Source organism: Hanstruepera flava, assembly GCF_023634025.1.
Lineage (GTDB): Bacteria > Bacteroidota > Bacteroidia > Flavobacteriales > Flavobacteriaceae > Hanstruepera > Hanstruepera flava.
Map to the genome: position 1 here is coordinate 113,987 of NZ_JALJCW010000002.1, position 57,671 is coordinate 171,657.

The 57,671-nt window shown below is 34.4% G+C and carries 56 protein-coding genes and 1 tRNA gene (2 of these 57 running past the window's edge); 28 read left to right on the forward strand and 29 right to left on the reverse strand.

Going from position 1 to position 57,671, the window contains the following annotated elements; translation table 11 throughout:
* Together rpoC and MTX13_RS08045 are read left to right on the forward strand one after the other, a co-directional pair.
* Positions 1 to 2,839, forward strand: the 3' portion of a protein-coding gene (gene rpoC, locus MTX13_RS08040; RefSeq protein WP_250434025.1) for a DNA-directed RNA polymerase subunit beta'. The gene continues 1,463 nt to the left of window position 1, outside the view; only the last 2,839 of its 4,302 coding nucleotides appear in the window; its start codon lies off the left edge, out of view; it ends in the stop codon at positions 2,837 to 2,839.
* A gap of 50 nt (positions 2,840 to 2,889) precedes the next feature.
* The gene (locus MTX13_RS08045) at positions 2,890 to 3,207 is read left to right on the forward strand and encodes a DUF3467 domain-containing protein (RefSeq protein WP_250434026.1); all 318 of its coding nucleotides are present in this window, start codon (positions 2,890 to 2,892) and stop codon (positions 3,205 to 3,207) included.
* 216 nt (positions 3,208 to 3,423) lie between these two features.
* Here MTX13_RS08045 and MTX13_RS08050 read toward each other — a convergent pair whose 3' ends face one another.
* Positions 3,424 to 3,654 (reverse strand): (4Fe-4S)-binding protein, encoded by a 231-nt coding sequence (locus tag MTX13_RS08050; RefSeq protein WP_250434027.1) that lies wholly within the window; start codon positions 3,652 to 3,654, stop codon positions 3,424 to 3,426.
* A 141-nt stretch (positions 3,655 to 3,795) separates the two neighbouring features.
* A complete protein-coding gene (locus tag MTX13_RS08055) occupies positions 3,796 to 5,385 on the reverse strand; it encodes a peptide chain release factor 3 (protein ID WP_250434028.1) in 1,590 nt (529 codons plus the stop codon).
* Positions 5,386 to 5,505: 120 nt separating this feature from the next.
* On the opposite strand from MTX13_RS08055, the gene idi reads away from it, so the two are divergent.
* The 5 genes from idi to MTX13_RS08080 all read left to right on the forward strand — a co-directional run bounded on the left by idi (position 5,506) and on the right by MTX13_RS08080 (position 7,839).
* Entirely contained in the window at positions 5,506 to 6,048 is a 543-nt protein-coding gene (gene idi / locus MTX13_RS08060; protein ID WP_250434029.1) for an isopentenyl-diphosphate Delta-isomerase, read from the forward strand.
* Positions 6,029 to 6,439 carry a 6-pyruvoyl trahydropterin synthase family protein gene (locus tag MTX13_RS08065; protein ID WP_250434030.1) on the forward strand — a complete coding sequence of 137 codons (411 nt, stop codon included), beginning with the start codon at positions 6,029 to 6,031 and terminating at the stop codon, positions 6,437 to 6,439. The genes idi and MTX13_RS08065 overlap by 20 nt, the downstream gene beginning before the upstream one ends.
* Entirely contained in the window at positions 6,439 to 7,410 is a 972-nt protein-coding gene (locus MTX13_RS08070; protein ID WP_250434032.1) for a type I phosphomannose isomerase catalytic subunit, read from the forward strand. The genes MTX13_RS08065 and MTX13_RS08070 overlap by 1 nt, the downstream gene beginning before the upstream one ends.
* 27 nt (positions 7,411 to 7,437) lie before the next feature.
* Positions 7,438 to 7,707: a hypothetical protein gene (locus MTX13_RS08075; protein WP_223033853.1), complete on the forward strand. Its 270-nt coding sequence runs from the start codon at positions 7,438 to 7,440 to the stop codon at positions 7,705 to 7,707.
* A gap of 58 nt (positions 7,708 to 7,765) precedes the next feature.
* Positions 7,766 to 7,839, forward strand: a tRNA-Thr gene (locus MTX13_RS08080).
* Between the two features lie 57 nt (positions 7,840 to 7,896).
* Here the strand turns inward: MTX13_RS08080 and MTX13_RS08085 are convergent.
* The 8 genes from MTX13_RS08085 to MTX13_RS08120 form a co-directional block, all read right to left on the reverse strand.
* The gene (locus MTX13_RS08085; RefSeq protein ID WP_250434034.1) at positions 7,897 to 8,592 is read right to left on the reverse strand and encodes a DUF4369 domain-containing protein; all 696 of its coding nucleotides are present in this window, start codon (positions 8,590 to 8,592) and stop codon (positions 7,897 to 7,899) included.
* Positions 8,593 to 8,642: 50 nt separating this feature from the next.
* Entirely contained in the window at positions 8,643 to 9,953 is a 1,311-nt protein-coding gene (locus MTX13_RS08090) for a DUF819 family protein (protein ID WP_250434035.1), read from the reverse strand.
* Positions 9,954 to 10,009: 56 nt separating this feature from the next.
* Positions 10,010 to 10,195 (reverse strand): Arc family DNA binding domain-containing protein, encoded by a 186-nt coding sequence (locus MTX13_RS08095; RefSeq protein WP_250434036.1) that lies wholly within the window; start codon positions 10,193 to 10,195, stop codon positions 10,010 to 10,012.
* Between the two features lie 7 nt (positions 10,196 to 10,202).
* Positions 10,203 to 10,709 carry a DUF1648 domain-containing protein gene (locus tag MTX13_RS08100; RefSeq protein ID WP_250434037.1) on the reverse strand — a complete coding sequence of 169 codons (507 nt, stop codon included), beginning with the start codon at positions 10,707 to 10,709 and terminating at the stop codon, positions 10,203 to 10,205.
* 2 nt (positions 10,710 to 10,711) lie between these two features.
* The gene (locus tag MTX13_RS08105; RefSeq protein ID WP_250434038.1) at positions 10,712 to 10,870 is read right to left on the reverse strand and encodes a DUF4177 domain-containing protein; all 159 of its coding nucleotides are present in this window, start codon (positions 10,868 to 10,870) and stop codon (positions 10,712 to 10,714) included.
* 6 nt (positions 10,871 to 10,876) lie between these two features.
* A complete protein-coding gene (locus MTX13_RS08110; RefSeq protein WP_250434039.1) occupies positions 10,877 to 11,737 on the reverse strand; it encodes an SPFH domain-containing protein in 861 nt (286 codons plus the stop codon).
* Between the two features lie 244 nt (positions 11,738 to 11,981).
* Positions 11,982 to 12,908, reverse strand: coding sequence for an alpha/beta hydrolase family protein (locus MTX13_RS08115; RefSeq protein ID WP_250434040.1), 927 nt, complete (start codon positions 12,906 to 12,908; stop codon positions 11,982 to 11,984).
* A 364-nt stretch (positions 12,909 to 13,272) separates the two neighbouring features.
* Positions 13,273 to 13,872: an alpha-ketoglutarate-dependent dioxygenase AlkB family protein gene (locus MTX13_RS08120; RefSeq protein ID WP_250434041.1), complete on the reverse strand. Its 600-nt coding sequence runs from the start codon at positions 13,870 to 13,872 to the stop codon at positions 13,273 to 13,275.
* 32 nt (positions 13,873 to 13,904) lie between these two features.
* Between MTX13_RS08120 and MTX13_RS08125 the strand changes: the two genes are divergently transcribed.
* Positions 13,905 to 14,579 (forward strand): M15 family metallopeptidase, encoded by a 675-nt coding sequence (locus MTX13_RS08125; protein ID WP_250434042.1) that lies wholly within the window; start codon positions 13,905 to 13,907, stop codon positions 14,577 to 14,579.
* A gap of 35 nt (positions 14,580 to 14,614) precedes the next feature.
* On the opposite strand, the gene MTX13_RS08130 is transcribed toward MTX13_RS08125, so the two are convergent.
* From MTX13_RS08130 to MTX13_RS08145, 4 genes are all read right to left on the reverse strand, one after another.
* A complete protein-coding gene (locus MTX13_RS08130; RefSeq protein ID WP_250434544.1) occupies positions 14,615 to 14,968 on the reverse strand; it encodes a DoxX family protein in 354 nt (117 codons plus the stop codon).
* The gene (locus tag MTX13_RS08135) at positions 14,961 to 15,938 is read right to left on the reverse strand and encodes a peptidase associated/transthyretin-like domain-containing protein (protein ID WP_250434043.1); all 978 of its coding nucleotides are present in this window, start codon (positions 15,936 to 15,938) and stop codon (positions 14,961 to 14,963) included. The genes MTX13_RS08130 and MTX13_RS08135 overlap by 8 nt, the downstream gene beginning before the upstream one ends.
* A 1-nt stretch (position 15,939) precedes the next feature.
* On the reverse strand, positions 15,940 to 17,706 hold the full coding sequence (locus MTX13_RS08140) for a DUF885 domain-containing protein (RefSeq protein ID WP_250434044.1): 1,767 nt from the start codon (positions 17,704 to 17,706) through the stop codon (positions 15,940 to 15,942).
* A 145-nt stretch (positions 17,707 to 17,851) separates the two neighbouring features.
* Positions 17,852 to 18,196: a DUF6249 domain-containing protein gene (locus MTX13_RS08145; RefSeq protein ID WP_250434046.1), complete on the reverse strand. Its 345-nt coding sequence runs from the start codon at positions 18,194 to 18,196 to the stop codon at positions 17,852 to 17,854.
* A gap of 139 nt (positions 18,197 to 18,335) precedes the next feature.
* On the opposite strand from MTX13_RS08145, the gene MTX13_RS08150 reads away from it, so the two are divergent.
* Positions 18,336 to 18,926, forward strand: coding sequence for an RNA polymerase sigma factor (locus MTX13_RS08150; protein WP_250434546.1), 591 nt, complete (start codon positions 18,336 to 18,338; stop codon positions 18,924 to 18,926).
* Positions 18,907 to 19,320: a hypothetical protein gene (locus MTX13_RS08155; RefSeq protein WP_250434048.1), complete on the forward strand. Its 414-nt coding sequence runs from the start codon at positions 18,907 to 18,909 to the stop codon at positions 19,318 to 19,320. Before MTX13_RS08150 ends, MTX13_RS08155 begins: the two co-directional genes overlap by 20 nt.
* 1 nt (position 19,321) lies before the next feature.
* On the opposite strand, the gene MTX13_RS08160 is transcribed toward MTX13_RS08155, so the two are convergent.
* The 6 genes from MTX13_RS08160 to MTX13_RS08185 form a co-directional block, all read right to left on the reverse strand.
* On the reverse strand, positions 19,322 to 20,563 hold the full coding sequence (locus MTX13_RS08160; protein ID WP_250434050.1) for a DEAD/DEAH box helicase: 1,242 nt from the start codon (positions 20,561 to 20,563) through the stop codon (positions 19,322 to 19,324).
* Positions 20,564 to 20,672: 109 nt separating this feature from the next.
* Positions 20,673 to 21,305: an outer membrane beta-barrel protein gene (locus MTX13_RS08165; RefSeq protein WP_250434052.1), complete on the reverse strand. Its 633-nt coding sequence runs from the start codon at positions 21,303 to 21,305 to the stop codon at positions 20,673 to 20,675.
* 246 nt (positions 21,306 to 21,551) lie between these two features.
* Complete coding sequence (locus MTX13_RS08170) at positions 21,552 to 22,544, reverse strand: transglutaminase domain-containing protein (RefSeq protein ID WP_250434054.1); 993 nt, start codon at positions 22,542 to 22,544, stop codon at positions 21,552 to 21,554.
* A gap of 9 nt (positions 22,545 to 22,553) precedes the next feature.
* On the reverse strand, positions 22,554 to 23,231 hold the full coding sequence (locus MTX13_RS08175) for a carboxypeptidase-like regulatory domain-containing protein (protein ID WP_250434055.1): 678 nt from the start codon (positions 23,229 to 23,231) through the stop codon (positions 22,554 to 22,556).
* Positions 23,232 to 23,412: 181 nt separating this feature from the next.
* Positions 23,413 to 25,323 carry a molecular chaperone HtpG gene (gene htpG / locus MTX13_RS08180; RefSeq protein ID WP_250434057.1) on the reverse strand — a complete coding sequence of 637 codons (1,911 nt, stop codon included), beginning with the start codon at positions 25,321 to 25,323 and terminating at the stop codon, positions 23,413 to 23,415.
* A gap of 208 nt (positions 25,324 to 25,531) precedes the next feature.
* A complete protein-coding gene (locus MTX13_RS08185; RefSeq protein WP_250434058.1) occupies positions 25,532 to 27,976 on the reverse strand; it encodes an alpha/beta hydrolase family protein in 2,445 nt (814 codons plus the stop codon).
* A gap of 166 nt (positions 27,977 to 28,142) precedes the next feature.
* Here MTX13_RS08185 and MTX13_RS08190 point away from each other — a divergent pair, with 166 nt between their 5' ends.
* Positions 28,143 to 29,153, forward strand: coding sequence for a 3-oxoacyl-ACP synthase III family protein (locus MTX13_RS08190; protein ID WP_250434059.1), 1,011 nt, complete (start codon positions 28,143 to 28,145; stop codon positions 29,151 to 29,153).
* Between the two features lie 306 nt (positions 29,154 to 29,459).
* Here the strand turns inward: MTX13_RS08190 and MTX13_RS08195 are convergent, their stop codons facing one another.
* Positions 29,460 to 31,955 (reverse strand): TonB-dependent receptor domain-containing protein, encoded by a 2,496-nt coding sequence (locus tag MTX13_RS08195; RefSeq protein ID WP_250434060.1) that lies wholly within the window; start codon positions 31,953 to 31,955, stop codon positions 29,460 to 29,462.
* 108 nt (positions 31,956 to 32,063) lie between these two features.
* Here MTX13_RS08195 and MTX13_RS08200 point away from each other — a divergent pair, with 108 nt between their 5' ends.
* A complete protein-coding gene (locus MTX13_RS08200; protein WP_250434061.1) occupies positions 32,064 to 32,426 on the forward strand; it encodes a CoA-binding protein in 363 nt (120 codons plus the stop codon).
* Here the strand turns inward: MTX13_RS08200 and MTX13_RS08205 are convergent.
* Positions 32,397 to 33,839, reverse strand: a complete 1,443-nt coding sequence (locus MTX13_RS08205) for a sodium:solute symporter (RefSeq protein ID WP_250434062.1) — start codon at positions 33,837 to 33,839, stop codon at positions 32,397 to 32,399. The genes MTX13_RS08200 and MTX13_RS08205 overlap by 30 nt on opposite strands.
* A gap of 78 nt (positions 33,840 to 33,917) precedes the next feature.
* Between MTX13_RS08205 and recR the strand changes: the two genes are divergently transcribed.
* The 3 genes from recR (at position 33,918) to MTX13_RS08220 (ending at position 37,048) form a co-directional block, all read left to right on the forward strand.
* Complete coding sequence (recR, locus tag MTX13_RS08210; RefSeq protein ID WP_250434063.1) at positions 33,918 to 34,535, forward strand: recombination mediator RecR; 618 nt, start codon at positions 33,918 to 33,920, stop codon at positions 34,533 to 34,535.
* A 9-nt stretch (positions 34,536 to 34,544) separates the two neighbouring features.
* Entirely contained in the window at positions 34,545 to 35,651 is a 1,107-nt protein-coding gene (locus tag MTX13_RS08215) for a glycosyltransferase family 2 protein (protein WP_250434064.1), read from the forward strand.
* 80 nt (positions 35,652 to 35,731) lie between these two features.
* The gene (locus MTX13_RS08220) at positions 35,732 to 37,048 is read left to right on the forward strand and encodes a dihydrolipoamide acetyltransferase family protein (protein WP_250434065.1); all 1,317 of its coding nucleotides are present in this window, start codon (positions 35,732 to 35,734) and stop codon (positions 37,046 to 37,048) included.
* An 89-nt stretch (positions 37,049 to 37,137) separates the two neighbouring features.
* Here the strand turns inward: MTX13_RS08220 and MTX13_RS08225 are convergent, their stop codons facing one another.
* The 4 genes from MTX13_RS08225 to MTX13_RS08240 all read right to left on the reverse strand — a co-directional run bounded on the left by MTX13_RS08225 (position 37,138) and on the right by MTX13_RS08240 (position 42,653).
* Positions 37,138 to 38,130 carry a S41 family peptidase gene (locus MTX13_RS08225; RefSeq protein WP_250434067.1) on the reverse strand — a complete coding sequence of 331 codons (993 nt, stop codon included), beginning with the start codon at positions 38,128 to 38,130 and terminating at the stop codon, positions 37,138 to 37,140.
* A 121-nt stretch (positions 38,131 to 38,251) separates the two neighbouring features.
* Positions 38,252 to 39,058, reverse strand: a complete 807-nt coding sequence (locus MTX13_RS08230) for a LytTR family transcriptional regulator DNA-binding domain-containing protein (protein WP_250434068.1) — start codon at positions 39,056 to 39,058, stop codon at positions 38,252 to 38,254.
* A 64-nt stretch (positions 39,059 to 39,122) separates the two neighbouring features.
* Positions 39,123 to 40,205, reverse strand: coding sequence for an NADH:flavin oxidoreductase (locus MTX13_RS08235; RefSeq protein ID WP_250434069.1), 1,083 nt, complete (start codon positions 40,203 to 40,205; stop codon positions 39,123 to 39,125).
* Between the two features lie 84 nt (positions 40,206 to 40,289).
* A complete protein-coding gene (locus tag MTX13_RS08240; protein WP_250434070.1) occupies positions 40,290 to 42,653 on the reverse strand; it encodes an arylsulfatase in 2,364 nt (787 codons plus the stop codon).
* Positions 42,654 to 42,788: 135 nt separating this feature from the next.
* Here MTX13_RS08240 and MTX13_RS08245 point away from each other — a divergent pair, with 135 nt between their 5' ends.
* From MTX13_RS08245 to rimO, 9 genes are all read left to right on the forward strand, one after another.
* Positions 42,789 to 43,565, forward strand: coding sequence for a 3'-5' exonuclease (locus MTX13_RS08245; protein ID WP_250434071.1), 777 nt, complete (start codon positions 42,789 to 42,791; stop codon positions 43,563 to 43,565).
* A 1-nt stretch (position 43,566) separates the two neighbouring features.
* Complete coding sequence (locus tag MTX13_RS08250) at positions 43,567 to 44,178, forward strand: fumarylacetoacetate hydrolase family protein (RefSeq protein WP_250434072.1); 612 nt, start codon at positions 43,567 to 43,569, stop codon at positions 44,176 to 44,178.
* Complete coding sequence (locus MTX13_RS08255; RefSeq protein ID WP_250434073.1) at positions 44,179 to 44,520, forward strand: Hpt domain-containing protein; 342 nt, start codon at positions 44,179 to 44,181, stop codon at positions 44,518 to 44,520.
* Positions 44,520 to 45,767 carry a competence/damage-inducible protein A gene (locus MTX13_RS08260; protein WP_250434074.1) on the forward strand — a complete coding sequence of 416 codons (1,248 nt, stop codon included), beginning with the start codon at positions 44,520 to 44,522 and terminating at the stop codon, positions 45,765 to 45,767. The genes MTX13_RS08255 and MTX13_RS08260 overlap by 1 nt, the downstream gene beginning before the upstream one ends.
* 99 nt (positions 45,768 to 45,866) lie before the next feature.
* Complete coding sequence (rpmB, locus tag MTX13_RS08265) at positions 45,867 to 46,103, forward strand: 50S ribosomal protein L28 (RefSeq protein WP_104734400.1); 237 nt, start codon at positions 45,867 to 45,869, stop codon at positions 46,101 to 46,103.
* 23 nt (positions 46,104 to 46,126) lie between these two features.
* Positions 46,127 to 46,309 (forward strand): 50S ribosomal protein L33, encoded by a 183-nt coding sequence (gene rpmG / locus MTX13_RS08270; protein ID WP_007648529.1) that lies wholly within the window; start codon positions 46,127 to 46,129, stop codon positions 46,307 to 46,309.
* Positions 46,310 to 46,355: 46 nt separating this feature from the next.
* On the forward strand, positions 46,356 to 46,508 hold the full coding sequence (locus tag MTX13_RS08275) for a DUF4295 domain-containing protein (protein ID WP_104734399.1): 153 nt from the start codon (positions 46,356 to 46,358) through the stop codon (positions 46,506 to 46,508).
* A 143-nt stretch (positions 46,509 to 46,651) separates the two neighbouring features.
* Positions 46,652 to 47,605, forward strand: coding sequence for a signal recognition particle-docking protein FtsY (ftsY, locus tag MTX13_RS08280; RefSeq protein ID WP_250434075.1), 954 nt, complete (start codon positions 46,652 to 46,654; stop codon positions 47,603 to 47,605).
* A gap of 60 nt (positions 47,606 to 47,665) precedes the next feature.
* The gene (rimO, locus tag MTX13_RS08285) at positions 47,666 to 48,970 is read left to right on the forward strand and encodes a 30S ribosomal protein S12 methylthiotransferase RimO (protein ID WP_250434077.1); all 1,305 of its coding nucleotides are present in this window, start codon (positions 47,666 to 47,668) and stop codon (positions 48,968 to 48,970) included.
* A gap of 31 nt (positions 48,971 to 49,001) precedes the next feature.
* Here the strand turns inward: rimO and MTX13_RS08290 are convergent, their stop codons facing one another.
* From MTX13_RS08290 to MTX13_RS08300, 3 genes are all read right to left on the reverse strand, one after another.
* Positions 49,002 to 49,520: a hypothetical protein gene (locus MTX13_RS08290; RefSeq protein WP_250434079.1), complete on the reverse strand. Its 519-nt coding sequence runs from the start codon at positions 49,518 to 49,520 to the stop codon at positions 49,002 to 49,004.
* Positions 49,521 to 49,690: 170 nt separating this feature from the next.
* Positions 49,691 to 50,962: a carboxypeptidase-like regulatory domain-containing protein gene (locus tag MTX13_RS08295; protein WP_250434080.1), complete on the reverse strand. Its 1,272-nt coding sequence runs from the start codon at positions 50,960 to 50,962 to the stop codon at positions 49,691 to 49,693.
* A 53-nt stretch (positions 50,963 to 51,015) separates the two neighbouring features.
* Entirely contained in the window at positions 51,016 to 51,813 is a 798-nt protein-coding gene (locus MTX13_RS08300; RefSeq protein ID WP_250434082.1) for a dienelactone hydrolase family protein, read from the reverse strand.
* A 267-nt stretch (positions 51,814 to 52,080) separates the two neighbouring features.
* On the opposite strand from MTX13_RS08300, the gene bshC reads away from it, so the two are divergent.
* The 4 genes in view from bshC to MTX13_RS08320 are tightly spaced (at most 59 nt apart) and all read left to right on the forward strand, a layout consistent with a single transcriptional unit that may run on beyond the window.
* A complete protein-coding gene (gene bshC / locus MTX13_RS08305; protein ID WP_250434084.1) occupies positions 52,081 to 53,685 on the forward strand; it encodes a bacillithiol biosynthesis cysteine-adding enzyme BshC in 1,605 nt (534 codons plus the stop codon).
* Between the two features lie 3 nt (positions 53,686 to 53,688).
* The gene (locus MTX13_RS08310) at positions 53,689 to 55,059 is read left to right on the forward strand and encodes a pyridoxal phosphate-dependent decarboxylase family protein (protein WP_250434086.1); all 1,371 of its coding nucleotides are present in this window, start codon (positions 53,689 to 53,691) and stop codon (positions 55,057 to 55,059) included.
* 59 nt (positions 55,060 to 55,118) lie between these two features.
* A complete protein-coding gene (gene guaA / locus MTX13_RS08315) occupies positions 55,119 to 56,654 on the forward strand; it encodes a glutamine-hydrolyzing GMP synthase (RefSeq protein ID WP_250434088.1) in 1,536 nt (511 codons plus the stop codon).
* Between the two features lie 44 nt (positions 56,655 to 56,698).
* Positions 56,699 to 57,671: the 5' portion of an amino acid ABC transporter substrate-binding protein gene (locus tag MTX13_RS08320; RefSeq protein ID WP_250434090.1), read on the forward strand. 938 nt of this gene lie beyond the right edge of the window; only the first 973 of its 1,911 coding nucleotides appear in the window; the start codon lies at positions 56,699 to 56,701; its stop codon lies beyond the right edge, outside the window.

The following is a 57,671-nucleotide window of genomic DNA, read 5'->3' on the forward strand; positions in this document are numbered from 1 at the left end:
TTTAGGTCCAGAGGCTATATTAGAAGCACAGCTTTTAATGTTAGCATCTCACAATATATTAAACCCTGCGAATGGTTCGCCAGTAGCTGTACCATCTCAAGATATGGTACTAGGTTTATATTATATGACCAAAGAGCGTAAATCTACTGATGATGTTAAAATTAAAGGTGAAGGTTTAACGTTCTATTCTCCGGAAGAAGTTATCATTGCTTACAATGAAAAGCGTGTTGATTTGAACGCGGCTATCAAAGTAAGAACGTGGGATTTTAATGAAGAAGGAAAGTTAACACTTCAAATTATTGATACGACTGTTGGACGTGTGCTTTTCAATGAAAAAGTACCACACCATGCAGGATTTATTAATCAGGTATTGACTAAAAAATCACTTCGTAATATTATTGGTGATATTTTAAAAGTTACTAGTGTTCCTGAAACTGCAGAGTTCCTTGATGAAATTAAAACATTAGGTTACAACTTTGCTTTCCAAGGTGGTTTATCATTTAGTTTAGGTGATATTATTATTCCACCAGAAAAGCATGATATGATTGATAAAGCCAATGGATTAGTTGATGGTATTACGGCTAACTATAACATGGGACTTATTACTAATAACGAACGTTACAACCAAGTAATTGATATCTGGACGTCTACAAATGCTGAATTGACTGAATTGTCTATGAAACGTATTCGCGAAGATCAGCAAGGTTTTAACTCGGTATATATGATGCTTGACTCTGGAGCTCGTGGATCTAAAGAACAGATTCGTCAGCTTACAGGTATGCGTGGATTAATGGCAAAACCTAAAAAATCTACAGCAGGTGGTGGTGAAATTATTGAAAACCCGATTCTTTCTAACTTTAAAGAAGGTCTTTCAATTTTAGAATACTTTATCTCTACTCACGGTGCACGTAAAGGTCTTGCCGATACGGCTCTTAAAACGGCTGATGCTGGTTACTTAACGCGTCGTTTGGTTGACGTTTCACAAGACGTTATTGTAAATAGCGAAGATTGTGGGACTTTACGTGGTGTAGAAGTTACGCCTTTAAAGAAAAACGATGAAGTTGTTGAAACATTAGGAGAGCGTATTGTTGGTCGTATTTCATTAAATGATGTCTATAACCCTCAATCTGATGAGTTGTTGGTAGCTAGTGGAGAGATGATTGATGAAGTTATAGCTAAATCTATTGAAAACTCACCAATCGAGTCAGTTGAAGTACGTTCGCCTTTAACTTGCGAAGCTAAAAAAGGTATTTGTGCTAAATGTTACGGTCGTAATTTAGCTACAGATAAAATGGTTCAACTAGGTGAAGCTGTAGGTGTAGTTGCTGCTCAATCTATTGGAGAACCAGGTACGCAGCTTACATTGCGTACATTCCACGTTGGTGGTATTGCAGGAAACATTTCAGAGGAGAATAAATTAGCTGTTAAGTTTGACGGTATTGCCGAGATTGATGAGTTAAAAACTGTAAAAGGTGAAGATTCTGAAGGAAATGCAGCTAACATTGTTATTTCTCGTACATCTGAATTGAAATTAATAGATAAGAAAACAGGAATTACTTTAAGTACAAATAACATCCCTTATGGTTCTACTATTTTTATTAAAAATGGTCAAGAACTTAAAAAAGGTGAAGTTGTTTGTCAATGGGATCCATATAACGGTGTAATTATTTCTGAATTTGCAGGTAAAGTTCGTTATGAAAATATCGAGCAAGGCGTTACTTATCAAGTTGAGATTGATGAACAAACTGGTTTCCAAGAAAAAGTAATTTCTGAATCTAGAAATAAAAAATTAATTCCAACATTGCATATTGATGATGCAAAAGGAAATGTAATCCGTTCTTACAACTTGCCTGTTGGAGCACACCTTATGATTGACGATGGTGAGAAAATTAAAGTTGGTAAAGTTTTAGTTAAAATCCCTCGTAAATCTGCTAAATCTGGTGATATTACTGGTGGTCTTCCTCGTGTAACAGAATTGTTTGAAGCACGTAACCCATCTAACCCAGCTGTTGTTAGTGATATTGATGGTGTGGTATCTTTTGGAAAAATCAAGAGAGGTAATCGTGAGATTATTGTTGAATCTAAATTAGGTGATATTAAGAAATACTTGGTTAAATTATCAAATCAAATTCTTGTTCAAGAAAATGACTTTGTTAAAGCAGGTATGCCATTATCTGACGGTTCTGTAACACCTAACGATATATTGAATATTAAAGGCCCTTCAGCTGTACAACAATATTTGGTAAACGAAGTACAGGAAGTATATCGTTTACAAGGTGTGAAAATTAATGATAAGCACTTTGAAGTTGTTGTAAGACAAATGATGCGTAAAGTTAGAATTATAGATTCTGGTGATACGACATTCCTTGAAAATCAATTAGTTCATAAATCAGACTTTATCGAAGAAAACGATGAAATCTTTGGAATGAAAGTAGTTGAAGATGCTGGCGATTCTGAAAATATTAAAGCAGGTCAAATTATCTCACCTCGTGAATTACGTGATGAAAATTCATTATTACGTCGTGAAGATAAAAAGCTAGTTGAAGCACGTGATGCACAACCAGCTACAGCAACGCCAATACTTCAAGGTATTACAAGAGCGTCATTACAAACTAAATCATTTATTTCTGCTGCATCGTTCCAAGAAACTACTAAAGTTCTTAACGAAGCTGCTGTAAATGGTAAAGTTGATACTTTAGAAGGACTTAAAGAAAATGTAATTGTAGGTCACAGAATTCCAGCTGGTACTGGTATGAGAACTTATGAAAACATTATCGTTGGTTCTAAAGAAGAATTCGATGAGATGATGCAAGTAAAGCAAGAAGTTAATTATAACTAATATTAAGAATAGCGTGAAGAAATTCACGCTATTTTTTTATACAAAATATTATGAGCGATAATAAAAATCAAAAAAAGCAAGGTCAAATAAATATTGAAATTGATGAAAAAGTAGCTGAAGGGACTTACTCTAATTTAGCTATTATTAACCACTCGGTTTCAGAGTTTGTTGTCGATTTTGTTAGTATTATGCCTGGTACACCAAAAAGCAAAGTAAAATCACGTATTATTCTAACGCCTCAACATGCTAAACGCTTATTAAAGGCTTTAGGTGAGAATGTTTCTAGGTTTGAAAATGCCCATGGTGAAATCAAAGATTACGAGCAACCACCAATTCCTTTGAATTTTGGACCTACGGGTCAAGCCTAATGTTTTAATTGGTGAAGAGTTGATCGACATGTTTACATGTGGCAACCACCAATTCCTTTGAATTTTGGATCAACGGGTCAAGCCTAATGTTTTAATTGGTGAAGAGTTACTCGACAAGTTTGCGTGTAACTACCAAACCATCATTTCTTTAAACTCTAGACGAACAAGACAGGCTTAAATAGTTCTTTAAAGAAAATATTATTAGAGGTTTGCTTTTTAGCAAGCCTCTTTTTTATTTAAGCAAAATTGTAAAGCTCCAGAAGGGCATTTTTTTACTTGCTTAATAATTTCTTCTGTAGAAGCTCCATCGAGGTCAATCCAAGGAATTACAGAATTTCTAAAAACATTTGAAAGCTCACGAGCACAACGTTCGGCGTTGATGCAAGCACTTGGGTTGAAGGTAACAGTAATGTCGTCATTACTGAAAACATTGTCATTTGTTTCCATAAGTAGATTAATATTTGGGGTTATAATCTATTCTAAATGTAAATATCAAATAAAAACACTCACTCTAATCATCGATTAAAAGTATTAAAAAATCGATAAAAAGCAAATTTTTGTTAAAAATTTAGATGAACGACACCTAAATTAATTGAATTCAGATGTGAAATGAAAGGTAATACTTGGATATTTCTGCTGTGTCATTTGCAATGAAAAAGGGGAGTCTGCAAGAAAAACCAACTGATTCTGTTTGTCTTTTGCTAGAAACCGTTGCTTCACCCTCAAGAATTCTTTATACTCGTCAGTCTTATCATCTTCTGGATCTACCCAACAAGCTTTATGTACATTTAAATTTTCATAAGTACATTTGGCTCCGTATTCATGTTCTAATCTGTATTGAATGACTTCGTATTGGAGCGCGCCGACTGTTCCAATAACTTTTCGGCCATTGAGCTCTAATGTAAATAATTGCGCCACACCTTCATCCATTAACTGATCAATTCCTTTAAAAAGTTGTTTGGATTTTAAAGGATCGGCATTATTAATGTACCTAAAATGCTCTGGAGAAAAACTTGGGATACCTTTGTAGTTTATAGTTTCACCTTCAGTTAAGGTGTCCCCAATTTTAAAGTTTCCAGTATCGTGTAGACCCACAATATCACCAGGATAGGAAATATCTACAATTTCCTTTTTTTCGGCAAAGAAAGCATTCGGGCTAGAGAACTTTAACTTTTTATTGTTTCTAACATGTAGATAGGGCTTATTGCGCTCAAACTTACCCGAAACTATTTTTACGAAAGCTAATCGGTCACGATGATTAGGGTCCATATTAGCGTGGATTTTAAAAACAAACCCAGTAAATTTTTGTTCATCGGGTTTTACTAAACGCTCTTCACTTTGTTTAGGTCTTGGTTTTGGAGCTATTTCCACAAAACAATCTAGCAATTCACGAACACCAAAGTTGTTTAAAGCCGAACCAAAGAAAACAGGTTGTTGTTTTCCGTTCAAATATTCTTCCTTATCAAAAGCTGGATAAATACCTTCAACCAATTCAATTTCTTCGCGTAACGTTTCTGCAGCATTATCTCCAACTAATTTATTGAGTTCTGGAGAACTTAAATCATTAATCTCTATTGTTTCTTCTATATTTTTTCTGCTATCGCCACTAAAAAGGTTTACATTCTTTTCCCAAAGATTGTAAATGCCTTTAAAATCGTAGCCCATTCCAATGGGAAAGCTTAATGGTATAACACTCAATCCTAATTTCTGTTCAACTTCATCCAATAAATCAAAAGCATCTTTTCCTTCACGATCCAACTTGTTTATAAAAACAATCATAGGGATATTTCGCATGCGGCAAACTTCAACCAACTTTTCAGTTTGTTCCTCAACACCCTTGGCAACGTCAATAACAACAATAACACTATCTACAGCTGTTAAGGTTCTAAATGTGTCTTCAGCAAAATCCTTGTGACCTGGTGTATCCAGAATATTAATTTTAATACCATTATACTCAAAAGCCAAGACAGAAGTAGCTACAGAAATTCCTCTTTGGCGCTCAATCTCCATAAAATCACTTGTGGCTCCTTTTTTAATTTTGTTACTCTTTACAGCACCAGCTTCTTGAATAGCACCTCCAAAAAGTAATAATTTTTCGGTTAATGTGGTTTTTCCTGCATCAGGATGCGAGATAATCCCAAATGTTCTACGTCTTTCTATTTCACTTTTAAAACTCATAATATGCTTTGAAATATGGGTTGCAAAGATACTTTTAAAATTGTCAATTTATAAAGCCTTAACACATTTTATAATTAAGTATGGGAATATTAATGTATATCTTGGTATTTTTGTGAAACTATGATTGAAGAACATGTTATCCTCGTTAATGAAAACGATGAACAAATAGGATTGATGCCCAAAATGGAAGCTCATGAAAAAGCGCTATTGCACCGTGCTTTTTCTGTTTTTGTTTTTAATGATAAAAATGAATTAATGCTCCAGCAGCGCGCTTTGCATAAATACCATTCGCCAGGCTTATGGACGAACACCTGCTGTAGTCATCAAAGAGCTGGAGAAAGTAATATTGAAGCTGGTAAACGCCGTTTACAGGAAGAAATGGGTTTTGTCACCGAATTATCAGAAACTACATCTTTTATATATAAAGCCCCTTTTGACAACGGCCTAACCGAACATGAATACGATCATATTTTGATAGGGAGATATCAAAATGCCCCAGATATTAATCCTGAAGAAGTAGCCGATTGGAAATGGATGACTTTAGAATCGGTTAAAGAGGACATGGAAATAAACTCAGAAACATATACCGCTTGGTTTAAAATAATTTTCGATAAATTCTATAACTTCATTAACATTACGCAAAATGAAAGTAACGGTAAGTAGGAAGGCCCATTTTAACGCAGCCCATAGATTGTACAGAAAAGATTGGGATTTTGAGAAGAACAATGCCATTTTTGGTAAATGTAATAACCCTAATTATCACGGACACAACTATGAGTTGATAGTAAGTGTAACAGGAGAAATTGATAAAGAAACAGGCTATGTGATTGATATGAAGGTGTTGAAAGCTATTATTAAAAGCGAGGTTGAAGATGCTTTTGATCATAAAAACCTTAATTTAGAAGTTCCAGAGTTTGAAGCGTTGAATCCTACGGCCGAAAATATAGTTGTGGTTATTTACAACAAAATGAGAGCAAAACTACCTGCTGATTTAGATCTTGAGGTTACCCTAAACGAAACACCAAGAAACTTTGTAAGTTATAACGGCAAGTAATGAACAGTGATTTATATCCTTTAAAGTTTTACCCTATTTTAAAAGAAAAGATTTGGGGCGGACAAAAACTAAAGACCTTATTGAATAAACCCTCTAACTTAACTAACGTTGGGGAAAGTTGGGAGATTAGTGATGTTGAAGGAGATACTTCCATAGTATCTAATGGAAACCTTGAAGGGAAATCATTAAAACAATTATTGGGCACATATAAAGACAAGCTTATAGGTATCAAAAACTTTAAACAGTTTGGAGAAAAATTCCCCTTACTTATAAAGTTTATAGATGCTAAAGAAGATTTGTCAATTCAATTGCATCCCAATGATGAATTGGCAGCCAAGCGCCATAATTCCTATGGAAAAACCGAAATGTGGTATGTTATGCAAGCCGATGAAGATTCTAATTTAATTGTGGGATTTAATCAGGATATGACTGTTGAAAAATACTTGAAACATCTTGAAGAAAAATCACTAACAAAAATTTTGAATTTCCATAAGGTAAAAACTGGAGACACTTATTTTATTGAGGTTGGCCGTGTGCATGCTATCGGAGCAGGTGTGCTATTGGCAGAAATCCAACAAACAAGTGATATTACCTATCGTGTTTACGATTGGGACCGTGTGGATGATAATGGAAATGAGCGCGAATTGCATAACGATTTGGCTATTGATGCCTTTAACTTTAACATGCCAGATAACTTTAGGGTTTCTTATAGTAAAACCAAAAACAAGCCTAATGAAATGGTGAGTTGTCCTTACTTTATAACAAATTATCTTGAAGTTAATCAAACCTTAAAAAAGCAAAACAACCACGATTCATTTATAATTTATATGTGTGTGGACGGTGAAGCGAGTATCACTACAATTAACTCTCAAGAGCATATAAAGAAAGGCGAAACAATACTTATGCCAGCAGCAATTAAAGACTTCGAAATTACTGCTAAAAATACTACACTATTAGAAGTTTATGTGTAATTTTGTAGCAAAATAAATTATAGAATTATGGCAAATAAAAGAGACCTAAAAAAGGATATTAATTACGTTTTAGGTGATATTATTGAAGCTGTTTATGTTTGGGAATATTCAAATACAGACAAAGACACAAAAAAAAGTGAAGCTATTATTGATGAGGCTATTGAGACTTTTGATACACTAATTGCTAAAGTAAACGACAGAAGTGTTGAAGATAAAAAAGCACACTTTAAGGCAATTAATCAGGAGCTTGAATCTAAAGGTCGTGAGTTAATCGAAAAAATAAATAAGTTAGGTTAATTTTTGAAAAAAATAATTTGCAAATAGAGTTTACAAGATTATATTTGCGAACTGTTTTGCCGATGTAGCTCAGCTGGCTAGAGCAGCTGATTTGTAATCAGCAGGTCGTGGGTTCGAGTCCCTCCATCGGCTCAAAAAAAACGATACAAAAATTTTGTATCGTTTTTTTTATTCTAGTTTATTTAGTGTTTATTCAGATTTTCTATCCTTAATAAATTCATCCAGCATTAAACCATATTTAGAAGATTTGATTTCCGGGTTTAAAGCATTATTAATGGTGTCCAACCATTTAATTTTAGCATCGTAAATTTCTGTTAGCGCGACGTAAGGAGCCACTTCACTGTCTTTATTATTGATTGCAAAATTAACCGTATATAGGTATTTTCCTTTCAATAAGCTTTCATAAGCTTTTTGGTTTTCTGCTATAGCTATAGAATCTCGGTTGGTTTTAGCTTCAAACTCTTCTTTAACCAATTCTAAACTCCTATCGTTAAAACGTGACATAACCTTCTTGTATTCATCTAGTTTTTCTTGTTGTTTAGAGCCTTTTATTTCAGCATCAAAAACAAAGTCCTTTAGTGTTGTGTGAATTTCGGTAATGCCTTTATCTGCAAAAAAAGCTATTTTTTTATCGTCGCTATTCGTTTTATTTAAATGAAGATAAAACACTTCAGGAGTTTCTAAATCGCTATGTAATTCAAAAGTTGGATCACCATTTACAATTACGGAATCTACACTTACTAAAGTGGAATCTTTTACTTTTTGTAAATAAAGTGTTCCCTTTTTTAGCCCTTTAACGTGTCCTTTTACTATTAAATCGTATTGTTTCTCACTCGAGCAAGAAACAATTAACAAAGCAATTAGTATAGTGATTAAATTTTTCATCTGACGTTTAAATTAACGAGCGCAAATATCTTATAAAAATTAATTAAATACTAGCTTATGGCTGCTAATTCCATAAGAATTGTACAGCCAATTGCAGCAATCGTTCCAATGGCATATCCAAATACAGCCAATAGCACACCAACAGTAGCTAACGATGGATGAAATGCTGATGCAACAATTGGAGCAGAAGCAGCACCGCCAACATTGGCTTGACTACCTACAGCTAAAAAGAAGTAAGGTGCTTTTATTAGTTTTGCCATTATAATTAATAACACCGCATGAATGGACATCCAAATCAGTCCTACTGCAATAAGCCCAGGGTTATCAAAAATAGATCCTAAATCAATTTTCATACCTATTGAAGCAACAAGTATATAGATAAAAACACTACCAAATTTACTGGCTCCTGCGCCTTCATAATTTTTTGCTTTTGTAAAAGATAGTAGAATGGCTATTAATGTAGCAATACTAATCATCCAAAAGAATTTTGAACCAAGAAATGTAAACGTATTTCTAGTGGTAGCTGAATCAATATTATCCACTATACCTTCAAAATAAGGCGCAAGAATATTAGCACCAATATGAGAAAAACTAACAGTACCAAAAGCTATGGCTACAATAATCATAATATCTGTTAAAGATGGATTTCGCTTTACGCTTTTTGCAAACGAGGTTACTTTTTCTTTTAAAGATTCTATGGCTGAATTATCTGCTCTTAACCATTTATCAATTGCTTTAGATCGACCAATACCAATTAAAATAATAGCCATCCAAATATTAGCAACAACAATATCTACAAACACCATTTTGCCATATTCTGATTGATTGTAACCGTAAATCTCCAGCATGGCTGTTTGATTGGCACCACCACCAATCCAGCTTCCTGCCAATGTTGACAAACCCCTCCAAACCGCATCTGGCCCAACACCTCCAACGGTTTCCGGTGATACCATAGAGACTAATAAAATTGCTATTGGACCACCAATTACAATACCCAAAGTTCCTGTTAAGAACATAACCAAAGCCTTCCAACCTAAATTAAAAACGGCTTTTAAGTCGATACTTAATGTCATAAGCACCAAAGCTGCAGGTAATAGATATCTACTGGCTACATAATAAAGATTTGTACTGTGCTTTATAACTTCACCAGATTCAGATGTGGTCTCCCATTCTGGAGCAATAAGCCCAGATGTAGTTAAAACAGCAGGTAGCATATAGGCCATAAAGAGTCCGGGTACTATCTTATAGAATTTAGGCCAAAATCCAGTTTTTACAGATTCTGTATAAAAAATAAAACCTAATGTTAACATTAGGAGCCCAAAAACTATTGTGTCATCAGTAAAAATAGGTGCTTCTTGCATATTAGTTTAATTTGAACCGCAAAATACCAAAATAAATGGGTTAAAAAAAGCAACCGTTATTGGTCGCTTTTTTTATTGCTATCTTTTTTGGGCTTTGGGTCACGTTTATGTTCTTTTAAATACTGCATGAGCATCCATTCAATTTGGCCATTGGTACTTCTAAACTCATCAGAAGCCCATTTTTCAATAGCTTTGAGCATGTCTTCATTTATTCGTAATGCAAATGCTTTCTTTTTTGACATTGTAATATTAAGACTTGTTTAATTTTTTATAGTATAAGAGTATTACAATTGGCAATAATAAACTGAAACCAACTACAACTGGTACAAACCAATTACTTAAATGTATTTCGTTGTCCTTGGCGCTTTGAACAATATAATAAATTATATAAGCAAACATAATAACTGTTAATGTATTAACGACTCTTACTACTCGGGTACTAAATCTGTAATTTTTGAGGGCATTTTCTTCTGTAATATTTACTATGTAGTTGTGAACATGGGGATACTTATTTAACACAAATAGTCCAACATATAACGTCGTTGCCAATACTGGTATAAACCATAAATACAATTTGTTACTGTAACCGTCCGCCTCGCCTTTAGCATTAAAATGCGATGCGATGGTTTCTGGTAAATTATTGTATTCAATAAATACATAAATCCATATTAATAACAATAGTGTAATAGAAACCAATTCTAGGAATATATCGATACCTTCAAAAGGGACTTTTATTCTTGGTCTAGTATTACGCATGGTTATCTGTTTTTATTCCTTTCGAATACAACGCTACTCCAGCCTTGCCCAATATGATTAACAACCCAGCCTTCACGAGCGTGTTGATTCAAGATGTCTTCAAAATTTTGAACTCGATTTTTAAATCCGATTTTTGGTACAATTACTTTATATTCTTTCATTATCTATTAATGATTTAAAGTTCCCGTATTTAAAACAGGTGAAGCATCTTTATCGCCACAAAGGATAACCATCAGATTGCTCACCATGGCCGCTTTGCGTTCTTCATCTAAATCGACTATCTGTTTTTTTCCCAATTCCTCCAAAGCCATTTCCACCATACTAACGGCACCTTCAACAATTTTGTGTCTTGCAGCAACAATGGCAGTTGCTTGTTGGCGTTTTAACATGGCATTGGCTATTTCTTGAGCATAAGCCAAATAACCAATTCTAGCTTCGAGCACTTCTATGCCAGCAATAGATAAACGTTCATCTATTTCTTTTTCTAAAGCATTGCTAACCTCGTTTACACTAGAGCGGAGTGTAATATCCTCATCAACACCTTCATCTGCAAAATTATCGTAAGGATACATACTGGCTAATTTTCTCACGGCTGCATCGGTTTGCACGCGAACAAAGTTTTCGTAATTATCTACATCAAAAGCTGCTTTGTAGGTGTTTTGTACACGCCAAACCAATATGGTACTTATCATTACAGGGTTCCCAAGTTTATCGTTTACCTTTAAGCGTTCGCTGTCAAAATTACTGGCACGTAATGATATTTTCTTTTTGGTGTAAAACGGATTTACCCAATAAAAACCGTTTTTCTTTACGGTACCAACATACTTACCAAATAAAAGCAGTACACGTGATCCGTTGGGTTGCACCATTATAAAACCAGGAGCAATTAATAAGGCAATAATTAAAATGGGTAAGAATTCGGGCTTATTAGCTGTAATGGCAAATGCAATGGTGCCAAAAAATATAAATAAAAACACAAAAAGCATAAGGTAGCCATTTGCTGGAACTATTATTTTTTCTTCTTTCATGATTAAAAATTTATTATGATATTAAAATGATATCACAAATATATCATAAAAATAATTATCCTGCAAATTGAGTTTGGCACGCTAATTGAATAACATAAATTGTTATTGTAACTTAACTTTAATTAATGTGTGGTTACTTTAATTAAAAACAATAACATTTCATATTTTTGGTTGGTTAGTAAGTAAAAGCATCCCTCTCGGGATGCTTTTCTTTTTTGGGTATATGATATGTTATGTGGTTTCCTTATGTCTTTATAAAACCAGAAATTGAAGAAATTAATTGGGGCGCAATTTCGCGATAAGATTCATTGTAGGATTTTGAGTTCTCTAAATCATCACCTTCTATTATAAACAAAACATGGTTCATGTTTTCAATAATTTCCAGTTGCGCATTGTTATTAGCCTCTTTAAGCATGTTAGCTTCTTCAACAGATACTTGGAGATCCTTTGTGCCGTTAACCAATAGTATAGGGATATCAATGGCTTTGATGAGCTCTTGCGGATTATAACTCATCCAGTTTGTAATAAACGGCTGTGTATCTATATTGAAAATTGATGCCAGTGCAGGATGATATTCGGTAGTTGTTTCCCCTTTTTTAAGAATGTCGAAAGTTTTTTGTGCGTCTTCAGATAGTCCTGGTGCCGTTTTTTGTATCTGATCCATGATAACTATATCTATTGGCTGTCCAGCACCAGCCAAAGAAACATAGCCTTTAACGGCATTTGAAATGGCTAACATACCTACCAAACTGCCTTGGCTATGGCCTATTATATATATATTGGGGAAAGTGCCTTGTTTTTCAAAATAATCAACTACAGATTTGGCGTCGGTAACAAAATCATCAAACATAATGTTTTTGTCTACATTGCCTTTTCGTATTTGTTTAACTATACGCTTGTCATAACGAAAAGTTGCTATGTTTTCTTTGGCTAAACCTTGAGCTAGTTTTTTAAGACTATTGCTTTTAAGAAAATTTTGATTACCATCTCTGTCAGTTGGCCCAGAACCAGCTATAATGATGGCTAAATAATCTGATTGGCCAGAATCAGGCAATAATAACGAACCTTCAATATGTTGGTTTATAACTACGTTTGTTTCTTGCGGATTTGATTCTTGTGAGAAGCATATAAAATGAAAAGCCAGGCAAAAAGTTAGTATTGAAGATTTCATAATTAAAAATAGGTTTAAACGTAAGAGCATTTTATCAACGTAAAAATAGGGTTTTATAATATAATTTTATAACAAGTTTTATAAGTTCTGTTTCAATTTAAATAGTGCGTTTCATCGATAAAAAACATTATTTAATCTTTAAATGTTAAAAAAACATGCATTTCATCGAAAATATATGTATTTAAACGTGTGTTTTGTGTATTAATTTTACATTTGAAGTGTACTAGAAAGTTACTTTTTAGTTCAATGGATTAATTAATTAATATTTGCATTATGTCGTTGATACTAGAGACCCTAAATCTAACAGCATAATAAAAAATGCAAATTAAATTAAACCGAGGTTGAGGGACCTCGGTTTTTTTGTTTATATAATATGTCGGAAAGTTAAATTAATACGTTCACCAATTGGTTTTTTGGTCTTTGGTATTTGATGCAGCCAATATTCTTGCATTTCTCCCGACATTATTAATAGGCTGCCGTGCTCCAGTTTTAATTTGTGTCTTTCATGTTTTAGTGTGCGGTGTTTAAAATGAAATAGGCGTTCAGCACCTAAACTAATAGATGCTATAACCGGCTTTTTGCCAAGTTCCTTTTCGTTGTCTGCATGCCAACCGTTACTATCACTACCATCTCGATATAAGTTTAACAGTACAGAATTAAATTGATAACCAAAGGTTAGTTCTAACTGTCTCTTAAGCTTTAAAAGTTTTGGTGTAAACAATCTTGGTTCCATAGTAATGTTGGAGTAGGTGTAAGTCCTTTTGGTATCACTATAAAAAGCCGTCAAGCGAGGTTGCTTATAGGTTTTTCCAAATAGAGTAATATCGTCGTGTTGCCAATCTACATCTTTCCTTAAATATCCAAAAAGTTCATGGGCTTCATTTATGTTTAAGAAGTTGGGGATATAAGTAATGCAGGCTTGCGGTAGTTTTAAAATGGTTTTTTCTGTTGAAAGTAAATCCATAGTATTATTTTTTCTAAATTAGCTGATACCCTATGAAAAACAAAGTATTTTTACTCGTATTTGCTTTAGCGGCTTTAGCCTTTACTAAACAAAGCCATTTACCCAAAGGTTTTGTTTATGCTAAAACTGTTGTTCCTGATTTGGATGTTGAATTACGATACTATTCTACAAATAATTTTGTTGGTGATACCATAACGGGTTACAAAGCCAATACTCTAATAGTCACAAGGCCTACTGCGGAAGCGCTTAAAAAAGTACAAGCTGAATTGCAGGAACGGAATCTGTGTTTAAGAATTTATGATGGCTATAGGCCTCAACGAGCCGTCAATCATTTTATACGATGGGCTAAAAATTTAAATGATACTATTAATAAGCGCCGGTTTTATCCAGATGTAAACAAGCGCCATTTATTTCGTGATGGTTATATAGCTTCACGATCAGGGCATAGCCGAGGAAGTACTTTAGATTTAACAATTATAGACGGAAATACCCTTAAGCCATTGGATATGGGAAGCCCTTTTGATTTTTTTGGCGAGCAATCTTGGATTGAACACCCAAGCTTAACCAAAGAACAAAAACAGAATAGGCAGTTGTTGCAAACTGTTATGTTAAAACATGGTTTTAGGAATTATCCTAAAGAATGGTGGCATTTTACTTTACGAGGAGAACCATTTCCAGATACTTATTTTGATTTTGTGATAAAATAGGGAAAAAAGGTTTTTTTCCTATCGAAACATTCCTGTTACAGATAATAATAAGCCCAATACATTAAAAAGAATTGTAATGGAATTCGTAAAACCAATATCCATTTAGGGATACCTGCTGCGGCTTTCTTGCTAGATAGCATATACACATGCACCAATAGAAAAATAATTAACATAAGGATGATACCATAAATAGCTAGATTCTTGGTGGTGCTAACGCATAAGCCAATACTTAAGACAATTTCAGCTAGACCACTTAAATACACAAGTAACTTATGATTTGGTAAGTAGCGCGGCATAATGCGTAAATACATTTTAGGCTTTATAAAATGCATGAGACCAGCAAACATGTACATGGCTGCCATAGCGTATAAGTGCCAAGGATTACTCATCATTATAAACCTTGTAGCTAATGCCAATTCCGTAATTGTTTAAACCTGCACTAAACAACCCCGATTCTATATTGCCTTTTCTAAACTGCACCCAATTATTTCCATTGATAAACACACGTTTTATATAGGTGCGATGTTCTGGAATTTCACTTGTAAACGGTAACAAGGGTCTAAAGTTTGTTGGTATTTTTACGATACCGTTTTTGCTTTTTATTTCTTTATATTTTTTATTAGGAAGTAATTTTCCTTGGGCATCCGTATAACCTAAAACCTGAAGGGATACAAAAAAACCATTTTCAGGAAAGGTGATATTGTATTCTGAAACATCTAAATTATGAACATCGCCATTTTTTTCGGTGGCCCTAAAAACAATATTCTCATAAGTTAATACCTGTCCAGGTAAGCCATTATTGTTTTCATAGAATTTCACTTTAAATAAAGTAGAAAATGGCTTTTTTTCAGCGTTTTTTCTTTTGCGTTTCTCCCAATCTTTTGACTCTAAAGTTATAGGGAAATGAACCGTGCTCAATTTTTTTAGATCGGCATCAGGGTTTCTGAAAAACACTGCAATTTCAGATTCAATTGTAGGCAGCCAACAATGGTAATAATCATCATCTAAATACGGTTTTAATGTTTCTTCGGAAAACTTACGATTGTCTGCAACCAAAACCACTTCATTCAGTTGACTAACCTCTTCATCCATTAAAATGGTGTCGCTCAATTCTGATGTAGGAACGATTACATTTTTATATCCTAAAGAGGTGACAAATAACGTATCGACATCTGGATATAATTTTTCAGTAAAAATAAAAACGCCTTCATCGTCAGCAAAAACACCTTGGCCATTTCCAAAGGATATGGTGGCATACGGAATTCCGTCTTGGGTTTTACTGCTTTTAATTGTGACTTGCCCAGAACAAATTAACGATGTAAAAAGTAAAGAGGAGATAAGGAGTTTCTTAAACGGCATATTATTTGTTTTCTGCTATCCATACGTTAATATTATCTTCAAGTAGTGCTAATGGGACACATCCAACAGATAATACTTGATTGTGGAATTCTTTAATATCAAAATTAGTGCCTAACTCGGTTTCTGCTTTGGCACGCAATGCTCTAATTTTTAATTGTCCTATTTTATAAGATAAAGCTTGTCCTGGCATGGCCATATAACGTTCAATTTCACTAATAATGCTAGCTTCGCTTTCAGCTTCATGGTCTAGAGAGTATTGTATGGCTTGTTCTCTGGTCCAGCCCTTGGTATGCATACCAGTATCAACAACTAAACGAATAGCACGATGCATTTCCATACCTAGCATGCCAAAATACTGATATGGATCCATATACAGACCTAATTCTTTTCCTAATGATTCAGAGTATAAAGCCCAACCCTCACCATAGGCACTATACCAAAGCGTTTTTCTAAATTGTGGTAAATCTTGGTCTTCTTGTTGTAATGAAATTTGATAGTGATGACCAGGAATGGCTTCGTGTAAAAATAAAGCTTCGTCACTAAACGTATTATAATTTTCTACATCTGGAATAGGCACATAAAAAATACCAGGACGTGTACCATCAAGAGAACCTTGATTATATTCGGCACTTGCCGATACTTCTCTGAAGGCTTCTGTGCGTCTAACCTCAAAAGGTGTTTTAGGTTTTAAATCGAAAAGTTTTTCAATTTGGGGCTTCATGGTTTCATGAATTGCATTGAAATTATCAATTACCTCCTGTGGATCGTTAAATGGCATTAACTCATTATTGTTGCGTACAAAATCGAAAAAGGCTTTTAAATCACCTTCAAAACCAACTTGGGTTTTTACTTTTTCCATCTCGGCAGAAATACGTTCTACCTCGCTTAATCCAAGATTATGGATTTCATCAGCTGTCATATTTGTAGTAGTAAAGCGCTTTATCATATAGTTATAAAAAGCTTCACCTTGAGGTGTACTACTAATTCCCGAGCTTTCCCGTCCTAAATTGAGATAGTCAGTTTTCATAAATTGGTATATGTCCTTATAGGCCGGAATGAGATTTTCAGTAATTTTTTTGGTGTAAGCTTGTGTTATTTCGGTTTTGTCTTCATCGCTAAACGATTCAGGCATATTTAATATAGGCTTGTAGAATAAATGTTGTTCCAAATCTTCTATAGTGCCAGATTCCAATTGTGGTAATACTTTTACGATTAACGATTGCGGTAAAACATAACCTTTTTCTGAACCTTCGGCCATTTTTTCTTTGGCTGATTGTAACCAAGCAATGTAGCCATCCAAACGTTTTAACCAATTGTTATAATCTTCTACCGTTTTAAAGGGTTGAGCACCCGCTCCACTGGCTAACTGTCCCACAGATAGATGTGGAGACCACATCTGGTCTATAGGCATGTACTCACGATGCAAGTAGTTAAAACCTTCTAAAGCTATATCACACTCCCATTTTAATACGGCTTTAGACATTTGTTCGGTTTTTGACAACGTACTGTCAGGAAACTCTTCTAATAAACTCGCATATTTTGTATAGTAGGCTTTGGTTTTAGATTTATAGTCTTCAGATAAAGAGTTAGGGTACTGATCATTGTAACGATTGTCGCCAGAAAAAGTAGCGCTTACAGGATTGAGTTTCAATCCATCTTCGTAATACGTGTCAAGCATAATTTTAAATGCTTCGTTTGGTTCTATGGATTTAGCAGTTGTTTTCAAGTCTTTAGAATCTTGTTTGCAAGACGTTATTGTAAATGCCATGCATAAGATTAATATGAGAGTCCTCATTTTAGTTGGTTTTTTAGTTAGGACGTTAAAGATAATCAATAAAGACTTCAATTAACAAACAAAAAAAGCCGTAATTATAATAACTACGGCTAAAAGAAGTGTTGTAAATTGTAGTTGGTTATTCTTTATCTAAATTTTTAGTTAAGTTAAAGCCTATGAATAAACCTACACCTGCTGTAAAGAAAACAGTGGCGGGATATACATCTTCTCCTAAAGTGGTATAGTTATATAATATGGATGCTATAAATACACCTAATCCAATACCCATTAGCAAAAGGGCTAAATTTAAAATTAGGACTTTCCAAATAGGAGCGGTTTGTTGTTTACCTTTCATGAAAATAGTGGCATCTACACCTTTTTCAATTAAAGCAAGGCGCTCTTTATTTCGTGTTGAAAAATACAAGTAGAATACACCAAATATTGCACCGAAAATGATTGGTATGATTATTAGTTCTGATCCCATAATTGTTTGTTTTTAATTGATTACTTTTAATGTGTTCATAGCTTATGACGACACTTTTACAATTATGGTTACAACTTTATCACAATTTTTTTCATTTTTCTCTGTAACCCAAGAGCAAACCATGTCGTCTAAAAATCAGATGACCACCAACAACGATAACATAGTCATAGAAAATGTGATAGCTGGAGACACAAATGCCTTTGCTATATTGGTGGAACGTTATAAGGACTTGGTGTTTACTTTAGCATTACAAATGCTAAAAAATAGAGAAGAGGCAGAGGAGGTTTCGCAAGATGCCTTTATAAAAGTATATAAATCGTTATCGAAATTTAAAGGTGATTCTAAATTTTCAACTTGGGTTTACCGAGTAACTTATAACACCTGTTTAGATCGATTAAAGAAAAACAAACGACAACAAAATACAGTTGCCATAGATGAATTTACAGAGCATCATATAAAAACGTTGGATAATGCTTTAGAATCCATGGAACGTGAAGAGAAACAAACAGCTATTAAAAGGTGTTTGGAGTTATTACCTAGTGAGGACAGTTTTTTAATGACATTATATTATTTTGATGAGCAATCTTTAGATGAGATATCTAAAATAACTGGTTTGACAGCTAATAATGTTAAAGTTAAACTCTTTAGAAGCAGAAAAAAACTAGGTTCAATTTTTATGCAACAATTAGAACCCGAAATTATTGAAGTTTATGGAAAAGCATTTAAATAAAAAGTTAGAAGAAATTACAGACAGATTGATGCGTGGAGTAGAAGTTGAAAATCCGTCTTCAGATTTCACAGCAACAATAATGCAAGAAATACTTGAGTTGGAAGCAAGTAAAACTACACGTTACAGGCCACTTATTTCTAAACCGGTTTGGGCAGTTTTATCACTAATTTTGGTTTTAACAACAGTATATTTAGCTTTAAACAGTACTGATTCTAACACAAGCTGGTTAAACAGTATAGATTTTTATACGTTGACCAATAATAAAGTAACCAACGCGTTTTCATCTATATCCTTATCTAAAACGCTAGTTTATGCTATAGGGTTATTTGGTATTATGTTATGTGTGCAAATTCCGTTTTTAAAGCATCATTTTGATAAACGCTTTCAGGTTTAGTTTAGTACCAACGTCTTTTTTTCTTTTTTGAAGCTTTGCTTTTACGGCCTTTTTTATGTTTGCTTTTTGAGTCTTTGGATTTGTGAACAATAGCTTTTGCTTTTGGATCTAAAGGGTAAGGGTGATTTTCCTCAATAGGAATTTCTTTTTGAATGAATTGTTGAATGGTTTTAACATAATTTTTTTCGTCAGCGGAGCATAGCGAATATGCTATTCCGTTTTGTCCTGCACGGCCAGTTCTTCCAATTCTATGGACATAAGTTTCAGGAATGTTGGGTAAATCAAAGTTGATAACGACATCCAATTCGCTTATATCAATACCTCTAGCAGCTACATCTGTGGCTATTAAAATATCTACAACACCATTTTTAAACTTTTTTAGTGCTTCTTGTCTATCGGTTTGCGATTTATCGCCATGTATAGTGTCTACTTTGTAACCGTTTTTAATAAGTGCGGTTTCTAATTTGTTAACTCCAAATTTTGTGCGTCTAAAAATAAGGATATTGCCTCTTATGGTATTTCGGAGTAAATGTAAACACAATTCCATTTTATTGCGCTTTGGCACATAATATAAGTGCTGGTCTACTGTTTTTGCAGCTGTTGAACTTGCTGAAATTTCAACACGTTCAGGCGATTTTAAGATGGAATTAGCCAATTGTTCAACTTTAAAAGGCATGGTAGCAGAAAACAATACTATTTGTTTATTTTTTGGGCAAAGGGTTTCAATTGTTCTAACGTCATCAATAAAACCCATATCCAGCATAAGATCAGCTTCATCTAACACAAGTATTTCTACCTGATCTAAATCTACAAAACCTTGCTTTTGTAAATCAATTAACCTACCCGGAGTTGCCACGAGTATATCAACACCTTTTGTTAAAACATCAATTTGAGGTTTGTCTGAAATGCCACCAAAAATAACTGTTGTCCTTAAATTGGTATGTCTGCCATAGGCTTTAAAATTATTGCCAATTTGTAGCGCTAATTCACGTGTAGGACTCACAATTAAAGCTTTAATTATCTTACCACCTTTAGGAGCATCTTGCTTTTTGAATAATAGCTGTAGTATAGGTAAGGCAAAAGCAGCCGTTTTACCAGTACCCGTTTGGGCAGTAACTATAATATCTTTTTTGTCTAATACTTTTGGAATGGCTTTCAGCTGAACTTCAGTAGGCTGCGAATACCCCTGTTCTTCAATTGATTTTAAAAGGGGATTAATGAGTTGTAAGTCTTTAAATGACATGAATTAGTATTTGTAACAAAGATATATCAATTTTAAACTTTGTTAGTCTTCATCATTAAGAATGAAAAGAAATAAAAAAGGCATCTCAATCAAGATGCCTTTTAAAATTTTAAAAGTCCAGTATAAATATTAGACCTATAGTATTTAAATTTTTTAGACGTTGTTCGTCATTAAGAACTTGTCCGTTATTAGTTTCAAATTTTGAAAAATCAGATTGACCGCTATAATTTAAACCGGCACTAAAACAGTCTCCAAATTTATACAAAAAGCCAAGGCCTAATTGAAAGCCAAAATTCCAGCCTTCGTAAACATCTTCTACTCTAAAGCTGTTATAGGTATATTCATCTTTATAAATGGTTTGGGCATAAGGGCCTAAATGGGCAATAAATTTAAAATTATCAGCCACAAAACAATCAAACGTTACCAAAAGAGGGATTTTAATAAGTACACGTTCGTGGTAAAAGTTTCCGGCATAATTAAAAGCATTACCAGTTAAGCTAGTGTATGCTCCTCCAGTGGCTAGACCTACTTTTTCGCTTAATTTGTAATTAAACACAAGTTCTGCAGAATTAGCATTGACATTGTAGTTAGGTTGGGAATCACTATCCATAATACCATAACCAATGCCACCAAAGGCCATAACGCTAAATTTCGATTCTTTTTTTTCGGTCTCATCTTGAGCTTGCGCAAAAGTGAAAGCTAAAAACGTAGTTAACAATAAGATTACATTCAATTTTTTCATAAGGCATTCTTTTTAAATAAATAGTTAATATTTCTTTTTAAAGTAGTTGGTTGCCAAAAATGTAATTGTTAGTGATGCTAAGATACGTAATAAAAATAACACCTTATTTGTTGAGACTATTAATACTCTATTAGAGAATTAGTAAAATTTATAATAAAAAACCACTTCGGTTAGGCAGTGGTTTTTTCGATTCTGAAACCTATAAGAATAACCAAACTATTTAATAATAACTCAATCGTACGTTATTTATGAAACTTGTATTACGTAGGTGGCTACTATATCATTATTGATTTTTAAGTGTACATCATAAAGTCCTTTTCTTTTAAAAGTATAATCAAATGAAATTGTACCATTTTCATTTTTTAAGTTGGAAACTTCAAATGTAATCTCTTCTATTCCATTATACTTTATTAATGAAATTGTATGATTTGTAATTTGCTTGAGTGATTTGAAGCTGAAATCTATTTTGTGATTCCGTTTTATTGAAATGTGCATTTCATTCGGATTTATGGGAATTATTTTGTGTTTAAAAGATTCGCTATAAATTAGAGGCGAGTTTGTGAATTGTGTTGGCGTTAATGAATCGATTAACAACCATTTTTCTTGTAATGGATAATGACTCTTTGAAAAAAGGATTGGATCTGTTAAAAAATAGCCATCGTTAAAATCACTCATAAAAGTATTTCCAATTGTATAGCCACTAGACCATGTCGCGTCACATAAATACCATTTGTCATTTAATTTTACAGCATTCCATGAATGATTGGCTATTTCAAGTTTGTTTACATTGGAAGTTATGGATCTGCCATATCCATTAATTATTTCACATTCTATATTAGCAAAAAGGCATAATTCTTTAATTAAATAGGCATACCCCGTGCACATTGTTTTCTTGTCTTTGAGTAACGTGCCAAACACAGTTTTTAAGTATTGATTATTCCACTTTATGAACTTTAGGCTATCATTTTGATATTTCCTCTTTTTTTTGAAAATTGTATTTTCTTGGTTTATATCTGCTTTAATGTTTTTACAAACCCAAGTATAAATAGCTCTAAATTTTTCTACATCAGTTTGTAATTTATGAGTTAGGTTATAAGATAGATTGGGTAAGTGGTCTAAACTTGCTCCTTTATTAATTTTTGCCATATGATCAGCTAATGTAAAATCAACAGATTCAAAGTCAGAGACTTGAGCAAACGTGAAATTGACAAAAAATAGGGCTAGAATAATGAATTTCATTAGAAAAATTTATTTCGATTTATAAATTCCTTTTGTAGCAACTTTTCCCATGACTACAAATTCTAAAGCATCCATATTGACTTCCATTTGAATTTTAGTTTTTGAATTCTGACTGTTAATTATAATTTCACGTGTTTCATAACCTAAAAAACTAAAGCTCAAAACGTCACCTTTATTTAGCTTTTCAGGGAATTTAAACTCACCATCAAAATTAGTTTGAGTACCATTTGTAGTGCCTTTCTGAATAATATTTACACCTGGAAGTGGTAAACCATTTTCGTCCAAAACAGTTCCTTTAACTTCAATTTCATTCTCTTGAGATACGTCATTGATATTTGAAGGGTCTTGGTTAGAAGCATCATTTTGTTTTTGAAGTTCTTGTGAATAGCTATTACTGAATGAAAACAATGTTAAACAAGCCAATCCAATACTACTTATAAAGCTTAACGTTCTATTTTTTTTAGGTGTTTTGTTATAAGTTGTTAATTGATTGCTGTTAAATCTTCCACAAGTATTGTTTTTATTTTTATTCTTGAAAAAAGTAATAATCTCTTTGGAGTTCATTGAAGTAAAGTCTACAACTTCTTTATTACAAGAGTCACAAAAACCACCCATTTCTGTCGGTCTAAAAGTGTTGAAGTTTTCTAAACACGGTTTTTTAATGTCTAAACTGAATTGATTTTTCATAATGGTTATATTATTTATATAGCAAACCTATCAATTAGATGGTTTAAAGAAAATCAAGTATTAGACTAGGGTGCTTTTCAATGAGTAAATAATGCAGTCTGGTTAGGGAATAAAAAAACCACCTCTATTAAGAAGTGGTTTTCTAATTGTTAGATACTGAAACATATTCAGCATGACAAAATTATTTTATCATATCATAACTTCTCTTGATAAAGTTTGTTAGTTCTTCACCTTTCAGAAGCCCTTGACTTAATCTTGCCAAGTCTAAACTTTGGTTAATTAAACGCTCTTGCTTTTTGCGTGTTTTGGTATTTAAAATTTCGCCTACTAGTTCAGAGTTGGTATTCACAACCAAGTTATACATTTCTGGCATATTACCCATACCAAACATACCGCCTCCACCAGTTTGCTGCATTTCTTTCATACGACGCATAAATTCTGGTTGCGTAATCATAAATGGTGCTGCATCGCTATCCATAGTTTCTAATTGAACCATGAATTTTTCTGATGGAATGACCTCTTTTAATAATTCATCAAGATTTTTCTTTTCATCTTCAGAAAGCTTTGAGATTTTAGTATCATCTTTCTTGATTAAGTTATCAATATGATCTGCATCAACACGTGTGAATGAAATATTCTCTTTACTTCCTTCTAGCTTCTGCATAAGGTGCGAAACAATAGGAGAATCTAATAACAATACTTCATAGCCTTTAGCTTTAGCAGCCTCAATGTAGCTGTGTTGTGCATCTTTATCTGATGCATAAAGAATTACTAATTTATCATCTTTATCGGTTTGTTTTGCTTTAATGGCATTGAACAACTCATCATAAGTAAAATACTTGCCATCAACCGTTGGGTATAAAGCAAAAGCATCAGCTTTTTCAAAGAATTTTTCTTCAGAAAGCATACCGTATTCAATCACAATTTTAATGTCATCCCATTTCTTCTCGAAATCTTCACGATTGTTATTGAACAGTGATTTTAACTTGTCGGCTACCTTACGGGTAATGTAAGATGAAATCTTCTTAACGGCTCCATCAGCTTGCAGGTAACTGCGCGAAACGTTTAATGGAATATCTGGTGAATCAATCACACCACGTAGCATAGTCAAAAATTCTGGGACAATTCCTTCAACATTATCTGTTACAAAAACCTGATTTTGATACAATTGGATTTTATCGCGTTGAATATTTAAATCGTTCGTCATTTTTGGGAAGTATAAAATCCCAGTCAAATTGAACGGATAATCTACATTTAAGTGAATGTGGAATAAAGGCTCCTCAAACTGCATCGGGTAGAGCTCGCGGTAGAAATTATTATAATCTTCATCTTTTAAATCCGTTGGTTGTTTGGTCCAAGCCGGATTTGGATTATTGATGATATTGTCAACCGTGATTTTTTTATGTGGCTCGGTAGTCTCTTTACCGTCTTTATCTGTTGTTTTTTTAGGCGTGAAATCTGGATCATTTATCTCCTTGGTTCCAAATTTAATTGGAACAGGCATAAACTTGTTATACTTCACCAATAACTCACGGATACGGGATTCTTCTAAAAACTCTTTATCATCTTCTGTAATATGAAGAATAATTTCAGTACCACGCTCTGTTTTTTCAACCGGTTCTAAAGTAAATTCAGGAGATCCATCGCAAGTCCAATGCGCAGCTGGCTCGTCTTTGTAAGATTTCGTGATGATTTCTACTTTATTCGCTACCATGAAAGCCGAATAGAAACCTAAACCAAAATGACCAATAATTCCAGAATCTTTGGCAGCATCCTTGTACTTGTCCAAGAATTCTTCAGCGCCAGAAAAAGCCACTTGGTTGATGTATTTTTCAACCTCTTCAGCAGTCATACCAATTCCTTGGTCTATAATGTGAAGCTTTTTACCTTCTTTATCAATTTTAATTTCTATCTGCGGATTGCCATAGTCCACTTTGGCTTCGCCAATACTGGTTAAGTGCTTCAGTTTTAAGGTAGCATCTGTAGCATTACTAATTAACTCACGTAGAAATATTTCGTGGTCACTGTATAAGAATTTTTTAATGAGCGGGAAGATGTTTTCTACCGAAACATTAATATTTCCTTTTGTCATGATTTGTTATTTTATTTTGTCACCTCGAGCGCAGTCGAGAGGTCTTTTAGTTCTCGACTACGCTCGAACAGACAGATTAATTAAATATTTGTTCTGCAAACAGAATAGACAAAAAAAGTACCAAGACAAAAAATGTGACAAACTGACATTTCAAGCAAAAAAAGCACCCTTCGATTGAAGGGTGCTTTGATAAATTTAAATCGAGAACTTAATTCTTTATAGATTCTTCAGGCGTTTTAACCTCTGCTTTGTTTTTCACATGTTGTTCTAACCATTGATCTTGCTCCCATAGCATGTGCATGATTGATTCTTTGGCGGCATAACCATGACTCTCTTTTGGCAGCATAACTAATCGCACTGGAGCGCCTAATCCTTTTAAAGCATTGAAGTAGCGTTCACTTTGTAGAGGATAGGTTCCCGAATTATTATCAGCTTCACCATGGATTAGCAGCAAAGGTGTTTTCATAGTATCTGCATGCATAAATGGCGACATGTTGTAATAAATCTCTGGTGCTTCCCAATAGTTACGTTCTTCGCTTTGAAAACCAAAAGGCGTCAATGTTCTATTGTAGGCACCACTTCTGGCAATACCAGCAGCAAATAAATTGGAATGTGATAATAGATTTGCCGTCATAAACGCACCGTAACTATGTCCGCCAACAGCAACGCGATCTCGGTCTATATAACCCATATTATCAACAGCGTCAATAGCTGCTTTGCCATTGGCAACCAATTGTTTAATAAAACTGTCGTTTGGTTCTTCGTCACCCTCACCTACAATCGGAAAAGACGCGTCATCCAAAACCACATAGCCACGAGTTACCCAATAAATTGGAGAACCGTAATAAGGGTACGTAAATTCATTGGAGCTTGATGTATTTTGACCTGCACTGTTTTTGTCTTTATACTCTCGAGGATAAGCCCACATAATCATCGGGTACTTTTTGCCTGCTTCGTAATTGGTTGGTAAATACAGAGTGGCGCTTAAGTCTAAACCATCATCACGTTTGTAGTTTATTACTTGCTTTTCAACATCTTGAATGCTTTTAAACGGATTTTCAAATTGCGTTAAAGGGATTAACCCGATACGTTTTTTTATGTTTCTAATGTAATAGTTAGGATATTCGTTTTTCGATTCTATACGAACAACAAATTCACCTTTTTTGGCATCTAAAGCGCTTGATATGTCTTCAACTTTATCAGTAAGTTGCGATTGATATAAGCGATTGGTTTTTTTGGTTTCTAAATCCAATTCATCTACAAATGGAAATTTACCCTCTTTGCTGTAACCATCACCAATTAAATAGACTTTATTGTCATCCAATTCTAAAACATACTCGTTAAATGCGTTTTTAGAAGTAACAAAACTACCTGGATCGCTGTAACGATCTTGATAATTTCTATCGAAAAGAATCTTTGCTTCCTGATTCGGGTTTGAAGGATTAAACACGTAAGTTCTTGTGTTTCTGGTGTTCCACCAATAATCGTAAGCTAAAGCTGTGTTGTCATTTCCCCAAATAATTCCGCTAAACCTATCCTTGGTTTTTAAAATGGATTTCGCTAGTCCATCAAATGGCGCATCTTGCTGGAACACTTCATCGCGATAAGGAACTTCGTTGGCAGGGTCGCCACCATCTAGTACTTCAGCCCAAACTAATGTAGCTGGTTTGTCATCACGCCAGGTAAAATTACGTTTACCTTTGCGCTCTGCCATAAAGCCTTTTGGTAAATCTTCAATTAAAGGAACTTCTAGAACAGTCTTAACCTTATCACCATTACTTTTATAAATGGTTGAAGCAGATGGAAATCTATAATAGGGAACTAAATATGAAAATGGTTTTTTAATAGTTGTTATCATAACATATTCACCATTAGGCGAAAATGATAAACCACGATACATATCGCTTTCTTTCCACACCGATTTTGAACCATCTAAATTAACTTTGTAAATAACGGATTGCGCCAATTGCTCAAAATTGTGCTCGTCATTCTTGTTTTTCAGTAAATCTTGATAGGTTCTATTTTGGGCTTTTACACCGGCTTCGCTTACGGAAACTGTTGGTCCCGTTGGAACAGCTTCTTTAGTATTGATAAGAGGCTTTCTAGTATCAGGTAGCATTTTAACCAGCATGGCTTTACTGTCTTTAAACCAAGTTACAGGGTTTCCCATATTGGCATTTAAGTTGGCATCGGTTATTTTTTTAGCGGAAGCATTTAGAATATCCAATAACCAAAGTTCAGCACCATTAGACACCGTATTGGTAAATGTCATAAACTTTTGATCTGGCGACCATGAAAAATTAGCAAAACGGCCATTATCTGGCATGCCTGAAATATTCTTTGGATCACCACTTTTACCATTTCTAACTTTTACGTCGGTGTAGTAACGCGTTCTACTGCCTATATTGGTAACAGGGTTTATTCGTAAACCGCCTAAACGTAATTCGGTTTCAGAAAGTTCTTCAATAGTTTTGTAGTTACTGCGGTATAGAAACACAATGTTCTCCCCTTTACTATCCATACGAATACTAGGAGCCAAAGGTGCTTCAGCTAATTCTAAAATATTTTGATGAGGTTTTTGATAGGTCAGGTTTTCTTGCGAAAAACCAAAGGATAAACAAAGAAATAAACAGAGTGTAAAAATGTATTTCATGACATTGAATTTTAATTAGAGCCCTAAAGATACTTAAAATGCTCCTGCTAAAAAGTTAAGAAAACTTAAATCTTATTTGTTATGCATGCATAACGATTGCAATTGACATTTGAAATCAATTAGACCGTAAATAGTTAAATTGCGGGACTTACTTTAAACATTGCCTATGTATAATTCAAAGATAATTGGGTTGGGATATTATGTTCCTGACAATGTGGTTACGAATGATGATTTGTCTAAAATAATGGATACCAGTGACGAGTGGATTCAGGAACGTACAGGTATTCAAGAGCGTCGTTGGGTGAAACCAAATTCTGGAGAAACAACGGCTAGTATGGGAGTAGAAGCAGCCAAAATAGCTATAGATCGTGCCGGAATTGATAAAGATGATATAGATTTTATTGTTTTCGCTACTTTAAGCCCTGATATGTACTTTCCAGGACCAGGTGTTCAGGTTCAACATGCTTTGGATATAAAAACCGTTGGTGCATTGGATGTTAGAAACCAATGCTCGGGTTTTGTCTACGGTCTGTCGGTTGCTGACAATTTTATTAAAACAGGCATGTATAAAAATGTATTGGTAATAGGTAGTGAGTTACATTCTCATGGCTTAGATAAAACAACTAGAGGGCGAGGTGTGTCGGTGATTTTTGGAGATGGAGCAGGAGCTGCGGTTTTAACTCGTGAAGAAGATACATCTAAAGGCATTTTATCTACACATCTACACTCACAGGGTGAGCATGCTGAAGAATTGGTGTTGGTAGCACCTGGAATGGGCAAACGTTGGGTAAATGATATCATTGCAGATAATGACCCTAATGATGAAAGTTATTTTCCTTATATGAATGGACAATTTGTATTTAAAAATGCCGTGGTTCGATTTAGCGAGGTGATTATGGAAGGGCTTATGACAAATAAACTTCAAGTTGAGGACATTGATATGTTGATACCGCATCAAGCTAACTTGAGAATTGCGCAATTTATACAGAAGAAATTTAAACTTTCAGATGACCAAGTATTCAATAATATACAGAAGTATGGCAATACCACAGCAGCTTCCATTCCAATTGCTTTAACCGAAGCTTGGGAACAAGGTAAAATCAAAGAAGATGATACAGTTGTGCTGGCTGCTTTTGGAAGTGGCTTTACTTGGGGCAGTGTGATTATTAAATGGTAATAAATTCTTGAAATGCATGAATAAATATAAAAAAAACCCGAGGCAAGTCTGCTCCGGGTTTTTTCGCTATTAACCAATTTTAACTAACACTAACCGCGAGAAGTTCACAGTTATATTACTTAAAAACTTATCACTTATTTATATAGACGTAAAAAGTTTATTTTTATTTCATATAGAACTGTATTTAACGATGATTTAACACTTGGTAAGTAAAAACCCAAGGCAGTGACACCCTGGGTTTTCTAATTTAATAACCAAAACATTAACACTAACCATCAACTATTATGTTAGGCTATTAAATATATTTTACATAAATCCGCCACTACCTGACTTTTCGTTGTTGTCGCGGTTTTTGCGTTGAAGCGCTCTATATTTATTTCCTCCAAAACGATAAGAAATGTTTATATTCCATGTATTGCTTTCCCAATTAAATCCGCCAACAGATGGTACTGGATTTTCACCTTCAAATTCAAAAGCCATGGTATTAAAAATATCGTTGTAGTTAAAACTTACTGTAGCTCTATTGTCTTCCAAGAAGCTATATCTTATTCCTGTATTTACGAAGTACATAGGCTTTCTGGTAAATTGAATACCTTCCTCTTCACCTCTATACATGGCAAAAAGTGATAGGTCCAAATTTTTAACCACTTTAAAGTTGTTGAATATTCTAAAATTCCAAATAATATTATCTGCTGTAACTTGATCAACTATAATATCGTCTTCGGTAGGGTCTACACCAGGAGGTGCAATTACACGCTCGGTAAACCCTTTTTGCTGTCTGTAATACAAATCGAAACTGGTGTTAAAATTCCACCATTTCGTTGGTCTGTAATTACTAGATAGTTCTACACCATAGGCTGATGTGTTATCGAAATTTTCAAAAGTTAAAATGTATTTATTGAAATCTAATCGGTCAACAAAAACGGCTCTATTAATCTCATCCTCAATTAATCTGTAAAAAACTCCAGCAGTAATTGATCCTTTTTCAAGGTTACGAATGTAATTAGCTTCAATAGAGTTAGTGAACTGTGGCTCCAATTCAGGATTTCCAACATTGGATAACAAAGGTGTGCTCCACTCTCGTATAGGGTTAACTTGCCCAACACCTGGTCTGTCTACACGTCTGCTGTAACTTAATTGATAGGTGTTCTTATCACTAGGAGTGTAGGTTAAAAAGGCAGATGGGTAAAATTGTATATAATCGTTTTCAAATGGATTAACCTCTGTTTCATTTTCTAAAAAATTAGTAGCAATAGCATCTACAGTTACTGTTTCTGCTCTTACACCTAATTGATAACTCCATTTTTCCTTTGATTTTCCATAAGTAACATAAGCCGAGTAAATATCTCTTTTATAATCGAAATATGTTGAAGGTGTTGGTCTAAACTCATCGCCATTGTTAGCAATATCGTCTTGATCAGGGTTTGGAGAAAGCCCTGTTGATTTATAATCAACTGTAGTATCATAAAGTCGGGCTTCAAGTCCTGCTTCCAGTTTAGTTTCGTCGTTTAGAGGGTTTACATAATCAATATTTACGATGGTTTGGGCACGATCTGTGTTTACATAATCTTCATAGTTTGGCGGGAAGGCGATGTTGATAAAATCGAAGTTAGCATCTTCTTCTTGATTAAAATCGCTGTAATCAATTTCAATATCCAGCTTTTCACCTTCTTTTTTAAAGTCATGTTTGTAGGCTAAATTATATTGTGAAGAAATGTTGTCAATAGTGTTGTTGAACAATTGGCGTTCGGTTGGACCATTGTCATAAACCACATCTGTCGTGCCATCATTTTTTCCATCAAAAACATTTTGATTGGTAAAAAAGGAAATGGTGTTGTTGTCATTTAAATAATAGTCAAGCCCTACTTTAAACAAATGCGATTTACCGTTTCTATCTGTATTGAATATCTGATTGGAGGTATTGTCAGGTCTATAAATGTTTCCATAGCTATTATTAGACCCAACGTTATTGCCGTAATTCCCAAATAGATTTACTTTGCCATTACGATAGTTCATGTCAATAGAGCTATTAAAACGCGCGTTGATTTCTTTGGTAAGACCAAAATTTACATTTCCGTTAAACCCAATGTTGGTGTTTTTGTAAAGGATTATATTAATAATACCACTCATGCCTTCAGGGTTATATTTTGCTGAAGGATTTGTTATGAGCTCTATTTGCTTGATTGATGTAGAAGGTATTTGACGAAGTAATTGCGCTATAGGAACATTAGATAATGTGCCATCTATCATTACACGTACATTTTCATTACCACGCAAGCTAATGTTTCCCGTTTGTTGGTCTACACTAACCGAAGGAATATTGTTCATAATATCAGAAGCTGTTGCTCCAGCAGTTGTTAAGTCTTTACCAACATTAACTACTTTTCTGTCTACTTTTTGTTGAATTGTTGATACTTCTGCTACAATGGTAACTTCATCTAAACCTGTTGCTTCTTCTTCAAGAGTCAAGGTGCCTAAATCAATATCTTTAATATCTTGGTTAATGGATATCGATCGGTCTATTGTTTTATATCCTATAAACTGTATGGTTACAACATACTTTCCGCCAGGTATTTTTTGAATATAAAATTTTCCATCGTTATCTGTAATTGTTCCATTAATCGTTTCACCAGCTTCACTTTTTAAAATAACGGTAACATAAGGTAAGGGTTGGTTTAAAGTAGCGTCTATTATTGTACCTGTAATGCTTCCTTTAACAAGAATGGGAACGTTACTTACAGAAGTTTGTGCTTGCGCAAATAGAGTTAATAATAACAAGCATACTGTTAATAGCTTTTTCATCTGATTGGTTGTCTTTTGATTGATGTTTTATTTTTGTTATTATTATTACAGACGTCTATTTTTGCTGCTTGTTACTCTTTTTAACATTACTTAACAACACTTTAACACATGAGTAGAAAAACACTAGTATTTGGTGCATCTTTAAAACCTAACAGATATTCTCATTATGCCATTCAGCGCTTGGTAGCAAATAAGCACGAGGTTGTTGCTTTTGGAATGAAATCTGGAGATGTTTCTGGAGTAACAATAGACACGGAATTAATGGGTTATAATAATATAGATACTGTTACATTGTATTTAAATCCTAAACGGCAAGAAGCTTACTACAATTATATAATAGGCTTGAACCCAAAGCGTGTCATTTTCAATCCAGGAACGGAAAACCCTGCATTTTATAAATTATTGCGAGAGAATAACATTGATTTTGAAGAAGCTTGTACGTTAGTGTTGTTGTCTACGAATCAGTATTAAACCTAAATAGGTCAAAAACCCATTTAGTATAAGAATAAAGAAACCAAATTCAAATCCAAACCATTTTGAACTGTTCACACTAATAATATAGGAAAGGATTGGTGAGAGAATCGCAATTACCGGAACCCATTTGTCTTTTACTTGCCATTTACTAAACAAACCATAAGCATATAGGCCTAATAGTGGGCCATAGGTATAACCTGCAAACACAAAAAGTTTGGCAATAACACTGGCATCTTTAATAATGTATTTAAAGGCAATGATTACCAGAATTAAAATTAGGGAAATAAATACATGAATACGTTTTCTAATACGAACCTGTTTTTCGGCATTGTGTTTTTTTTCAATATCTAAAATATCAATACTGAATGATGTGGTTAAAGAGGTTAATGCCGAATCGGCACTACTGTATGCTGCTGCAATTAATCCGAGTAAGAAAAATACAAAAACACCAATACCTAAATGGTTTTTTGCTAGAATGGGGAACAAATCATCTTTATGGGCATCAATACCATTTTGTTGCGCATAAACCGTTAGAAGTAAACCTAAACTTAAGAATACAAAATTCACAATAGTCAATACAATAGTAAACCAAAACATGTTTTTTTGTGCATCTTTCAGTGTTCTGCAGGTCAAGTTTTTTTGCATCATATCTTGGTCTAAACCTGTCATGACTATGGCTATAAAAGCACCGGAAATAAATTGCTTCCAGAAATAATTACTAGATTTAAAATCATCAAAAAAGAAGGTCTTACTTAAATCACTATCTAAAACAAAACTGAAAATATTACTACCACTTAAACCTAATTCATCGCCTACAAAATAAATGGTAACACCAACGACAATAAGCATAAAAAGGGTCTGTAAGGTGTCTGTCCAAACAATAGTTTTGATACCTGATTTAAAAGTGTACAGCCAAATTAGCAAAACTGTAATGGTAACCGTTTGCCAAAATTCTATGCCTAATTCATCAAACAAAATGATTTGTAGAACATTGGCAACTAAATACAATCTGAAACTTGCTCCTATTACTCGCGATATAAGAAAGAAGGAAGCACCTGTTTTATAAGAGTAGTTTCCGAAACGTGTTTCCAAATAGGTGTAAATGGAAGTTAAATTTAACCTATAATATAACGGGAGTAGAACCAACCCAATAACCAGATAGCCCACAATATAACCTAATACAACCTGCATATAGCTAAACTGCGAAGCTTCAATCCAACCGGGAACAGAAATAAAGGTCACGCCTGATAAAGAGGCGCCAATCATTCCAAATGCTACTACATACCAAGGCGATTGTCTGTTACCTTTAAAAAAAGCATCATTGCCAGATTTTTTTCCAGTAAAAAACGATATCAGTATCAGCAAGCCAAAGTAGGCGACAATGAGTAAAATAATCTGCGTTGGATTCATAAAAAAATATTGTAGAGCCAAAATACAAATTACCATTGTATATACAATTCTTAAATGTAAAATCGTAAATTCGCAGCAATGGAATTTTCATCAAAATTATTGGAACGTGCCGTAAACGAAATGTCGCAATTACCAGGAATTGGTAAACGCACAGCTTTACGTTTGGTGTTGCATTTGCTGAGGCAGCCCGAGAATCAGACCAATCAATTGGCAGATGCATTGAAAACCATGCGATCAGAAATTAATTTCTGTAAAAGCTGTCACAACATTAGCGATACTGCGGTTTGCGAAATTTGTTCAAACCCAAATAGAACGGATGAAATCATTTGCGTAGTTGAAGATATTCGTGATGTAATGGCTATTGAAAATACCAGTTCATTTCGTGGACTCTATCATGTCTTGGGTGGAAAAATTTCACCAATGGATGGTATTGGGCCCAACGATTTGAATATTGAAACGTTGGTTGAAAAGGTAAAGTCAGGTAAAGTTAAAGAACTCATTTTTGCTTTAGGTTCTACCATGGAAGGCGATACCACAAACTTCTATATTTATAGGCAGATTCAGGATTACAATGTCGTAACATCAACAATAGCACGAGGTATTTCAGTAGGAAACGAACTGGAGTATACCGATGAGGTGACTTTGGGAAGAAGCATCATTAACCGCATTCCTTTTGAAGCTTCCTTAAAATCTTAAATATATCATTTGAAACTATCTGTCGTCATACTAAACTATAACGTGCGTTACTTTTTGGAGTTATGTTTAAAAAGTGTAGAAGCTGCCATAGTTGATTTAGATGCCGAAATTATAGTTGTAGATAATAACTCGTCTGATGACAGTTGCCAAATGGTAAAAACTACATTCCCTGAAGTTGTTTTAATTGAAAACAAAAACAACGATGGGTTTTCAAAAGGAAACAATTTGGGTGTCGCTCAAGCTAAAGGCGAATATATCTGTATTTTAAATCCAGATACCGTTGTGGCCGAAAACACCTTTTCCACATTATTACAGTTTATCAAACAGCAGGATAATCCAGGAATTGTAGGTTGTCGCTTGATTGATGGAACAGGGCATTTTTTACCAGAAAGTAAGCGTAATATCCCAAAACCTAAAGTGGCACTAAAAAAGCTGTTGGGTAATCCGTATGACTATTATGCCAATCAAGTTGATGAGTTTGGTATTGGTGAAGTTCCGGTTTTTGTTGGTGCTTTTATGTTTATGGAAAAAGCGGTTTATGAAGCTGTAGGTGGATTCGATGAAGATTACTTTATGTATGGGGAAGATGTAGACATTTCCTATAAAGTTTTAAAAGCTGGCTATAAAAACTACTATAATGGTACGACCAGTATTATACATTATAAAGGAGAGAGTACTTTAAAGGACGTAAAATATGCCAAACGTTTTTATGGTGCTATGCAAATTTTTTACAAAAAGCATTTTAAAAGTAATTGGCTGTTCAACACTATAGTTTGGTTTGGAATAAAAGCAGCTTACGTGCTACGTTCAGAACCTAAACAACAAGAAAAACGGGTTGACACCTTTTTAGTGTTGTCCAAACGGATTTGCGATTTTTTAATACCATTTTTAGATAAACCCGTTGAAGTGGTTTCTGAATTACCAGATTTAAAACCGTATACCGAAATTATTTTTGATGCCCATACGTTCAGTTACAAATCCATTATAGAACTGATTGATAATTATAAGACGCAACGTACCATTTCCTTCAAAATACTGCCAAATAATGCGCATTTCATGATTGGTAGTAATAGCTCCAAGTGTAGAGGTGAAATCATGTTGTTTGAAAAGAATTAATTAACAAAACTGCAATCAATTCGATGATTTTTCATTAATTTTGCAGTCGTAATTTAAAAAAACAGCGTTCCATTACAGATATGGCAAAATTTGAATTAAAACTCCCAAAAATGGGAGAGAGTGTAGCAGAAGCAACCATTACTTCTTGGTTAAAAGAAGTAGGCGAAACTATTGAAGCAGACGAAGCGGTTTTAGAAATAGCAACCGATAAGGTGGATAGCGAAGTGCCGAGTGAGGTTGAAGGTGTTTTAGTTGAAAAACTTTTTGATGTTGACGATGTGGTACAGGTAGGGCAAACAATTGCCGTTATCGAAACCGAAGGTGAAGCTAGTGTTTCTACATCACAACCAGAATCTGCTAAAACAGAATCTGTACCAGAAACGCCAGCTGTAGCTGAAGTTGAGAAAACAGTAGTGGCAGCTCAAGAAACAGCAGCTCCTATTGTATCTTCTGGTGACCGTTTTTATTCACCTTTAGTTAGAAATATCGCAAAAAAAGAAGGTATTTCTCAAAGTGAATTAGATGCCATGCCAGGAACCGGTAAAGATGGACGCGTTACCAAAAATGATATTCTTGCTTATTTAGATAACAGAGGAGGTCAACCTGTTGCGACTCCGAGTACAGTTGAGAAGTCTCAACCAGCTCAACAAACCGAAAAGCCAAAAGCAGCACCAGTTGTAGCTTCTGGTGATGACGAAATTATTGAAATGACCAGAATGGGCAAATTGATTGCGCATCATATGGTGGAATCGGTTCAAACTTCGGCACATGTACAGAGTTTTATAGAAGCCGATGTTACCAAAATCTGGAACTGGCGTAATAAGGTTAAAAAAGAATTTGCGCAACGCGAAGGAGAAAACCTAACCTTTACACCAATATTCATGGAAGCTGTAGCCAAAGCACTACGCGATTATCCTATGATGAATATTTCGGTTCAAGGAGATAGCATCATTAAGAAAAAACATATTAACCTAGGTATGGCAGCAGCCTTGCCAGATGGTAATTTAATTGTACCTGTTATAAAAGATGCAGACCAGTTAAACTTGGTAGGTATGACAAAAAAGGTAAACGATTTAGCTAATAGAGCCAGACAAAACCAATTAAAACCAGACGATATTCAAGGCGGAACATATACAGTTACCAATGTAGGAACCTTTGGCAGTATTATGGGAACACCAATTATTAATCAACCGCAAGTAGGTATTTTAGCACTTGGTGCTATTAGAAAAGTACCTGCTGTTGTAGAAACACCTGAAGGCGATTTTATTGGTATTCGTTACCGTATGTTTATGTCACATTCGTATGACCACAGAGTAGTGAATGGTGCATTAGGTGGTCAGTTTGTAAAAGCAGTTAAAGATTATTTAGAAGCTTGGGATCCGAATAGAGAGATTTAATGAGTTCCTTAGTTGGTAGGAATCTAATATAGGAAAAAGCACAATCTACAGATTGTGCTTTTTCTTTTTTTTAAATCTTTATTGATAATTTATTCCTGATTAATAATATTTAAAACATATTCCATTGCCCTTTTTGGATGTACTTCAATGTCAGGTTTAACGCCAATCTTATCGATTTTTTTTCCATCAGAAGTATAATAATCTGCTATTGGTACAAATACAGAATAATCATCGTTAACTGGAAATGTGTGCCCACTCAACATAGCGCCATTAGAGGTTTCGCCAACTAATGTTGCAATATTTGTCTTTTGCACAAGGTCAATTAATGGCTCGCAGGCACTTGCAGTATTATAATCTATTAAAATATATACTTTGCCTTGATAGATTGGTCTATTATGTCCTGGTATTATCGTTCTAAATGCAGCTTCATTCACGAACATTTTGCGAATTCCAGTATAAGTAAAATCTTGAAGTAAAGGCATTTTAGAAACTTGACTTTGAGTTGGTAAAGAATTTGATTTTTCAAACCATTTGCGTGTTAAGTAGTAACCTGCATCAATTGTATTTTGTGTCAAGAATTGACCTAATATCACAGGAGCATCTAGTGATCCACCTGTATTACCTCTTAAGTCTATTATTAAATTCTCAAATTTATCTGTTCCAATTTCTTGAACGGCTTGCATCATAGGTTCGCCACTAACAATAAATGAGCTTATTTTTAAATATGCAGTTTTATTATCTAAAGCTTTCCAAGTAATTGGCAAATTTTGTTCTGATTTAGTTGCCTTACTTGTTGATTTGTTTTTTTTAATTAATTGAAAATGTGAAAATGGTAAGTTTTTTCTACCTAAATCAAAGGCAATATAAAAGTCTTCTTCATTTAGGTTTAGTATTTCGTTTGAATACATGTGATTTTTGAATGTAATGAAGTCTTCATGCTTTAACCATTCTGGATTCGCTATTTGAGATTCTAGAGTTTTGAATACTTGATTTAATAGTTCAATTCGTTCATTCTCTAATTGGTTATTTAGCGGATTAATTAAAACTAACGATGTAAATAATGTAATAATAATTGTTTTCATTTTTATGTGTTTTATTGTTTTGTTGGTACAAATAAATGGTGCATAAGAATACCTGCAAAACTATAGTGATGATGCTGAAAATAATTATTTGAAATTGAAGATTTAGGGCTAAAATTGAATTTTAGGGACGATTTTGAAGGTACTTTTTAACGCCTAAAAAGTGTTTTGACGAAATAGGAATATCGGCATCGATATAACTAAGCTTTATTGTTCCTTTTCTTGTATTTCCTGCAATACCTGTAATAAAAGATGGATTAATAATAAACGATCTATGTATTTGCTGTCCTCGAGGAATCTCTTTGATAAGGTTTGATAAGGTTGACCGAATGACTTGTTTTTCAAGCGTGTTTTGTGAAAGAAAATAAATATCAACATAGTTTGATTGGGCTTGAGCCATTATAAAGTCTTTTTCTAAAAACTTAATTTGCTCGTTGCTATTACTTCCTTTAATTACAATTTTATTATCACTTTCTGAAGAGGTGGATTTTATTTCAATTTTACTAAATCTAAATCTCAAATATGCCCAAATTGGAATGAATATTGGAGCAAAGGGAACACTAAAAGATTTAGACCAATTTAAAATTTCATTTAAGTGAATTTTAAACCCATTTACTAATATAGTATTGTAAAAATATGATACAATTGTTATTAAAATAAAACCTAATAAAAGAATAAAAACTTCTTGTAAAACGTTCCATTTACGGTTTGCGTATCCATACCATAAATTCTCGAGTAAGTGTAAAAATAATATAGGTATAATTATGCAGAATGAATATCCAAATAGCTTAAGATTTTTATAAGGTATATCAGTAGTATAGGTATCAAATGGCTGTAAAAAAATTAGAATAAAGACCACCATCATGGATAGTATTATACTTATAAAAATGGTATGAATCCAATTTGATGTATAGCCAATTGATCTTTTCAATTCCATATAATTCTTTCAAGTGATAAATTTAATAAATAATGGTAATTTCAATTGAATTAAAAAATTAATGTTTAGCAACAAACCCATCCCATCTGCGCATATAATCAATAAAAGTATTACTCAAACCTTCAGATTTTAAATAGCTTTCTGAAACAGGATTTTCAATAGGTTTAAAGTTTGGGTTTTCAATCACACGTTTTGGGAAATCATGATGTAAAATACCAGAACGACCTGTGGTTACAAAATCTACTCCAGAATCTAATACGTTTTGCACATCATCACCAGTTCTAATATTTCCAGCAACTGTTAGCTTCACGTTTTTAAAATTCAAATCGGTAATATGTTGTAACAATGATTTATCAGAATCTGGATACTCTTCAGGTTTTTTAAAACAATCCCAAAGCGAAAGATCTAAAAAGTCAATATTATAATCATCAATTAATTGTTGACTGATAACTTTTATTTCAGACAATTTCATGCCAAAACGTTCTGGTGATAATCGTACGCCTAGTAAAAATTCTTTTCCACAGGCTGCTCGAATACCTTCAACAATTTCAAAAAGTAAACGAGATCGATTTTCTAATGAACCACCATATCGATCTTTACGTTTATTTATAGTATCACTTAAAAACTGCGTTAAAATATAACCATGAGCACCATGAACTTCAACACCATTATAGCCACATTTTTGCGCACGAATGGCAGCTTGAATAAAATCGTCTTTAAGTTGATGTACTTCATCTAAAGTCAAAGCTCTAGCGTTATGTTTTTCACTATCCGAAGGGCAAACTGCTTGTTGTTTTATGACTTCAAAAGGTGAGCGCATACCAGCATGATGCAGTTGAATAACAGCCAAACTCCCATAACTCTTAATTTTAGAGGCTAGCTTGGTATGACCTTCAATTAAATCATCTGAAAAAATGCCCAATTGTCCAGAGAATCCTTTTCCAATTTCTTGAACGTGAGAGGCACAGGTCATAACCAATCCAAAACCACCTTGGGCTCGCATAGCAAGCCAATGGTATTCGTCATCAGATAACTTACCGTTTTCATGACTTTGTTGGTTGGTAAGTGGTGCCAACATAAAGCGGTTTTTCATTTGGAGTCCGCAGTTAAAATTTAAAACATCAGAATAGTGATTATTCATTTATCAAAATATTAGAATTTTATTAATGGCTGTAATAAAAAAGTCCAGTTTTTAAAACTGGACTTTTTAAGATTTTTAATTTTATTAATCTGTTAGTGTGATGATAACACGATCTAATTCTCCTGTAAATTTAAATGGGCTTCCTTCATAATTTGGATCCACTTGTGTGCCAGAATCCATACCAACATCAAAGGTTTCAGCTAAAGAGTAGGTACTAATATGCATAGCATCAAAGTACATTTCATCTTGTTTTTCACCATTTACATATATTATACCATCACCAGACCATGGTTTAAATGTTCCGTCTAATTTCGATTTATCAAGTATAAATTCAAATTTCAAATCTGTTTTACCTTTCGGTAATGTATTACTTGTTAAATGGTAATGAACACCATCTAAAAAGTTATAGTCAAAATGAAGTTTGCTATCTTTTATGTACATAGTATATCCACCTGTCATTCCACCGCAAGAAACAATTACACCTTCCTCATTGCCTTGAAGATCAACAGTGGTTTCAATGGTATGAGATCGACCTTTTACAGGTGCTGATGCTTTTTCTGCAATACGAACTGCTCCAGGTGCATAATAAACGTAGTCTGTTTGATCTCCAAAAAGAACTTTGTTTACGTCATTTAAACGCTTTATCATATCATCGTATAAAGGATAGACATTATTTGCAAGTGCTTCTTCGTGAAAAATTTGCTTTAATTCTTCAAGTTTTTCAGGATTTTCTTCAGCTAAATCGTTGCTTTCAGAAAAATCTTCTGCAACATGATATAGTTCCCAAACATCATCTTCAAATGGAATTACAACATTTGTTTCCCATGGCATACGGTTACCATGTAATGTTACGGCTTTCCAACCGTCTGCCCATATGGCACGATTACCAAACATTTCATAGTATTGTTTCTTTTTGGCGTTTGGTGCATCTGGATTGTCAAATGAATATTGCATTGAAACACCCGTAAAAGGCTGTTGTTTTATACCATGATACTCATCAGGAACTTCTATTCCAGTAACTTCTGCAATAGTAGGAGCTATATCACTTATATGATGATACTGTTGTCTAATCGTTCCCTTATCTTTAATGCCATTTGGCCAGTGAACCACTAAATGATCGGCTTGACCACCACGGTGTTCAGACTGTTTAAAATATTTGAATGGTGTGTTCCCTGCCATTGCCCATCCAGCATGGTAATGCGGATAAGTGTCAGCACGTCCCCAACGTTCTAAATTTCTCATGTTGGCTTCAAAAGGTGTTTGCATACCATTTAAAACATAAGTTTCATTAAACGTTCCTGCTAAACCACCTTCTCCAGAAGCACCATTATCAGAGGTTACAAAAATCAATGTATTATCTAACTCATCAATACGTTCTAATGTTTTAATAATTCTTCCAATTTGATGGTCAACAAACTCTAGCTGAGCAGCAAATACTTCCATTTGCCTTGCATAAAGTTTTTTCTCATCGTCATTTAATGAGTCCCAAGCTGGAATTTCATCAATCCTATCAGTGAGTCTAGTATTTTGTGGAATAATTCCTAGACGTTTTTGATTTTCAATTATCTCTTCGCGAACTTTGTCCCAGCCTTGATCAAATTTACCTTTATACTTATCTATATAATGGTCTGGAGCGTGGTGTGGAGAGTGCATAGAACCTGAAGCCCAAAGCATCATAAACGGTAATTCGCTATCTAAAGATTTGTGTCCAGTAATCCATTCTATAGCGCGATCAGCTAAATCCGCATCTAAATGTTTCGATTTTCTATAAGGTTCTGGTGTGTGATCGTTCCACATAACAGGCACAAATTGATGAACATCGGCTGCCATGAAATTATAGCCATGATCAAATCCTTCATCACTTGGCCATCTATCAAATGGTCCTATTTGTGATACTTCATATAATGGTGTGTGATCCCACTTTCCAAGAGAATAATTAACGTAACCTTCTTCTTGTAAATAGTTAGCAATAGATTTTGCAGATGGAGGAACTATAGCATTATATCCTGGGAAACCCATTGCTGTTAAAGCGTGACTTCCTAGCCCAATTTTATGTGGATTACGTCCTGCCATTAAAGTCGCTCTAGAAGGCGAGCAAAGTGCTGTTGTATGAAAATTATTGTAGCGTAGACCATTAGATGCAAGTTTATCTATGCTTGGCGTGTTAATTAAACCACCAAATGACCCTATTTGAGCAAATCCTGTGTCATCTAATAGAAAAATAATAACATTTGGAGATCCTTCTTTCGGTCTTTTCTTCTTAGGCCACCATTGCTCTGAATCTTCATAAGATTCTGCTATTTTTCCTTTAAATTCTTGACCATACTTTTCAAATCCTTCAGGTAGATTTTCTTCAGGATTGCTTAATTTTTCAGATGTATTATTTTGACAACCAAAATAGGTGAGTATTGTCAAAACAAACAAAATTTTTAAAATTGGATGTTTCATAATAGTGTTTTCGTTTTTTGTAAAGGTCGTGATTTTTTTAGATGATTGAAAGTTTTGGTTTTAAATGCTTTAATAGTTTTGATATTGACCTACATTTTCTTTCATTAAACAGTATCTTTGCCAAAAACATTTTTAATGAATCTTAACTTATCAAAACCCATCTGTTTTTTCGATTTAGAAACCACAGGTGTAAACATCACTTCAGACCGTATCGTAGAGATAGCCATACTAAAAGTGTATCCAGATGGTAAAGAAGAATCCAAACGTTGGTTGGTAAATCCGGAGCGGTCAATACCTAAAGAAGTAACCGCTATTCATGGTATTTCAGATGCCGATGTGGCTAATCAACCTACATTTAAAGAACTGGCCAAAGAGATTCATAATATGATTAAGGATTCCGATTTAGGAGGTTTTAATTCTAATAGATTTGATATTCCTTTATTAGCTGAAGAAATGTTGCGAGCCGATGTGGATTTTGATATGAAAAACCGTTTGTCAATAGATGTACAAACCATTTTTCATAAAATGGAACAGCGCACCTTGAGTGCTGCCTATAAATTTTATTGCGATAAAACCTTGGAAGATGCCCACACGGCAGAAGCAGATACGAATGCAACCTACGAAGTGCTAAAGGCGCAAGTCGCCAAATATGAAGAATTGGAAAACAACTCCAAGTTTTTAGCAGAGTTTAGTTCTCGTAAGAAGTTTGCAGATTTTGCAGGTTTTATAACCTATAATAAAAAAGGAGAAGAGTGCTTTTCATTTGGAAAACATAAAGGTAAACGCGTAGAAGATATTTTAGAAGAAGAACCAGGTTATTTTGGTTGGTTGTTAAACGCTGATTTTCCGTTGTATACCAAAAAAGTTTTAACAGCCATTAAATTACGAGCGTTGAATAATAAGTTGAATTAATATGAAACTAATCTGCATCGGTCGTAATTATACCAAGCACATCGAGGAACTGGAAAACGAAAAACCAACAGACCCTGTAGTGTTTTTAAAACCTGACACGGCTATTCTGTTAAAAAAGCAACCGTTTTTTATTCCCGATTTTTCAGATGAGGTGCATCACGAAGTAGAGGTGTTGGTCAAAATAAACAGAGTTGGTAAGTACATTGATAAAAAGTTTGCACACAAATACTATAATGAAATTGGTTTGGGTATCGATTTTACAGCACGTGATCTGCAAGCTAAACTAAAAGAAAAAGGACTGCCTTGGGAAAAGGCAAAAGCTTTTGATGGTGCGGCTGTAATTGGGAAGTGGTTACCTAAAGAACAGTTTTCAGATTTAAACAACATGAATTTTTCACTGCAAAAAAATGATGAGGTCGTCCAACAAGGAAACACCAGTCATATGCTTTGGAAAATAGACGAATTAATAGAATATGTCTCTAAATATTTTACTTTAAAGATTGGAGATATTATATTTACCGGAACACCTGCTGGAGTTGGCAAGGTAGTTGCAAACGATAAAATAAAAGGATTTTTGGAAGACAAAGAACTGTTTTCAATAACAATAAAATAAATGGAACAACATTACAAATTATATCGCGTACGCGAAATGGCAGACAATGATGAAGATTTTATAGCTGCTTTAGCCGCTGCTTTTTTAGAAGAAGTGCCAGAAGACTTGGAACGATTAAAAACGGCAGTTGCCAACACCGATTATTATTCGGCTTATCAAGCCGCTCATAAAATGAAACCTACAGTCGATTTATTTGAGTTGGGTGTGCTTCAAGATCTAATTGAAGTTCAAGATTGGGGGAAATTCGAAAAAACAGACATGGACCCAACCGAAAAATTGAATAATGTTGTAATGGCTGTTGAAAAAGCCACTGAAGAACTAAAAGCAGACTTCGGATTGTAATGCAGGCAGAAATCATAACCATTGGAGATGAAATTCTAATTGGTCAGATTGTCGATACCAATTCAGCATATATTAGCAAACAACTAAATAAAATTGGGGTTTCCGTCTATCAAATTACTTCGGTTCAAGATGATAATGAACACATACTTAAATCTCTGTATGAAGCCGAAGAGAATGCCAATATCATTATCATTACAGGTGGACTTGGTCCAACCAAAGATGATATTACCAAAAGAACATTAGCTGAATATTTTGATGATACTTTGGTACAAAGTGATGCGGTTTTAAAAAACATTGAGCATCTCTGGGAAACTTATATCAAAAAACCATTGGCGCAAGTCAATATCGATCAAGCTTTAGTACCCTCTAAATCAGAGGTGCTAATGAATAAGTTTGGCAGTGCGCCAGGTATGTGGTTAGAGAAAAATGATAAGGTTTTTATATCCTTGCCTGGTGTACCTTATGAAATGAAAGCCTTAATGGAACAAGAGGTTGTTCCAAGATTACGAAAAGCTTATAAGTTTCCTTTTATCAAGCATACAACCTTATTAACCTATGGTTTGGGCGAAAGCTCATTGGCCGAGCGTATTGAAGACTGGGAAGATAATTTGCCCAATTTCATGAAGTTAGCGTATTTGCCTGGTTTAGGGCGTGTACGTTTGCGCCTATCGGCAAAAGCTATGGATAAAGATTTGGTTAAAACCGAAATGCAAAAACAGGTTGAAACCTTACTGCCACAAATTCAGGATATTTTCGCTGGATTTGAAACCGATGATTCTTTGGAAGCTATAGTAGGTAAGCAATTAACTCATTTAGGAAAAACCCTGGCTACGGCGGAAAGTTGCACGGGAGGAAAAATAGCTGAAAGTTTTACGGCTATTCCAGGTGCTTCAAATTATTTTAAAGGTAGTGTGGTAAGCTATGCCACAGAAGCCAAGGTAGATGTTTTGCATGTTTCAGAAGCATTAATTAAAAAACACTCGGTGGTGTCTCAAGAAGTTGCCGAAGCCATGGCAATGGGCGCTTTAAAATTGTTTAAAACCGATTACGCTATCGCTACAACAGGAAATGCAGGTCCAGATAAAGGTGATTCTGATGCAGAAGTTGGTACTGTCTTTATAGCAATAGCTAATAAAGATGCAGTTTACTCCGAAGAATTCAACTTTGGAAACCACAGAAAAAAAGTGATTAGAAAAGCCGTAAACAAAGCTTTTGAAATGCTACAAAAAGAAATTTTAAAAAAGTAGTTATTTTAGTTTGTTGATATTCCAAAGTTTTACTAAATTTGCACCCTGTTTTGAAAGAATAGTCAATTCAGAACACAATAACATTTAAAGGTTAGAACAATGTCAAGAGTTTGTGAACTTACAGGAAAGAAGGCCATGGTTGGAAACAACGTGTCTCACGCGATGAATAAAACAAAGCGTAAATTCAATGCGAATTTAGTTAAGAAGCGTTTTTACATCCCTGAAGAAGATAAGTGGGTTACTTTAAAAGTAGCTGCGTCAACATTAAAGACTATTAACAAAATAGGAATCTCTGCTGCTTTAAAACAAGCGAAGGTTAAAGGTTTCATTAAGTAATAGCTACATAAAAAGTTAGTAAAATGGCAAAGAAAGGTAACAGAATACAAGTAATATTAGAGTGTACAGAGCACAAAGAATCTGGACAACCAGGAACGTCTAGATATATTACAACTAAAAATAAAAAGAACACACCAGATAGAATGGAGATTAAAAAATTTAATCCTATTCTTAAGAGAATGACAGTTCATAAAGAGATTAAGTAATTCAGAGATTTTCACCTTGTGAGAATGTCCTAAAACATATTTAGACATGGCAAAGAAATCAGTAGCATCGTTACAAACAGGATCTAAAAGATTAACAAAAGCTATCAAAATGGTAAAATCTCCAAAAACGGGATCTTACATGTTTGTAGAATCTGTTATGGCTCCAGAGTTAGTAAACGATTGGTTAAACAAACAATAAGAATTTATTCTTAAAGATATATAAGCTGCTTTCGGTTTTCGAAAGCAGCTTTTTGTTTTATATTTACGCCCGAATGACAAAAGTGCAGATGTATTACTTGGGCAAGGCTTTTGTTAGGTAATACAGAGTTATAAATAGTTACTATGAGTTTTTTTAAAAAAATATTTTCTTCTGAAAAAAAAGAAACACTAGACAAGGGTTTAGAAAAATCCAATGCTTCCTTTTTCAATAAATTAAGTAAGGCTGTTGCAGGAAAATCAAAAGTAGATGATGATGTTTTAGATAACCTTGAAGAGGTTTTGGTTACTAGTGATGTAGGTGTTAACACTACTTTAAAGGTTATTGAACGTATTGAAGAACGTGTTGCCAAGGATAAGTATTTAGGAACCGATGAATTGAACAAAATTCTTCGTGAAGAAATTGCTGGATTGTTGAGCGAAACCAATTCGGGTGAAGAAACCGATTATACAATTCCTGTAGATAAAAAACCATATGTGCTTATGGTGGTTGGCGTCAATGGTGTTGGAAAAACAACAACCATTGGTAAGTTAGCGTATCAATTCAAGAAAAAAGGACTCAAAGTGGTCTTGGGTGCTGCCGATACCTTTAGAGCTGCAGCTATCGATCAATTGCAGGTCTGGGCGGACCGTGTAGATGTTCCTATGGTAAGACAAGACATGGGGAGTGATCCTGCTTCGGTGGCTTTCGATGCCTTGCAATCTGGCGTTAAACAAGATGCCGATGTTATTATTATTGATACAGCTGGTCGTTTACACAATAAAGTGAACTTAATGAACGAGCTTACCAAAGTTAAGCGCGTTATGCAAAAAGTAGTTGGCGATGCTCCTCATGATGTATTATTGGTTTTAGATGGTTCTACAGGTCAAAACGCATTTGAACAAGCCAAACAATTTACAGCTGCAACCGAAGTCACGTCGCTGGCGGTTACCAAATTAGATGGTACAGCAAAAGGAGGTGTAGTTATTGGTATTTCAGATCAATTTCAAATTCCTGTAAAATATATAGGTGTCGGGGAAGGTATTGAAGATTTACAAGTCTTTAATAAATACGAGTTTGTAGACTCCTTCTTCAAATAATAATTAACGTACTGCTATCTTTAACTTGTTGAAGGATCTTTATTTAATTAGATAAGTTTCATGCGAACAAAGTCACGTAAAAAAAATAAAATCAATGTGGTTACACTAGGCTGTAGTAAAAATGTTTACGACAGTGAGGTGCTAATGGGTCAGCTTAAAGCCAATGGTAAAGAAGTGGCTCACGAGGAAGAAGGGAATGTTGTAGTTATCAATACCTGTGGATTTATCAATAATGCCAAGGAAGAGAGTGTGAATACCATTTTGGAATTCATGCAAAAAAAGGAAGCAGGTGAAGTGGATAAGGTATTTGTTACAGGTTGTTTGAGTGAACGCTACAAACCCGATTTACAAAAGGAAATTCCTGATGTAGATGCCTATTTTGGAACAACAGAATTACCACACTTATTAAAAGCTTTAGGTGCCGATTACAAGCATGAGTTGATAGGTGAGCGTTTAACAACCACGCCTAAAAATTATGCCTATTTAAAAATAGCAGAAGGTTGCGACAGACCTTGTAGTTTTTGCGCCATTCCCCTTATGCGTGGTAAACACAAAAGTACATCAATTGAGGAATTGGTAACAGAAGCTGAAAAACTGGCGGCCAATGGTGTAAAGGAGCTCATTTTAATAGCCCAGGATTTAACCTATTACGGGCTCGATTTATACAAAAAGCGCAATCTGGCCGAACTGTTGGAAGCCTTGGTAAAAGTAGAGGGTATTGAGTGGATTCGTTTGCATTATGCCTTTCCAACAGGTTTCCCATTGGATGTTTTGGATGTCATGAAACGCGAGCCCAAAATCTGTAATTATCTGGATATTCCGTTACAGCATATTTCCAATGATATTTTAAAGAGTATGCGTCGTGGAACAACCAAAGAAAAAACCACCAAGCTCATCAAACAGTTTCGTGAAGCAGTTCCAGAGATGACCATTCGTACCACATTAATTGTTGGGTATCCTGGCGAAACCGAAGAAAATTTTCAAGAGTTGAAACAATGGGTACAAGATATGCGTTTTGAGCGTTTAGGTTGTTTTACATATTCCCACGAAGAAAATACACATGCCTATAATTTAGAGGACGATGTTCCTGAAGATGTGAAGCAAGAACGTGCCAATGAAATTATGGAAATACAATCGCAAATTTCTTGGGAGCTGAATCAAGCCAAAATAGGCCAGGAATTCAAGGTGGTTATTGATCGAAAAGAAGGTAGCTACTTTGTTGGGCGTACAGAATACGATTCTCCAGATGTGGATAATGAGGTGTTAATTGATGCTTCTAAAACCTACTTAAAAACGGGTGAATATACACAAGTAAAAATAACCGATGCTGCTGACTTTGATCTCTATGCAGAAGTGGTGAGTTAGGGAGTTTCGTTATTGGTTTTGTAAGAGTTTTTTATTTTATTCGTTCATATTCAAGTAAACTCGTATACTTAAATCCAGCAGGAAAAATAACAAGAATCGCCCCAAATTCGTGATTTATTCTTTCTATAATTATTGAATTATCGTTTAATATAATTCGCTTTTTGTCATTCGCAAATGTTCCAAAAATATAAGGTAAACCTGAAATGCTTAAACTTTGTTTTATATAGAAAATTCCCTTTTCAATTCTACCTTTAATTATATCATTTTTTATTTTAATTCCATTTTGATAAAGGTTAAATTCTAATTCTTTTTCACTGACTAATTTTAATTCAGCAAAATAATCGTAGTCCGTATTTAAATCAAGCTTATATTTTTCTGAATTCCACCAGATTCCAAAAATATTTTCATAAATATTAGTGATATTTAAAGAATCAGAAACTCCGTATATTTTATACTTTCCGTCTATCTCTCCAAATTCAGGAATAGTCTTTGGTTTTGAATACGTTTTAATGGTGTCTTTAGAATAACTGGCACAATTTAAAATTGACAATGAAAATATTATTAAAATTGTAATGTTGATTGTTCTATACGCCATTTTACAAATAAAGTATAATACAATTATATAAACTTTTTTAATGGCTTATATCAAGATTTAAATAAAGTTCTGTTAATTTTTAATTAAAGCAATATTTTTTTAATAACCTTAAAAGACTATCAATTTCACTGAACCTTGTCTAGCTTCTTTTTTATCTTCTTTATGGCAGATTCAATAGACTTTTCGGGCTCAATAATATTGTATTCGCCCCAAAATTCCGGGTCGTTAAACCCAGAGGCTTCATCAACCAAAATGCTAGTTGGTCTTAATATTAGGTTTCTGTTGTTTGGTTTTTCGTACTTCACCTTTGTAGGCTCCCAATCGGTTATGGCCATTTCACTGTTAAGCGTATAATAACTGCTAAACAGTCTGCCTTTCCAATTCACTTTAAAAGTGAGTAAAATGTTGCTATAGCTATAATACCATTTACCATTACTTGTTCTGTAATTAACGCGGTAATTGGCTTGCGTAGGGTAGACCGTTGCTCTACTGGGTTTTTTGCGTACAAACAGTTCGCTAGCAAGAACCTTATTGTCCACATTTAAACTAAATATGGCACTGGTTAAAGCAAAATTTTGTGAATCGATATATAGCTTTCCAAAATACAACGGGATTTTCAATTCAGGACGTTGCTTAAAATTCACAATATAAATTAGCTGGTCGTTAATTTGGGTGGGTTTGTCAAAAGTAAAGATATAGTCTGATAAGTTGTCTTCTGAAAAAATATACTGCGGATATTTTATTATATCGGCAAACAAATTACTAAACGGGCCACCTTGTAGCTTTAAGGCTATGGTATCTAGCCTTGAATAGTTTGTGTTTTTGCGCACCTTTACAATTTTAACGGCATCGCGTTTATTGCTTGTTGTAGGTTGTTTGTAAATTTCAACAACGGCTTCAGATAAGGAGGCATTTTGGCGCCTTTTTCTTATGGTTTCTCTGTAAAAACCAGTCATAGATATACCTGTGCTAAACGAATTGTCGCCTTTGCGTTTCAACATAAGCCGCACTAACGTTTCGGCATCTTTTGGCGCGTTAATGGTGACTTCGTTTAAGGTGGTTACAGATGGATTTAAGCGAATGTTATCATTGCGTAACAACGCTGGTATGGGTATGGTCTGCTCCTCGTAACCAAGATATTGAACTACAACCGATTTATGCTGTAAGGAATCCGGGATTTTTAATAAATAATCCCCTTCGGTATTCGTAATTGTGGCAATATTTGTGCCTTGCACAATAAGGTCGGCAAACACCAAAGGGTCTTTAGTATTGCTGTCGGTAACAGAGCCATTAATTTCTAAAAAGGCATTGTTTTTCTCTTGCGCATACCCTAATGAACCTGAAAATAAAAACAGGTTTATTACAAATAAATAGCAATATGGATACCGTAATTTCATGACGATAAAATGGTAATTTGAAATTACGAATTATCTTTTAAATAACCCTTAAGTTAATTCCAAACGTAGTTTTCAAGCCAATTGGATGCATTTTGTAAATACGAAACATATTCGCAAGGTTCCAGATGGGTTAGGTTAGGAGCAACTTCTAAAGTAACATCACTTCCTGCTGCGTTTGTGTCTGTTATCCAGTCTTCAATATCTGCAAGAGGGAACAACTCATCGTTTTCCCCATGAATGGCATACATGGGTATGGGCATAACCCTTGCTGATCCGTTTTGGTTATACGAACCGTAAGTACTCGCCATGGGGATAGCAGCTGAAAAGTAACTAGAACGTGTTTCGCCTAAATACCAACTTCCGTTTCCACCATCACTGTACCCATTAACTACAATTTTAGTGGGGTCTACTGGTAAAAACTCTACAGCTAAATCGACTAACGATAATACTTGCTCTACGTTATAGGAATGAAACCAAGCCAATTGGTCGGCATTCGGACTAATAATTATAGCATCCAAGGATTCAAAACCAGGTTCGGCATAGCAATCGGTCTGCTTATGTGCATCGGGATTGTTTATCAATACACCACCATGTAGCGTAATAATTAAGGGTCGGTTATTGTTTGTAAAATCTACATCTGGCATAATTACCCTAAAGTTCCAGACAAAATTAAAATGGTTTAAAAGAGCAATGTCATTATTGCCAGTAGTGAAGTCAATCTCGCTAAAGTCTTGGCGTACATCGTCAAATGAACGTTGTGGCACAAATGGCTCGTCACTGTCGTCTGAACTACAGCTAAAAGTTAGCACAAGTGCAAACAGACAAATAAATGGTAATTTTAAATGTTTCATGGTTGTCAATTTTTTAATAAATGTAGTAAAAATGTGGTTATTAATCATGTAATCAGTTATAAAGTTAGCTTTCTAAAAAATGAATTTGGTGTTAAATTGAGTGAATCCTACTCTTTAATTAGGGAATCGTGACATATGGTTAGGGAATAGTCTTTTTCCTGCAAATACCGGTTAAATTAAAACTTGGCTGTTAAAAAAAAGCTAAAAATCATATATTGAAATATAGTTTATAAAAGATGGTATCTTTACATAAATTTTGAATTGCGTATGCCAACAAATAGTGTTCCCTTTCGAGAAACCCATTATTTTTCAAACTTAATATGTGATTATTTAGATGAAAAACCTGAATGGCAACCGTTTTACAATCGTTTTCCCAAAATAGAAAACTTCAAGGCTCAAATAGAAGAAAAACGAAAAACATGTTCTCCACAAACCAGAAAAAGCCTTGTAAAATCGCTTAATGAGCAATATAAAAATGTTGAGGCGTCGAAACTTACATTTCAAAATATAAATGCCTTACAAAACGAAACAACATTTACGGTTACTACAGGTCATCAATTAAATTTATTTACGGGACCACTTTACTTTTTCTACAAAATAGTATCTACCATAAATCTATGTAAAGAATTAAAGGCAGCATATCCAGAATTTAATTTTGTACCCATATACTGGATGGCCACAGAAGATCATGATTTTGAGGAAATAAATTTTTTCAACTTTAATAATGAAAAGATACAATGGATTAAGGACGCTTCGGGAGCAGTTGGTGAATTGCATTTAAGTGACATTGAGAATGTATTTCATGTTTTTGAAGAAAAGCTAGGGTTAGGTAAGCATGCCAATGAATTGAAACAACTTTTTAAAACGGCATATTTAAAACATCAAACCTTAACAGAAGCCACTAGATATTTGGTTAATGAACTGTTTACCGAATATGGACTTGTAATTTTGGATGGAAATGATAACGGTTTAAAATCGTTATTTAAGCCATTTATAAAAGATGAACTTCTCAACAAAACAGCCTATAGGCATGTGTCTGAAACCAACGAAAGAATTAAGGAGGTTAATGCAGATTATACCATTCAGGTTAATCCTAGGGAAATTAATCTGTTTTATCTAAACCAAGGTGTTAGAGAACGTATTGTGGAAGATAAAGGGCAGTACTCGGTTTTGGAAACCCAATTAAAATGGGATGCGGAAACCTTGCTAAAAGAGGTGGATAGTCATCCAGAACGTTTTAGTCCTAATGTTATTTTAAGGCCTTTATATCAAGAAGTGATTTTGCCCAACTTATGTTACATTGGTGGAGGTGGCGAATTGGCATATTGGTTTCAATTACAATCCAATTTTGAAGCTCAAGGTGTTACGTTTCCAATGCTGTTACTTCGCAATTCGGTTTTAGTTACATCTCAAAAACAGCGTTCTAAACTCGAAAAGCTTGATTTAAAAATAACAGACCTATTCATGAATCAAGATGAGCTTGTTTCAAAAGTAGCAAAGCACATATCGTCAATAGAAATAGATTTTTCAAGTCAAAAGGAACACCTTAAAAATCAATTTAAGGGTTTATATAAGTTGTCTGAACAAACCGACAAATCGTTTGTTGGAGCTGTAGCTGCGCAAGAACGCAAACAGATAAAAGGTTTAGAACATCTTGAAAAACGGTTGTTAAAGGCTCAAAAAAGAAAACATAGTGAACTTCTAAATCGCGTTTCCCAATTGCAAAACGAATTATTTCCAAATGGAAGTTTACAAGAACGTTATGCCAATTTTTCAGAGTTTTATTTAGTCTATGGAGACCAATTTATTCAACAGTTAGTCGTAAATTTGCAACCGCTAAAAGGGGAGTTTACAATACTAAATTTAGACTAATTCATGCATAAGATTGATATTGAACTTATTGAAATGACGCTAGACGTCATGAAGTACGCCATTGGTAGAATTTCAGCAACCGAACACGAAATAGGAAAACCCAAAAAAGCGGAAGAGTTAAAAGCTTTAGTAGGTGAAACTGTAACGGAAAAAGGTATCGGTGGCGAATACGCATTTAATCTTTGGAAAGAACATTTGTCTAAAGCCAATGTTCCCGTGGATCACCCCAGAAATTTAGCGTTTGTTCCAGCCTCACCAACACGAGCTGCTGTAATGTTCGATTTGGTAACGTCGGCTTCAAGTATTCATGGTGCCTATTGGATGGAAGGTGCTGGAGGTATTTTTTGTGAAAATGAAGCTATGAAATGGATCGTCTCATTGACTGGTCTGCCTGAAGGTGCTTTTGGAGTATTTACAAGTGGAGGCACTGCTGCCAATTTATCGGCAATTGTTACGGCTAGAGAATATTGGAGACGCGATGATACCTATAGACGTGAGAAGGGCTTGATAATAACATCAATCGGTGCGCATTCATCAATTAAGGCCATGGCCAAAGTGGCAGATGTCGATATATTATTGGTAGATACTGAAGAGAAACTTACAGGAAGCTCACTTCGTGAAACCATTGATAATTTAACTTTTCATCAACGCAAGCGCTTATTCGCAGTTGTGGCAACTGGAGGAACAACCAATGCTGGAATTATAGATGATTTGGAAGGTATTGCCGAAGTTTGCGAAACCGAAAGATTATGGTTTCATGTCGATGCAGCTTATGGAGGTGGGGCTCTTGCGGCAGATTCTGTTAGACCTTTGTTTAAAGGGATTGAGCGGGCTGATAGTATCACTATAGACCCTCATAAATGGATGTTTTCACCTTATGATTGTGGAGCGGTTATTTATAAAAAACCAGAATTGGCCAAAGAAGCACATTCACAACAAGGTTCGTATTTAGATATTTTTAAAGATGAAGGTGCCCATGGTTTTAATCCAACCGATTATCAAATACAATTAACACGTCGTGTGAGAGGCTTGCCACTATGGTTTTCATTAGCAACACATGGTACAGATAGATATAAGGAGTCTGTAGAAAGAGGAATTGAATTGGCACAAATAGCAGGAAAAATGATAGAAGCCGACCCTAACTTGGAGTTAGTAAGAGAGCCAAGTTTATCTTGTGTGCTTTATAGAAGAATAGGCTGGAAGCCGGAAGACTATACACATTGGACCTACGAAAATCACAAAAAAGGATTTGCATTGGTTACACCAACAAAATGGAAAAATGGAGATACTTTTGAAACCGTTTCAAGGTTTTGCTTTATTAATCCAGATACCACTGAAAAGGATATTCAGTTGATTTTGGAATCCATGCAATAAATATATAAAAAAATAGTGATGGACGTATGTCAATCTAAATGCAATTAATACTTTTGCACATGCAACACAACAACGTACTTATTTTAGACTTCGGATCGCAATATACACAGCTTATTGCGAGACGTGTAAGGGAACTCAATATTTACTGCGAGATTCACCCGTTTAACAAAATTCCAAACAACATTGAAAGCTATAAGGCTGTTATCTTATCAGGTAGCCCTAACTCTGTAAGAGGAGAAGATGTTTTGCATCCTGATTTAAAACATATTCGTGGCGAGAAACCATTACTGGCGGTTTGCTATGGTGCGCAATATTTGGCTCATTTTTCTGGAGGCGAGGTAGCACCTTCAAATACTAGAGAGTATGGTCGTGCCAACTTATCGTATATAAAAGAAAAAGAACCGTTTTTTTACAATATATATGAAGGTAGCCAAGTTTGGATGAGCCATAGCGATACCATTAAGAAACTCCCTGAAAATGGTGTGCTTTTGGCAAGTACTCACGACGTTGAAAATGCGGCCTATAAAATTGAAGGTGAGCAGACTTATGCTATTCAGTTTCATCCAGAAGTATACCATTCAAAAGATGGAAAACAATTATTAGAAAACTTTTTGGTAGATATAGCTGGAGTTAATCAAGATTGGACACCACAATCCTTTGTTGAAGAAACAGTTGAAGATTTAAAGCAAAAGCTTGGTAATGATAAAGTTGTTTTGGGTTTATCTGGAGGCGTAGATTCTTCCGTTGCTGCCATGCTATTGCACAAAGCTATTGGTAAAAACCTGTATTGCATATTTGTTAATAATGGTCTTCTTAGAAAGAATGAATTCCATGATGTGCTTGAGCAATACAAGGGCATGGGACTAAATGTAAAGGGTGTTGATGCTTCGGCACGCTTTTTGGATGCCCTAAAAGGATTAAGCGATCCAGAGCAAAAGCGTAAAGCTATTGGTCGTGTGTTTATTGAAGTTTTTGATGATGAAGCTCATGAAATTACCGATGTAAAATGGTTGGCTCAAGGAACTATTTATCCAGATGTTATTGAAAGTGTTTCTGCAACTGGAGGTCCAAGTGCAACCATAAAAAGTCATCATAATGTTGGTGGTTTACCAGATTTTATGAAGCTTAAAGTTGTTGAACCCCTAAAAGCATTGTTCAAAGATGAGGTTAGACGTGTTGGTGCTTCAATGCACATGGAAAAATCACTTTTAGGCAGACACCCATTTCCAGGTCCAGGTCTTGCCATTAGAATTTTGGGGGATATTACGGCTGAAAAAGTTCGTATATTACAAGAAGTTGATGCCATTTTTATAAATAATTTAAAGAAGTGGGATTTATACGATAGTGTTTGGCAAGCAGGAGCCATATTATTGCCGGTAAATAGCGTAGGTGTAATGGGAGATGAGCGTACCTATGAAAAATGTGTGGCATTAAGAGCTGTTGAAAGTACAGATGGTATGACAGCAGATTGGGTGAATTTACCTTATGAGTTCTTACAAAAAACATCAAACGAAATAATAAATAAGGTAAAAGGCGTTAATAGAGTAGTATACGATATCAGCTCAAAGCCGCCTGCAACTATAGAGTGGGAATAGTCTTTAATTAAACTTTTACCGTATATAATTAAAATTAATATCACATGAAACAGTTTTTTTATCTTATAACCTTACTATTTGTCTTTAGTTGTGCAAGTATAAATGCGCAAAACTACAAAACCCATAAAGTTAAAGATGGAGAAACTATAGAAAGTATAGCCAAGCAGTATTTGGTCACACCCTATGATATTTATGCTTTAAATCCTGATGCTAAAAAAGGAATAAAGAAAAATACAGTTTTAATTATTCCAGATTCTAAAGTAACAGATGCTCCACAAGCTGCCATTTCAAAAGAATTGATCGGATTCAAGGAGCATAAGGTTAAACGTAGGGAGACCCTTTATAGTCTTTCTAAAGAATATGATGTCACTGAAGATGAAATTAAAAAGCACAACACGTTTTTATATGCCAATAATTTAAGAAAGGGTGACAAATTAAAAATACCTGTCTATAAAAAAACATTGGTGGTTGTCGAGCCTGTTTCACCTACTAATACTTATACAGTATTGCCAAAAGAGGGGAAATGGCGCATAGCTTACAAATATGGCATTACGGTAAATGAATTGGAAGCTTTAAATCCTAATATGCCAGAAGTATTAAGCCCTGGCGATAAAGTTTATGTTCCTAATGTTGATAAGGATGAAGTAAAAGAGGTAAGTGAGCAATATTCCTACTATGAGGTTTTGCCCAAAGAAGGGTTTTACAGATTAAAATTAAAATTAGGTTTAGAACAGGATGAACTGGAAGCTTTAAATCCAGAATTAAAAAATGGTGGGCTAAAGGTAGGCATGGTTTTAAAAATACCTTTTACTGGTGAGGTCAATGGTGAGATAGCTGATATTGAAGATGTGGATTTGACTTCAAAACATATGAATGGTGAGACTAAACATATTGCTGTAATGTTACCATTTAAGCTAGATAAAGTTGTTCTAGATTCTATTACCGATACTAAGAGGCAAATTAATCGAGATCCTTACTTAAAAACATCTTTAGATTTTTATTCGGGTGTTTTAGTGG

Bases quoted from the DNA above. Each gene is read 5' to 3' on its own strand.
- MTX13_RS08175 (WP_250434055.1), bottom strand. From the start codon at position 23,231: ATGAAAAATCAATTCAGTTTAGACATTAAAAAACCGTGTTTAGAAAAC.
- MTX13_RS08115 (WP_250434040.1), bottom strand. From the start codon at position 12,908: ATGAAATCTTCAATACTAACTTTTTGCCTGGCTTTTCATTTTATATGC.
- MTX13_RS08125 (WP_250434042.1), top strand. From the start codon at position 13,905: ATGAAAAACAAAGTATTTTTACTCGTATTTGCTTTAGCGGCTTTAGCC.
- MTX13_RS08300 (WP_250434082.1), bottom strand. From the start codon at position 51,813: ATGAAACATTTAAAATTACCATTTATTTGTCTGTTTGCACTTGTGCTA.
- MTX13_RS08250 (WP_250434072.1), top strand. From the start codon at position 43,567: ATGAAACTAATCTGCATCGGTCGTAATTATACCAAGCACATCGAGGAA.
- MTX13_RS08070 (WP_250434032.1), top strand. From the start codon at position 6,439: ATGAACAGTGATTTATATCCTTTAAAGTTTTACCCTATTTTAAAAGAA.
- MTX13_RS08095 (WP_250434036.1), bottom strand. From the start codon at position 10,195: ATGTCAAAAAAGAAAGCATTTGCATTACGAATAAATGAAGACATGCTC.
- htpG (WP_250434057.1), bottom strand. From the start codon at position 25,323: ATGACAAAAGGAAATATTAATGTTTCGGTAGAAAACATCTTCCCGCTC.
- MTX13_RS08235 (WP_250434069.1), bottom strand. From the start codon at position 40,205: ATGAATAATCACTATTCTGATGTTTTAAATTTTAACTGCGGACTCCAA.
- MTX13_RS08120 (WP_250434041.1), bottom strand. From the start codon at position 13,872: ATGGATTTACTTTCAACAGAAAAAACCATTTTAAAACTACCGCAAGCC.
- MTX13_RS08150 (WP_250434546.1), top strand. From the start codon at position 18,336: ATGACCACCAACAACGATAACATAGTCATAGAAAATGTGATAGCTGGA.
- MTX13_RS08245 (WP_250434071.1), top strand. From the start codon at position 42,789: ATGAATCTTAACTTATCAAAACCCATCTGTTTTTTCGATTTAGAAACC.
- MTX13_RS08140 (WP_250434044.1), bottom strand. From the start codon at position 17,706: ATGGCATTTACAATAACGTCTTGCAAACAAGATTCTAAAGACTTGAAA.
- MTX13_RS08195 (WP_250434060.1), bottom strand. From the start codon at position 31,955: ATGAAAAAGCTATTAACAGTATGCTTGTTATTATTAACTCTATTTGCG.
- MTX13_RS08225 (WP_250434067.1), bottom strand. From the start codon at position 38,130: ATGAAAACAATTATTATTACATTATTTACATCGTTAGTTTTAATTAAT.
- MTX13_RS08170 (WP_250434054.1), bottom strand. From the start codon at position 22,544: ATGAAATTCATTATTCTAGCCCTATTTTTTGTCAATTTCACGTTTGCT.
- MTX13_RS08310 (WP_250434086.1), top strand. From the start codon at position 53,689: ATGCATAAGATTGATATTGAACTTATTGAAATGACGCTAGACGTCATG.
- ftsY (WP_250434075.1), top strand. From the start codon at position 46,652: ATGAGTTTTTTTAAAAAAATATTTTCTTCTGAAAAAAAAGAAACACTA.
- MTX13_RS08205 (WP_250434062.1), bottom strand. From the start codon at position 33,839: ATGAATCCAACGCAGATTATTTTACTCATTGTCGCCTACTTTGGCTTG.
- MTX13_RS08185 (WP_250434058.1), bottom strand. From the start codon at position 27,976: ATGAAATACATTTTTACACTCTGTTTATTTCTTTGTTTATCCTTTGGT.
- MTX13_RS08110 (WP_250434039.1), bottom strand. From the start codon at position 11,737: ATGAAAGAAGAAAAAATAATAGTTCCAGCAAATGGCTACCTTATGCTT.
- MTX13_RS08220 (WP_250434065.1), top strand. From the start codon at position 35,732: ATGGCAAAATTTGAATTAAAACTCCCAAAAATGGGAGAGAGTGTAGCA.
- MTX13_RS08200 (WP_250434061.1), top strand. From the start codon at position 32,064: ATGAGTAGAAAAACACTAGTATTTGGTGCATCTTTAAAACCTAACAGA.
- MTX13_RS08135 (WP_250434043.1), bottom strand. From the start codon at position 15,938: ATGCCGTTTAAGAAACTCCTTATCTCCTCTTTACTTTTTACATCGTTA.
- MTX13_RS08255 (WP_250434073.1), top strand. From the start codon at position 44,179: ATGGAACAACATTACAAATTATATCGCGTACGCGAAATGGCAGACAAT.
- MTX13_RS08105 (WP_250434038.1), bottom strand. From the start codon at position 10,870: ATGAAAGAATATAAAGTAATTGTACCAAAAATCGGATTTAAAAATCGA.
- MTX13_RS08165 (WP_250434052.1), bottom strand. From the start codon at position 21,305: ATGAAAAAATTGAATGTAATCTTATTGTTAACTACGTTTTTAGCTTTC.
- bshC (WP_250434084.1), top strand. From the start codon at position 52,081: ATGCCAACAAATAGTGTTCCCTTTCGAGAAACCCATTATTTTTCAAAC.
- MTX13_RS08075 (WP_223033853.1), top strand. From the start codon at position 7,438: ATGGCAAATAAAAGAGACCTAAAAAAGGATATTAATTACGTTTTAGGT.
- MTX13_RS08065 (WP_250434030.1), top strand. From the start codon at position 6,029: ATGAAAGTAACGGTAAGTAGGAAGGCCCATTTTAACGCAGCCCATAGA.
- idi (WP_250434029.1), top strand. From the start codon at position 5,506: ATGATTGAAGAACATGTTATCCTCGTTAATGAAAACGATGAACAAATA.
- MTX13_RS08100 (WP_250434037.1), bottom strand. From the start codon at position 10,709: ATGCGTAATACTAGACCAAGAATAAAAGTCCCTTTTGAAGGTATCGAT.
- MTX13_RS08160 (WP_250434050.1), bottom strand. From the start codon at position 20,563: ATGTCATTTAAAGACTTACAACTCATTAATCCCCTTTTAAAATCAATT.
- MTX13_RS08090 (WP_250434035.1), bottom strand. From the start codon at position 9,953: ATGCAAGAAGCACCTATTTTTACTGATGACACAATAGTTTTTGGGCTC.
- MTX13_RS08085 (WP_250434034.1), bottom strand. From the start codon at position 8,592: ATGAAAAATTTAATCACTATACTAATTGCTTTGTTAATTGTTTCTTGC.
- MTX13_RS08295 (WP_250434080.1), bottom strand. From the start codon at position 50,962: ATGAAATTACGGTATCCATATTGCTATTTATTTGTAATAAACCTGTTT.
- MTX13_RS08275 (WP_104734399.1), top strand. From the start codon at position 46,356: ATGGCAAAGAAATCAGTAGCATCGTTACAAACAGGATCTAAAAGATTA.
- MTX13_RS08190 (WP_250434059.1), top strand. From the start codon at position 28,143: ATGTATAATTCAAAGATAATTGGGTTGGGATATTATGTTCCTGACAAT.
- MTX13_RS08260 (WP_250434074.1), top strand. From the start codon at position 44,520: ATGCAGGCAGAAATCATAACCATTGGAGATGAAATTCTAATTGGTCAG.
- MTX13_RS08130 (WP_250434544.1), bottom strand. From the start codon at position 14,968: ATGAGTAATCCTTGGCACTTATACGCTATGGCAGCCATGTACATGTTT.
- MTX13_RS08055 (WP_250434028.1), bottom strand. From the start codon at position 5,385: ATGAGTTTTAAAAGTGAAATAGAAAGACGTAGAACATTTGGGATTATC.
- rpmG (WP_007648529.1), top strand. From the start codon at position 46,127: ATGGCAAAGAAAGGTAACAGAATACAAGTAATATTAGAGTGTACAGAG.
- rpmB (WP_104734400.1), top strand. From the start codon at position 45,867: ATGTCAAGAGTTTGTGAACTTACAGGAAAGAAGGCCATGGTTGGAAAC.
- MTX13_RS08045 (WP_250434026.1), top strand. From the start codon at position 2,890: ATGAGCGATAATAAAAATCAAAAAAAGCAAGGTCAAATAAATATTGAA.
- guaA (WP_250434088.1), top strand. From the start codon at position 55,119: ATGCAACACAACAACGTACTTATTTTAGACTTCGGATCGCAATATACA.
- MTX13_RS08155 (WP_250434048.1), top strand. From the start codon at position 18,907: ATGGAAAAGCATTTAAATAAAAAGTTAGAAGAAATTACAGACAGATTG.
- MTX13_RS08240 (WP_250434070.1), bottom strand. From the start codon at position 42,653: ATGAAACATCCAATTTTAAAAATTTTGTTTGTTTTGACAATACTCACC.
- MTX13_RS08050 (WP_250434027.1), bottom strand. From the start codon at position 3,654: ATGGAAACAAATGACAATGTTTTCAGTAATGACGACATTACTGTTACC.
- rimO (WP_250434077.1), top strand. From the start codon at position 47,666: ATGCGAACAAAGTCACGTAAAAAAAATAAAATCAATGTGGTTACACTA.
- recR (WP_250434063.1), top strand. From the start codon at position 33,918: ATGGAATTTTCATCAAAATTATTGGAACGTGCCGTAAACGAAATGTCG.
- MTX13_RS08145 (WP_250434046.1), bottom strand. From the start codon at position 18,196: ATGGGATCAGAACTAATAATCATACCAATCATTTTCGGTGCAATATTT.